Annotated in this window: 48 protein-coding genes and 1 pseudogene (1 of these 49 running past the window's edge); 28 read left to right on the top strand and 21 right to left on the bottom strand. The window is 67.9% G+C overall.

All coding sequences use genetic code 11. From position 1 onward, the window contains the following. The first annotated feature begins 512 nt into the window (after positions 1-512). A complete protein-coding gene (locus tag B4A39_RS01340; RefSeq protein ID WP_292032432.1) occupies positions 513-2,561 on the top strand; it encodes an OPT family oligopeptide transporter in 2,049 nt (682 codons plus the stop codon). Between the two features lie 5 nt (positions 2,562-2,566). Here the strand turns inward: B4A39_RS01340 and B4A39_RS01335 are convergent, their stop codons facing one another. Continuing rightward, positions 2,567-3,439: a LysR family transcriptional regulator gene (locus B4A39_RS01335; RefSeq protein WP_292032430.1), complete on the bottom strand. Its 873-nt coding sequence runs from the start codon at positions 3,437-3,439 to the stop codon at positions 2,567-2,569. Positions 3,440-3,523: 84 nt separating this feature from the next. Between B4A39_RS01335 and B4A39_RS01330 the strand changes: the two genes are divergently transcribed. After that, positions 3,524-4,594, top strand: coding sequence for a YeiH family protein (locus tag B4A39_RS01330; RefSeq protein ID WP_292032426.1), 1,071 nt, complete (start codon positions 3,524-3,526; stop codon positions 4,592-4,594). A 128-nt stretch (positions 4,595-4,722) separates the two neighbouring features. Continuing rightward, on the top strand, positions 4,723-6,555 hold the full coding sequence (typA, locus tag B4A39_RS01325) for a translational GTPase TypA (RefSeq protein ID WP_292032423.1): 1,833 nt from the start codon (positions 4,723-4,725) through the stop codon (positions 6,553-6,555). Positions 6,556-6,786: 231 nt separating this feature from the next. Here the strand turns inward: typA and B4A39_RS01320 are convergent, their stop codons facing one another. Beyond that, positions 6,787-8,454 (bottom strand): phosphatidylglycerol lysyltransferase domain-containing protein, encoded by a 1,668-nt coding sequence (locus B4A39_RS01320; protein WP_292032421.1) that lies wholly within the window; start codon positions 8,452-8,454, stop codon positions 6,787-6,789. Positions 8,455-8,602: 148 nt separating this feature from the next. On the opposite strand from B4A39_RS01320, the gene B4A39_RS01315 reads away from it, so the two are divergent. Continuing rightward, positions 8,603-9,055, top strand: a complete 453-nt coding sequence (locus B4A39_RS01315) for a superoxide dismutase (protein ID WP_292032420.1) — start codon at positions 8,603-8,605, stop codon at positions 9,053-9,055. A gap of 76 nt (positions 9,056-9,131) precedes the next feature. Here the strand turns inward: B4A39_RS01315 and B4A39_RS01310 are convergent, their stop codons facing one another. Next, positions 9,132-9,386, bottom strand: a complete 255-nt coding sequence (locus B4A39_RS01310) for a GlsB/YeaQ/YmgE family stress response membrane protein (protein WP_292032419.1) — start codon at positions 9,384-9,386, stop codon at positions 9,132-9,134. A 182-nt stretch (positions 9,387-9,568) separates the two neighbouring features. Here B4A39_RS01310 and B4A39_RS01305 point away from each other — a divergent pair. Beyond that, positions 9,569-9,820, top strand: a pseudogene (locus tag B4A39_RS01305) (helix-turn-helix domain-containing protein); the annotation flags it as partial. A 96-nt stretch (positions 9,821-9,916) separates the two neighbouring features. Continuing rightward, on the top strand, positions 9,917-10,696 hold the full coding sequence (gene hisN, locus B4A39_RS01300; protein WP_292032417.1) for a histidinol-phosphatase: 780 nt from the start codon (positions 9,917-9,919) through the stop codon (positions 10,694-10,696). On the opposite strand, the gene B4A39_RS01295 is transcribed toward hisN, so the two are convergent. From B4A39_RS01295 to B4A39_RS01285, 3 genes are all read right to left on the bottom strand, one after another. Next, positions 10,693-11,718, bottom strand: coding sequence for an alpha/beta fold hydrolase (locus tag B4A39_RS01295; RefSeq protein ID WP_292032415.1), 1,026 nt, complete (start codon positions 11,716-11,718; stop codon positions 10,693-10,695). The genes hisN and B4A39_RS01295 overlap by 4 nt on opposite strands. After that, on the bottom strand, positions 11,715-12,617 hold the full coding sequence (locus B4A39_RS01290; RefSeq protein ID WP_292032413.1) for a class I SAM-dependent methyltransferase: 903 nt from the start codon (positions 12,615-12,617) through the stop codon (positions 11,715-11,717). The genes B4A39_RS01295 and B4A39_RS01290 overlap by 4 nt, the downstream gene beginning before the upstream one ends. A gap of 78 nt (positions 12,618-12,695) precedes the next feature. After that, positions 12,696-13,499 carry a class I SAM-dependent methyltransferase gene (locus B4A39_RS01285; protein ID WP_292032411.1) on the bottom strand — a complete coding sequence of 268 codons (804 nt, stop codon included), beginning with the start codon at positions 13,497-13,499 and terminating at the stop codon, positions 12,696-12,698. A 299-nt stretch (positions 13,500-13,798) separates the two neighbouring features. Here B4A39_RS01285 and B4A39_RS01280 point away from each other — a divergent pair, with 299 nt between their 5' ends. Beyond that, positions 13,799-14,272, top strand: a complete 474-nt coding sequence (locus B4A39_RS01280; protein WP_292032409.1) for an Hsp20 family protein — start codon at positions 13,799-13,801, stop codon at positions 14,270-14,272. Positions 14,273-14,344: 72 nt separating this feature from the next. On the opposite strand, the gene B4A39_RS01275 is transcribed toward B4A39_RS01280, so the two are convergent. From B4A39_RS01275 to gpmA, 3 genes are all read right to left on the bottom strand, one after another. After that, positions 14,345-15,616 (bottom strand): pentapeptide repeat-containing protein, encoded by a 1,272-nt coding sequence (locus B4A39_RS01275; RefSeq protein ID WP_292032407.1) that lies wholly within the window; start codon positions 15,614-15,616, stop codon positions 14,345-14,347. 61 nt (positions 15,617-15,677) lie between these two features. Continuing rightward, the gene (locus B4A39_RS01270; protein WP_409449580.1) at positions 15,678-16,277 is read right to left on the bottom strand and encodes a bifunctional diaminohydroxyphosphoribosylaminopyrimidine deaminase/5-amino-6-(5-phosphoribosylamino)uracil reductase RibD; all 600 of its coding nucleotides are present in this window, start codon (positions 16,275-16,277) and stop codon (positions 15,678-15,680) included. Positions 16,278-16,303: 26 nt separating this feature from the next. Continuing rightward, positions 16,304-17,017, bottom strand: coding sequence for a 2,3-diphosphoglycerate-dependent phosphoglycerate mutase (gene gpmA, locus B4A39_RS01265; protein WP_292032403.1), 714 nt, complete (start codon positions 17,015-17,017; stop codon positions 16,304-16,306). Between the two features lie 196 nt (positions 17,018-17,213). On the opposite strand from gpmA, the gene B4A39_RS01260 reads away from it, so the two are divergent. Then, positions 17,214-18,728, top strand: coding sequence for a phosphomannomutase/phosphoglucomutase (locus B4A39_RS01260; RefSeq protein ID WP_292032401.1), 1,515 nt, complete (start codon positions 17,214-17,216; stop codon positions 18,726-18,728). 42 nt (positions 18,729-18,770) lie between these two features. After that, positions 18,771-20,075 carry an FAD/NAD(P)-binding protein gene (locus tag B4A39_RS01255; protein ID WP_292032400.1) on the top strand — a complete coding sequence of 435 codons (1,305 nt, stop codon included), beginning with the start codon at positions 18,771-18,773 and terminating at the stop codon, positions 20,073-20,075. Here B4A39_RS01255 and glmM read toward each other — a convergent pair. Continuing rightward, positions 20,072-21,421: a phosphoglucosamine mutase gene (glmM, locus tag B4A39_RS01250; protein ID WP_292032399.1), complete on the bottom strand. Its 1,350-nt coding sequence runs from the start codon at positions 21,419-21,421 to the stop codon at positions 20,072-20,074. The two genes, B4A39_RS01255 and glmM, sit on opposite strands and share 4 nt — an antisense overlap. Before the next feature lie 193 nt (positions 21,422-21,614). Between glmM and glmS the strand changes: the two genes are divergently transcribed. From glmS to B4A39_RS01230, 4 genes are all read left to right on the top strand, one after another. Then, entirely contained in the window at positions 21,615-23,429 is a 1,815-nt protein-coding gene (glmS, locus tag B4A39_RS01245) for a glutamine--fructose-6-phosphate transaminase (isomerizing) (RefSeq protein WP_292032398.1), read from the top strand. A gap of 84 nt (positions 23,430-23,513) precedes the next feature. After that, positions 23,514-24,392 carry a UTP--glucose-1-phosphate uridylyltransferase GalU gene (gene galU / locus B4A39_RS01240; protein WP_292032397.1) on the top strand — a complete coding sequence of 293 codons (879 nt, stop codon included), beginning with the start codon at positions 23,514-23,516 and terminating at the stop codon, positions 24,390-24,392. 273 nt (positions 24,393-24,665) lie between these two features. Beyond that, on the top strand, positions 24,666-25,889 hold the full coding sequence (locus B4A39_RS01235) for an NAD-dependent epimerase/dehydratase family protein (protein ID WP_292032395.1): 1,224 nt from the start codon (positions 24,666-24,668) through the stop codon (positions 25,887-25,889). A 23-nt stretch (positions 25,890-25,912) separates the two neighbouring features. Further along, the gene (locus B4A39_RS01230; RefSeq protein WP_292032394.1) at positions 25,913-26,797 is read left to right on the top strand and encodes an NAD(P)H-binding protein; all 885 of its coding nucleotides are present in this window, start codon (positions 25,913-25,915) and stop codon (positions 26,795-26,797) included. A 73-nt stretch (positions 26,798-26,870) separates the two neighbouring features. On the opposite strand, the gene B4A39_RS01225 is transcribed toward B4A39_RS01230, so the two are convergent. Together B4A39_RS01225 and B4A39_RS01220 are read right to left on the bottom strand one after the other, a co-directional pair. Continuing rightward, a complete protein-coding gene (locus B4A39_RS01225) occupies positions 26,871-27,647 on the bottom strand; it encodes a LytTR family transcriptional regulator DNA-binding domain-containing protein (protein ID WP_292032392.1) in 777 nt (258 codons plus the stop codon). Then, the gene (locus tag B4A39_RS01220; RefSeq protein WP_292032390.1) at positions 27,647-28,378 is read right to left on the bottom strand and encodes a TetR/AcrR family transcriptional regulator; all 732 of its coding nucleotides are present in this window, start codon (positions 28,376-28,378) and stop codon (positions 27,647-27,649) included. The genes B4A39_RS01225 and B4A39_RS01220 overlap by 1 nt, the downstream gene beginning before the upstream one ends. Before the next feature lie 178 nt (positions 28,379-28,556). Between B4A39_RS01220 and B4A39_RS01215 the strand changes: the two genes are divergently transcribed. The 7 genes from B4A39_RS01215 (at position 28,557) to B4A39_RS01185 (ending at position 40,136) form a co-directional block, all read left to right on the top strand. Beyond that, the gene (locus B4A39_RS01215) at positions 28,557-30,764 is read left to right on the top strand and encodes a TonB-dependent receptor (RefSeq protein WP_292032388.1); all 2,208 of its coding nucleotides are present in this window, start codon (positions 28,557-28,559) and stop codon (positions 30,762-30,764) included. Between the two features lie 147 nt (positions 30,765-30,911). Next, positions 30,912-32,438 carry a spinster family MFS transporter gene (locus B4A39_RS01210; RefSeq protein WP_292032386.1) on the top strand — a complete coding sequence of 509 codons (1,527 nt, stop codon included), beginning with the start codon at positions 30,912-30,914 and terminating at the stop codon, positions 32,436-32,438. A gap of 133 nt (positions 32,439-32,571) precedes the next feature. Further along, positions 32,572-33,762 (top strand): ADP-forming succinate--CoA ligase subunit beta, encoded by a 1,191-nt coding sequence (gene sucC / locus B4A39_RS01205; protein ID WP_292032384.1) that lies wholly within the window; start codon positions 32,572-32,574, stop codon positions 33,760-33,762. A gap of 58 nt (positions 33,763-33,820) precedes the next feature. Next, positions 33,821-34,723: a succinate--CoA ligase subunit alpha gene (gene sucD, locus B4A39_RS01200; protein ID WP_292032381.1), complete on the top strand. Its 903-nt coding sequence runs from the start codon at positions 33,821-33,823 to the stop codon at positions 34,721-34,723. Positions 34,724-35,044: 321 nt separating this feature from the next. After that, a complete protein-coding gene (locus tag B4A39_RS01195; protein WP_292032379.1) occupies positions 35,045-38,059 on the top strand; it encodes a 2-oxoglutarate dehydrogenase E1 component in 3,015 nt (1,004 codons plus the stop codon). A 56-nt stretch (positions 38,060-38,115) separates the two neighbouring features. Then, on the top strand, positions 38,116-39,612 hold the full coding sequence (gene odhB / locus B4A39_RS01190; RefSeq protein WP_292032378.1) for a 2-oxoglutarate dehydrogenase complex dihydrolipoyllysine-residue succinyltransferase: 1,497 nt from the start codon (positions 38,116-38,118) through the stop codon (positions 39,610-39,612). An 86-nt stretch (positions 39,613-39,698) separates the two neighbouring features. Next, the gene (locus B4A39_RS01185) at positions 39,699-40,136 is read left to right on the top strand and encodes a hypothetical protein (RefSeq protein WP_292032376.1); all 438 of its coding nucleotides are present in this window, start codon (positions 39,699-39,701) and stop codon (positions 40,134-40,136) included. On the opposite strand, the gene B4A39_RS01180 is transcribed toward B4A39_RS01185, so the two are convergent. Next, positions 40,120-41,313, bottom strand: a complete 1,194-nt coding sequence (locus B4A39_RS01180) for a CaiB/BaiF CoA transferase family protein (RefSeq protein WP_292032374.1) — start codon at positions 41,311-41,313, stop codon at positions 40,120-40,122. The genes B4A39_RS01185 and B4A39_RS01180 overlap by 17 nt on opposite strands. A gap of 74 nt (positions 41,314-41,387) precedes the next feature. Between B4A39_RS01180 and B4A39_RS01175 the strand changes: the two genes are divergently transcribed. Next, positions 41,388-41,855, top strand: coding sequence for a hypothetical protein (locus tag B4A39_RS01175; protein ID WP_292032373.1), 468 nt, complete (start codon positions 41,388-41,390; stop codon positions 41,853-41,855). A gap of 3 nt (positions 41,856-41,858) precedes the next feature. Here B4A39_RS01175 and B4A39_RS01170 read toward each other — a convergent pair whose 3' ends face one another. After that, positions 41,859-42,125: a DUF6356 family protein gene (locus B4A39_RS01170; RefSeq protein WP_292032371.1), complete on the bottom strand. Its 267-nt coding sequence runs from the start codon at positions 42,123-42,125 to the stop codon at positions 41,859-41,861. A 152-nt stretch (positions 42,126-42,277) separates the two neighbouring features. Here B4A39_RS01170 and B4A39_RS01165 point away from each other — a divergent pair, with 152 nt between their 5' ends. Beyond that, positions 42,278-43,468: an acyl-CoA dehydrogenase gene (locus B4A39_RS01165; protein WP_292032369.1), complete on the top strand. Its 1,191-nt coding sequence runs from the start codon at positions 42,278-42,280 to the stop codon at positions 43,466-43,468. 4 nt (positions 43,469-43,472) lie between these two features. Here B4A39_RS01165 and B4A39_RS01160 read toward each other — a convergent pair whose 3' ends face one another. After that, on the bottom strand, positions 43,473-44,252 hold the full coding sequence (locus tag B4A39_RS01160) for a DUF3313 family protein (RefSeq protein WP_292032367.1): 780 nt from the start codon (positions 44,250-44,252) through the stop codon (positions 43,473-43,475). 145 nt (positions 44,253-44,397) lie between these two features. Between B4A39_RS01160 and B4A39_RS01155 the strand changes: the two genes are divergently transcribed. After that, positions 44,398-45,729, top strand: a complete 1,332-nt coding sequence (locus B4A39_RS01155) for a trypsin-like peptidase domain-containing protein (RefSeq protein WP_292032365.1) — start codon at positions 44,398-44,400, stop codon at positions 45,727-45,729. 268 nt (positions 45,730-45,997) lie between these two features. Here the strand turns inward: B4A39_RS01155 and fabB are convergent, their stop codons facing one another. From fabB to B4A39_RS01140, 3 genes are all read right to left on the bottom strand, one after another. Then, positions 45,998-47,227, bottom strand: coding sequence for a beta-ketoacyl-ACP synthase I (fabB, locus tag B4A39_RS01150; RefSeq protein WP_292032363.1), 1,230 nt, complete (start codon positions 47,225-47,227; stop codon positions 45,998-46,000). 60 nt (positions 47,228-47,287) lie between these two features. Then, complete coding sequence (gene fabA / locus B4A39_RS01145; RefSeq protein ID WP_292032362.1) at positions 47,288-47,827, bottom strand: 3-hydroxyacyl-[acyl-carrier-protein] dehydratase FabA; 540 nt, start codon at positions 47,825-47,827, stop codon at positions 47,288-47,290. Between the two features lie 68 nt (positions 47,828-47,895). Next, a complete protein-coding gene (locus tag B4A39_RS01140) occupies positions 47,896-48,450 on the bottom strand; it encodes an SH3 domain-containing protein (RefSeq protein ID WP_292032360.1) in 555 nt (184 codons plus the stop codon). Between the two features lie 68 nt (positions 48,451-48,518). Here B4A39_RS01140 and B4A39_RS01135 point away from each other — a divergent pair, with 68 nt between their 5' ends. Further along, the gene (locus B4A39_RS01135; protein ID WP_292032358.1) at positions 48,519-49,505 is read left to right on the top strand and encodes a 2-hydroxyacid dehydrogenase; all 987 of its coding nucleotides are present in this window, start codon (positions 48,519-48,521) and stop codon (positions 49,503-49,505) included. Here B4A39_RS01135 and B4A39_RS01130 read toward each other — a convergent pair. After that, positions 49,502-50,278 (bottom strand): HesA/MoeB/ThiF family protein, encoded by a 777-nt coding sequence (locus B4A39_RS01130; protein WP_292032356.1) that lies wholly within the window; start codon positions 50,276-50,278, stop codon positions 49,502-49,504. The two genes, B4A39_RS01135 and B4A39_RS01130, sit on opposite strands and share 4 nt — an antisense overlap. A 32-nt stretch (positions 50,279-50,310) precedes the next feature. After that, positions 50,311-50,721, bottom strand: coding sequence for a BLUF domain-containing protein (locus tag B4A39_RS01125; RefSeq protein ID WP_292032354.1), 411 nt, complete (start codon positions 50,719-50,721; stop codon positions 50,311-50,313). A 142-nt stretch (positions 50,722-50,863) separates the two neighbouring features. On the opposite strand from B4A39_RS01125, the gene hslV reads away from it, so the two are divergent. Both hslV and hslU read left to right on the top strand, forming a co-directional pair. Further along, positions 50,864-51,418 carry an ATP-dependent protease subunit HslV gene (gene hslV, locus B4A39_RS01120; protein ID WP_292032353.1) on the top strand — a complete coding sequence of 185 codons (555 nt, stop codon included), beginning with the start codon at positions 50,864-50,866 and terminating at the stop codon, positions 51,416-51,418. Continuing rightward, positions 51,418-52,719 (top strand): ATP-dependent protease ATPase subunit HslU, encoded by a 1,302-nt coding sequence (gene hslU / locus B4A39_RS01115; protein WP_292032351.1) that lies wholly within the window; start codon positions 51,418-51,420, stop codon positions 52,717-52,719. The genes hslV and hslU overlap by 1 nt, the downstream gene beginning before the upstream one ends. A gap of 31 nt (positions 52,720-52,750) precedes the next feature. On the opposite strand, the gene B4A39_RS01110 is transcribed toward hslU, so the two are convergent. Continuing rightward, positions 52,751-53,491: an alpha/beta fold hydrolase gene (locus B4A39_RS01110; protein ID WP_292032349.1), complete on the bottom strand. Its 741-nt coding sequence runs from the start codon at positions 53,489-53,491 to the stop codon at positions 52,751-52,753. 79 nt (positions 53,492-53,570) lie between these two features. Between B4A39_RS01110 and B4A39_RS01105 the strand changes: the two genes are divergently transcribed. Both B4A39_RS01105 and infC read left to right on the top strand, forming a co-directional pair. Further along, entirely contained in the window at positions 53,571-54,536 is a 966-nt protein-coding gene (locus B4A39_RS01105; protein ID WP_292032346.1) for a glycosyltransferase family 9 protein, read from the top strand. A gap of 125 nt (positions 54,537-54,661) precedes the next feature. After that, positions 54,662-54,931, top strand: partial view of a translation initiation factor IF-3 gene (gene infC / locus B4A39_RS01100; protein WP_292032344.1) — the 5' portion only. Its footprint extends 252 nt past the window's final position; 270 of the gene's 522 nt are visible here — the first part of the coding sequence; it begins with the start codon at positions 54,662-54,664; its stop codon lies beyond the right edge, outside the window.

The raw sequence follows: 54,931 nt of genomic DNA, 5'->3' as shown, positions 1-54,931 counted from the left end.
CAAGCAGCGCGAACGCGCGTTGGACCACAAGAAAGACAAGACGCCGCAGGGGCCTAGAGACGGGGCGTTCGACCCGTCCGTCAGAGAGGTCCCGGTCAGGGTCGCGGGGGTTACGCAGACCGTTCCAGGACTGCACGCCGGTGCAGCCTGCCCGTCATGGGCGCCGGGGGTAGCCGCAAAGAACGGCGCCTGCCCCGAGCTCATGTCCAACTCTTCGCGCGGGGCGTCGGTCTTCGTCGAAACGGTAAATTCCATCCACTCCGGGCGAAGTCCCGGCGCCCCGCCCAGTCCTCCACCGCCCGCGACGTCGCGAGGCGGGCAAGCGTGTTCCTTCTCCCCTTGCGGGGAGCGGAGCGAGGTCGGATGAGGGTCTCTCAACCGGCTGCAAAACCCCTCATCCGTCGACCTTCGGCCGCCACCTTCTCCCGCAAGGGGGAGAAGGAAGCCTCCGCGACCCGTTGTCACGGCTGCGCTTTCAGGATTACCTCCGCCCACAACGGAAAGAGCCCCGCATGACAGACAGCCCTCCCAGCACCGGCAAACGCATCGAACTGACCATCCGCGCCCTGATCCTGGGCTGCTTGCTGGCGGCGGTGTTTACGGCGGCCAACACCTATCTGGGCCTGAAGGTCGGCCTGACCTTCGCCTCGGCCATTCCGGCGGCGGTCATCTCCATGGCCCTGCTGCGCGCCTTCAAGGGTTCGACCATCTGGGAGAACATGACGGTTCAGACCGTCGCCTCGGTCGGCGGCGCCATGAGTTCCATCATCTTCGTCCTGCCCGGTCTGGTCATGATCGGCTGGTGGATGAACTTCCCCTTCTGGGAGTCGGTGGCCATCTGCGTGCTCGGCGGCGTGCTGGGCGTGACCTTCTCCATTCCGCTGCGCCGGACGCTCGTGGTCCAGGGCGGCCTGCCCTACCCGGAAGGCGTCGCCGCCGCCGAGGTGCTGAAGGTCGGCTCGCCGGGCGCGGATGAATCCGAAAGCGCCGTGCGCGAGAACCGTTCGGGCCTGTTCGTGGTCATCGGCAGCGCCATCGCCTCGGCCTTCTTCGCCTTCCTGGCCGCGGCCCGCGTCTTCGCGGCTGAGACCACCGCCTTCCTGCGCCTGCCGGCAGCCCTGGGCGGCGGCGCCACCGGCGTCGGCTTCTCCATGCAGTTCGCCCTTCTGGGCGCCGGCCACCTGATCGGTCTGGCCGTCGGCCTGACCCAGTTGTTCGGCCTGGTCCTGGCCTGGCTGATCTTCGTGCCCATCCTGACCTCGCCCGAATTCGTCGCCTGGGCGGCCGCTCACGGCGTGCCCTCGATCGCCGCCAGCCTGCCCGCAGGCGCGCCCGCCGAGGAACTGGCCATGACCGTCTGGGCCAAGGAGGTCCGCTTTATCGGCGCCGGCGTCATCGGCGTCGCCGCCCTGTGGACCCTGGCCAAGCTGGCCGCCCCCCTGGTCGCCGGCCTGACCTCGGCCATCGCCGCCCAGACCAAGCGCGCCCACGGCGAGGTTCTGGACCGCACCGAGCAGGATATCCCGATCAGGATCGTCGGCCTGCTGTCCATCGCCGCCCTGGTCGGCATCGCCGTCCTGCTGGCCGTCTTCGCCCAGGGCACGGCCCTGGCTGGCTCGACCCCGCTGCTGGTCGTCGGCGGCCTGATCTATGTCGTGGTCATCGGCTTCGCCGTGGCCGCCATCTGCGGCTACATGGCCGGTCTGATCGGCTCGTCGAACAGCCCCGTCTCGGGCGTCGGCATCCTGGCCATCATCATCGCCTCGCTGCTGATGCTGGGCGTCATGGCCGTGGCCGGCGTGCCCGCCGATCCGTCGATCATCGCCTTCGCCCTGATCGTCACGGCCGTGGTCTTCGCCGTGGCCGTCATCTCCAACGACAACCTGCAGGACCTCAAGACCGGCCAGCTGGTCGAGGCCACGCCCTGGCGTCAGCAGACGGCCCTGCTGGTCGGCGTTGTCGCCGGCGCCCTGGTCATCCCCTTCGTGCTGGACATGATGAACCAGGCCTTCGGCTTCGAAGGCGGCCCGCCCGCCATCGTCGAGGGCGCCCAGACCCTGGCCGCGCCCCAGGCCACCCTGATCTCGGCCCTGGCCAAGGGCGTCATCAGCGGCGAGCTGCGCTGGGACCTGATCGGGCTGGGCGCCCTGGTCGGCGTGCTGGTCATCATCCTCGACGTCGTTCTGCGCGGCGCGACGAAGGACAAGGTCAAGCTGCCCCCGCTGGCCGCTGGCATCGGCGTCTATCTGCCGGCCGCCGTCACCACCATGCTGGTCGTCGGCGCCGTCTGCGGCTGGGCCTATGAGAAGTGGATCGCCACGACCCGCTTCAACGAGGTCGGCCGCCGCATGGGCGTCCTGCTCGCCTCGGGCCTGATCGTGGGCGAAAGCCTGTTCGGCGTCTTCACCGCCGCCGTCATCGTCAGCACACGGAACGAAGCGCCCTTCGCCCTCCTGCCCAAGGACACGACGTGGCCCGCCACGTGGGCCGGTCTGGCCGCCTTCGCGGTCCTGACCTTCGCCCTCTATTCCTGGATCCGCAGCCGCTCGGCCAAGGTCTGACCTGACTAAAGGGCGGAGGCGAAAGCTTCCGCCGCCCTACTGGGTCGCCGTTCGCGATGGCGCAGCAGATGAAACGGCCGCTCGGGCAGATCGAGCGGCAGACGAACCAGCCGCCCCGCCTCGATCAGGGGCTGGGCGGCCAGTTCCGAGATCGCCGTGACCAGATCGCTGGCCGCCACCGCCGACAGGATCGCCTCGTTCGACGGCAGGACCAGCGCCGTTCTCAGGTCGGCGGGTCCGACGCCGCGCGGCAGCACCGCCTCGAACTCGCTGCGAGTGCCCGACCCCTCCTCACGCAGGACCCAGTCCATCGCCATCAGCTCCGTCGCCGTCAGCGGCCCCCTGCGATCGGCCGCCGGATGCCCTGGAGCCGCCACCACCGCCAACCGGTCGGCGCCGACCCGGCTGCGGATCAGGCGGGGCGCTTCCTCCGCACCCTCAATCAGGCCCAGCTCCGCCTCGCCCGCCCGCACCGCCTCGACCACCCGGTGCGTATTGCCGATCGACAGGTGCAGCTGGATCTCCGGATGCGCCCGCGCAAAGGCCGCCATGCGCGGCGGCAGCCAGTAGGCGGCGATGGTCTGGCTGGCGAACAGCCGCACCGCGCCGCGCTTCAGGCCGGCCAGATCGTCCAGCGCCTGTTCCGCCGCCTCGGCCTGGGCCAGAACGGCCCGCGCCTCGGGCAGGAAGGCCGCCCCCGCCGCGCTCAGGGCCAGCCCCCGTCCGACCCGGTCGAACAACTGGGTTCCGTGCCGCGCCTCCAGCGCCGCCACCGCCGCGCTGACCGCCGACTGCGTCAGGTTCAGCGCCTCGGCGGCCCGCGTCATGTGCAGACGCTCGGCCACGGCGACGAAGATGCGGAGCTGTTCCAGCGTCATGGGCCAATCAATCGCTTTTATCGATCGTTAAATCCAGAACTATCCGTTGGAACGATCAGATGACGGAGCAGATCATGCCCCCTCATGACGACCGCCCACCCATCCACCGATACGCGCCCCAGCCTGACCGGCCCGCTGCCCGCTCCACTTCGCCGGTGGGGTCGCCTGCTGCCGGGCGTTCTGCTGAGCGCGGGCGTCGGCGCGGTCGCCTTTGGCCTGCAGGTCATCGAAACCACCCTGTTCGCCCATCCCTGGATCGAAGGCCTGGTAATCGCCATCCTCATGGGGGCGGGCATCCGGCTGTTCTGGACCCCGTCCAGCCGCTGGACGCCCGGCGTCCAGTTCAGCGCCAAGACCCTGCTGGAGGTCGCCGTCGCCCTGCTGGGCGCCACAGTCTCCGGCGCCGCTGTCATGACCCTCGGCCCCGTCCTGTTGCTGGCCATCGTCGGTGTGGTGGTTCTGGCCATCCTCGGCGGCTACGCCCTCGGTCGCGCCTTTGGCCTGCCGCCCGCCATGGCGCTGCTTGTGGCCTGCGGCAACGCCATCTGCGGCAACTCGGCCATCGCCGCCGTCGCCCCGGTCATCGAGGCCGAGGGCGAGGACGTGGCCGCCGCCATCGGCTTCACCGCCGTGCTCGGCATTCTCGTCGTCCTGCTGGTCCCCGCCATCGGAGTCATGCTGGGCTTTGACGCGGTCAAGGTCGGCGTCCTGGCCGGCCTGACGGTCTACGCCGTGCCCCAAGTGCTGGCCGCCGCCGCCCCCGCCGGCATGCTGGCGGTCCAGACTGGCGCCATCGTCAAGCTGGTGCGCGTCCTGATGCTGGGCCCGGTCTGTCTGGCCCTGGGCCTGATGCGCCCCGGCAAGGCACAGGGCGCCAAGCGGCCCAAGCTGAAGCACATGGCCCCCTGGTTCATCATCGTCTTCCTGATCCTGATGGGTCTGCGGTCAGCAGGCCTGATCCCCGAGATCGTCCTGCCCCCCTTGCAGACCGGAGTCACCGCCATGACCCTGGTCGCCATGGCCGGCCTGGGCCTGATGGTCGATCCGCGCGCCGTGGTTCGGGCCGGACCGCGCGTGGCCGCCGTGGCCGCCCTGTCGGCCCTGCTGATCGGCGTCCTTGCGCTGGCCACCATCGTGCTCATTTTGCCCGCCTGACGCACAATCGAACCGCCCCGCTGGCGTTTCCGGCGATAGGGCTGTAAGAGGCGCCGCTTCCTTCCCGCTTTCCGCATCTTGCAGCGGCCCGGACTTCCGTGGCCGAACACAGTCCGCCCGAGCCCGAAATGAACCTTCGTAACGTCGCTATCATCGCCCACGTTGACCACGGCAAGACGACCCTGGTCGATCAGCTGCTGGCCCAGTCCGGCGTCTTCCGAGCCAACGAGGCCACGACCGAACGGGCGATGGACTCCAACGACCAGGAAAAGGAACGCGGCATCACCATCCTGGCCAAGTGCACCTCGGTGCTCTGGAACGGCAAGGCCGGCGAGACCCGCATCAACATCATCGACACGCCCGGCCACGCCGACTTCGGCGGTGAAGTCGAGCGCATCCTGGGCATGGTGGACGGCTGCGTCATCCTGGTCGACGCCGAAGAGGGCGTCATGCCCCAGACCAAGTTCGTGCTGACCAAGGCGCTGAAGATGGGCCTGCGCCCCATCCTCTGCATCAACAAGGTCGACCGCGCCCACGCCGATCCGGACCGCGTCCACAACGAGACCTTCGACCTGTTCGCCGCCATCGGCGCGACGGACGAGCAGCTGGACTTCCCGCACATCTACGCCTCGGGCCGCAACGGCTGGGCGACGCTGGATCTGAACCAGCCCAACGACAACCTGGCCCCGCTGTTCGACCTGATCGTCGACCACGTTCCGGCGCCCGCCGTCCAGGCCAACAAGGACAAGCCGTTCCGCATGCTGGACGTGCTGATCGAAAGCGATCCCTTCCTGGGTCGCCTGCTGACCGGCCGTATCGAAAGCGGCAAGGCCGTCCCCGGCATGGCGATCCACGCCCTGGACCGTGAAGGCAAGGAAATCGAGCGTGGCCGCATCACCAAGGTCCTGGCCTTCCGCGGCCTGAAGCGTCAGGCCCTGGACGAGGGCTCGGAAGCGGGCGACATCGTCGCCATCGCCGGCATGTCCAAGGCCACCGTGGCCGACACCCTGTGCGCCATGGAAGTCACCGAGCCGCTGGACGCCCAGCCGATCGACCCGCCGACCATCTCGATGACCGTCTCGGTCAACGACAGCCCGCTGGCCGGTCGCGAAGGCGACAAGGTCCAGTCGCGCGTCATCCGCGACCGCCTGCTGAAGGAAGCCGAAGCCAACGTCGCCATCCGCGTCACCACGACCGAGGGCGGCGACGCCTACGAAGTCGCCGGCCGCGGCGAACTGCAGCTGGGCGTTCTGATCGAGAACATGCGCCGCGAGGGCTTCGAGGTCTCGATCTCGCGTCCGCGCGTGGTCTTCCAGCCCGGCGAGAACGGCGAGAAGCTGGAGCCGATCGAAGACGTCATGGTCGACGTCGACGACGAGTTTTCGGGCATCGTCATCGAGAAGCTGTCGGCCCGTAAGGCCGAAATGACCGACATGGGTCCGTCGGGCGCCGGCAAGACCCGCATCCAGCTGAAGTGCCCGTCGCGTTCGCTGATCGGCTATCAGGGCGAGTTCCTGACCGACACGCGCGGTTCGGGCGTGCTGAACCGCGTCTTCTCGCACTACGAACCGCACAAAGGCGCGATCGACGGCCGTCTGAAGGGCGTGCTGATCTCGAACTCGGACGGTGAAACCGCCGCCTTCGCCCTGTGGAACCTGGAAGACCGCGGCGTCATGTTCGTCGGCGCCGGCGAAAAGACCTATCAGGGCATGATCATCGGCGAAAACAGCCGCTGGGACGACCTCGACGTCAACCCGATCAAGGGCAAGCAGCTGACCAACGTCCGCGCCGCCGGCAAGGACGAGTCGGTTCGCCTGACCCCGCCGCGCCAGATGTCGCTGGAACAGGCCATCGCCTACATCGAAGAAGACGAACTGGTCGAGGTCACGCCCAAGTCGATCCGCCTGCGCAAGCAGACGCTGAACCCCTCGTTCCGCAAGAAGCGCGTCCGCCCCGACTGAGGTCGGCGACGGCCCGAAAGCAGAAGGCGACCCGCAAGGGTCGCCTTTTTCTTTGGGGCGTTCTGTCTGGGCCTACCGCCCTTGGTGCTGCATGAGGCCCGCTCTCCATCGGGTCATCCCGGCCGCAGCGCAGCGGAAGGTCGGAAGCGCCCGAGACGCTGGCGCTTCCTGCGGTCCCGGATCCACCTATTCAGGTCGTCCGGGGTGACGACGAGCGCCGCGTTCGGGTCTCTACTTCTTCTTCAGCCCCAACAGCCCCAGCCAACCGCCGCTGGTCAGCAGGGCGACGTCAAGCAGGGCCAGGGCCAGGGGCGTGGTGGTCGAGGCGGCGATGAATTTGGGACGCCACACGGGACCGAACTTGCCCTTGTAGGCCCGCAGTCCCTGGAAGCCGTAGACGGCCCCGCCCTCCTCGAAGACCAGGGCGCCGACACGGGCGAAGACCGGCGCCAGACGCCGATCCTCCAGCCCCGACAGGGGCGCCATGCCCAGGTCGAGCCGCCGGAATCCCTCGGTCCTCGCCCACTGGGCGGTGCGGGTGAACAGATAGTCCATCACCCCGTGCGGCGCGTCCGGGGCATGACGCATCAGATCGATCATGGCCTCTTCGCCGCGCGCCCCGACCAGCAGATTGGCGAAGGCGACGATCTGTCCGTCATGACGCGCGATGGCCACCGGCGAGCGATCCAGGTAGCCGATGTCGAAGCGCCCCAGAGAAAAGGCCTTCTCCGATCCATTATGATGGTCCAGCCAGGCGTCCGACACGGCCCGCAGCTCGGCCTCCAGCGGCTGCGCCGCCCCCGGGGCCAGAACCTCGAAGGTCGTGCCTTCGCGCTCGGCCCGGTTCACGGCGGTGCGCAGGTTCTGCTTGCCCTTGCCCTCGGTCGAAAAGTGCTCGGCGTCGATCACCGCCGCCTCGCCCACCTTGCGCACGGCCATGCCCAGGGTCGCCAGGTCCGCCAGCATGCCCTCGCCGACCGAATAGAAGACCGGCGCCCCGCCATAGCTGTCCGCCATCTCGGCGAAGGCCCAGAGCAGCTCCAGACGCTCGGCCTTCAGGCCCGCCGCCTCGCCCATGGCGATCCAGCGTCGCCCCCGGACGCGATAGGCGATAAAGCTGCGCCCCGATGGACTGAACAGCAGGGCCTTGTCGCCCAGCAGGGCCAGCCCCGCCTCGGGCGTCGCGGTGTCGGCCTGCTCCAGCGCGCCGCGGGCGCGCTCGATATCGGCCGCACTGGCCGGTCCGTGACTGCGGGCGCCAGGCGCCGTCAGCAGGGATCGCACCGCCACGGCCAGGGTCAGGATCGCCAGCACCGCCCCCGCCCTCAGGAAGCCGGACGCCTGGGTGTCGGTCAGGAAGGTCCACCACAGCTCATCGGTGTAGGCGGTGTCCCGATAGGCGAAGAAGCCCAGCCACAGCATGGCCGCCACCGCCGCAGCCAGCATCAGCAGCCAGCCGGGCCGCAGCGGCTCGCCCAGTCGCGATCGCCGGTTGAAGGCGGCCCGACAGGGCAGCAGCAGGGCGGCGGCCAGGGTCAGCTCCGCCGCCTCTTCCCAATCCAGCCCCTTCATCACCGAGAAGATCGCGCCGAGCATCAGCCCGAACAGGGCCGCGTAATAGGCTCCGCGCCGACGTCGCCACAGGCCCGCCGAAACCAGCAGCAACAGGAAACCCGTCACGCTCGCCGCAAAGTGGGACAGGTCGATCAGGATGGGCGCCGAGATCCGGTCCAGCGCCTGCAGGCGTCCGCTGAAGGCCGGGGTCACCGCCGACAGCAGCATGAGCGCGCCCAGACCGAACGAGGCCACGGCGAAGACCTGGGGCGTCAACTCATAGGCCAGAGCACCCAGTCTCTGGAGGATTCGTCCCAGGCCGCCCTGCCGTTTCGTGGTCGTCATTCTTCCTCGCGAGATCGTCCGCCCCTCATAGAGCAGGAATCGGCCGTTTGGGGCGCTGAAAAGGTCATTTCTAGGCAGCTGAAACAATCTGAAATCTAGCGAGTTCACTATTTCGCGAGCGCCAGACTCGCTCACCCGGAGAGATTTGATGATCCGCAAGACCGCCCTGCTGACCGGCATCGCCGGCGCCTTCCTCATCGCCGCGCCCGCCTTCGCCCAGGACGCCACGACGCCGCAGACGCCCGAACCGGCTCCCGCCGAGGCGGCCCCGGCTCAACCCCAGAGCCTGACCCTGACCCCCGGCGCCACGGTCAAGAGCGCCGACGGTTCGGAACTCGGCAAGCTGGTCGGCGCCCAGAACGGCGCGGCTGGCCAGGAACTGACTGTTCGCGGCGCTGACGGCTCGGTTCGCGCTGTCTCCGTGGCCGGTATTCGCCCGGAAGGCGCTGACATTATCGTCAACGCCAGCCTGTCGGACTTCCAGGCCGCCCCCGCCATCGGCGGCGCCCCGGCTGACGCTGCACCGCCGGCCGACGCCACCGACACCACCCCGCCGACCGACCCGGTCGAGCCGCCGGCGGCTGACGAACCCAATACCTGATCCCGTGATCCGGTAGAAAGAAGGGGCGGTCCGCATGGGCCGCCCCTTTTGCTGTTTGCGTATTAAAAAACGCCCGTCACGCCCGCTTCTTGATCAGGCCCAGCAGGAACAGCAGCAGGACCGCGCCGAGCGTGGCGACGATGATGCCGACGATCCAGCTGCCCGCGGCGTCGAAGCCCAGCAGATTAGCCAGGAAGCCGCCCAGCAGAGCGCCGATCACGCCCACGACCAGATTGGTCAAAAGGCCGTGGCTGCGTTTCATGATCTTTTCCGCCAGCCATCCGGCGATGATGCCGATGATGATCCAGGCGATGAATCCAAACCCACTCATTCGTAGCCTCCCGTAATGTCAGGCTTGATGCCGGGACCTTAATGCGTTGCGCGCCCGCCGGTTGCGACGCGCCTCACAAGCTTCACCGTTCGCGTGTCAGGCGAAACAGGCACGACGCTTGCGACGTGACGCCTGAGCCGTGCCGATCCGGCACAGCACAATCGTCAGAGGGAGGGGCCGTCATGGCCGCCGACATCGATCTTCACCTGGGCCGTCGCCTGCGCCGCCGTCGCCGCCTTCTGGGCCTGACCCAGCAGCAACTCGCCGTGCAGGTGGGCGTGCGATTCCAGCAGATCCAGAAATACGAATGCGGCGCCAACCGCATCTCGGCCGCCCGTCTGTGGGAACTGGCCGAAGCGCTGGAGACCCCTATCGGGTACTTCTACGACGGCCTCGGCGAGACCGAGCGCCCCCCCGTCGCGACCAGCGTCGAGCCGTTCACCGCGCGCGGCGCCGACCTGCACCCCGGCAGCAAGGCCGCCTGAGTCTTCCTCCTCGCGCCATGACGGCGGGCGGTGTATCTCGCCGTCATGACCCAGCTGGAAGCCTTCGCCGTCGAACTGTCGCAAGAGGCCGCGCGCACGGCCCTGCCCTATTTCCGTGGCGACAACGTCGAGGAGAACAAGGCGGGCCCGGGCGGCTTCGATCCGGTCACCGAGGCGGATCGCGCCGCCGAAGCCGCCATTCGCCGGCTGATCGCGGCCCGCTATCCTGACCACGGCGTCATCGGCGAGGAATACGGCGAAGACCGGCCCGAGGCGGATCACGTGTGGGTCCTGGACCCCATCGACGGCACCCGCGCCTTCATCGCCGGCCTGCCGCTGTGGACCACCCTGATCGCCCTGCGTCATGAGGGCGCGCCGGTCATCGGCGCCATTGGCCAGCCCTATCTGGGAGAGGTCTTCCTCGGCGGTCCGTCGGGCGCTCGCCTGCTGAAGGGCGGAACCGAAACCCGGCTGCAGACCCGCGCCTGCCCGGCCCTGTCCGACGCCCTGATCGCCACCACCGATCCCGACATCTTCGTCGGCGCCGACCGCGAGGCCTGGACACGGCTGCGCGCCTCGGCCCGACTGGCCCGGCTGGGTTGCGACGCCTACGCCTACGCCATGGTGGCGGCGGGTCGCATCGACCTGGTGGCTGAGACCGAGCTGAAGATCTGGGACTGGTCTGCGCTCAAACCCGTCATCGAGGCGGCGGGCGGCAAGGTCACCGGCTGGTCCGGCCAGGCGCCCGACGGCGACGGTCGCATCCTGGCCGTGGGCGACGCCGCCCTGACCGATCAGGCGCTGGCGGTGCTGAACGCGGTCTAGGCCGCGCCCCTGGCAGGCGCCGGGCTCGCCGCCTGCCCCTCGGCCGGAGCGACATAGCCGGCCAGGGCGTCGAACTCGTCAAGGAAGACGCCGCGCAACGGGTCGGCCTCCATGATCACCTCATGCAGGGCGCCGGGAACCTCGACATAGCGACCGCGTCCCAGACGGCGCGCCGCCCAGCGGTTGGTCTGTTTCCAGACCTTGTCGTCGTCGGAGGCCTGCACCACGCAGACCGGAATCTTGACTGACTTCAGCGCGCGCGGCTTCAACGCCCGCTCGCCTGCATCCAGGGCGAAGGCCAGCCAGCCCCAGGTCGGGCCGCCGATGGCCAGGTGCGGGCAGGCGTAGAGCTGCTGACGCCACAGGTCGTAGCGGTCCTGATCCGACGTCAGGCCATCCTTCTCGAAGGTGTGGTCGAACGGATCGTCCGGATTATCCAGCACATAGTCGCCCGCCTTGCCGTGGCGCAGGTTCCACCGCACCGCCAGCTTGACCGACCACATCGAGCGCTTGCCGGTCTTGATGCGCAGCATGGGGCTGGACAGGACCGCCCCGGCGAAACGGCTCTCGCCCGCCTCCAGCGACAGCAGGTTCAGCGCCCCGCCCATGGAGTGGCCGACCATGATCCAGGGCTTGGGCGCCTTGGCCTCGTAGGCGTCCAGCAGGCGGGCGTAGTCGTCCAGAAACTCCTCGACCGCGCGGGCGTGGCCGCGCAACCGATCGGGCAGGAGGCGCGCCGACAGCCCTTGGCCACGCCAGTCGTGGGCCAGGACGCAGAAGCCGCGCGCCAGGAAGTTGCCGATGACCTCGAAATATTTCTCGATCGGCTCGGTGCGGCCGGGGCTCAGGACCACCGTGCCGCGCGGCGTTTTCGCCTGCATCGCCGAGGGCGTCCAAAGCGCGGCGCGCAGGCGCAGCCCGCCCGCACCACGAAACCAGTCGCCCTCTCCGCCAGGGGGGGAGGCGGCGCCGGGCACGCCCATCAGAGGGGCATGGGCGGCGAAGGCGGTGGCGCGGTTCACTCGGGCTTCCTGAACTTCAAGGTCATGCGATCACTCTCGCCGATCGCGTCATACTTCGTGCGGTCGAACTCGGGATTGGCCGGTTCGCCCATCGGCGCCGTCAGACGGCGGGGCGCCAGGGTTTCGACCCCGAACGGGTGATCCTTGGTGTCGGCCGGATTGGCGTTGATCTCCGACGCCTCGACGAAGACGAAACCGGCCTCGGCGGCCAGTTGCTTGACGAAGGCTTCCTGCACATAGCCATTGGCGGCCGCCGGGTCCTGATCTTCGTCAGGCTGAAGCCGATGCTGCTCGACCCCCAGAATTCCGCCGGGACGCAGGGCCGCATAGGCGTCGGCGAAGGCCTTCTCGGCGATGCCCGACGCCATCCACGACTGGATGTAGCGCATGAACAGGACCAGGTCGGCGGTCCCAGCCGGGGCCACCGGCCCCGTGCCCGCGCCGAAGGCGCTGAACTGGACCGTTCCATACAGCTTCTTGTCGGCCTCCAACCGCGCCTTGAGCGCATTGTTGATGGCCAGTTGCGCCGGGTCGGCGGCAGGACCTTCAGCGAAGCCCGCGAGGTAGAGCGTGCCGCCGCCCTTGTTCAGGTAGGGGGCCAGGATTTCGGCGTACCAGCCGCTGCCGGGCCAGAAGTCGACGACGGTCATCTTGGGCTGCAGGCCGAAGAAGCGCAGCGTCTCGACAGGGTGGCGCCAGACATCGCGCGCCTTGTCCGGGGCTGAACGCCAGGCGCCGGCGACCGCCCATTCCAGCGAGCCTTCCGGCGGGCCGGCCGGGACGGCGGGGGCTTCCGGCGTCGCCGCCTTCTCTTCCTTCTTGCCGCAGGCGGCCAGGCCGGCGAAGGCGGCCATGCAGGCCCCCGCCAGAACCGCGCGTCGCGTCGATCGCTCAGACATGCGCGCCTCCCTGGATCAGGATCATCATGATCTCGGGCTTAGGCCGCTTCTCCGCCAGCGTCAAAACCGCAAACCGCATCAGTTCGCGGTCTCGGGCTTGCGGAAGCGCAGGGTCATGCGGTCGCTCTCGCCGATGGCGTCGAAGGCGGCGCGCTCCTCGGCGGTCAGGGTGCGGCCCGCGCGTTCGGACGTGCGCACCGGCGCCAGGGTCCAGACCCCAAACGGATGGTCGCGGTCGTCCTTGGCGTTGGCGTTCAGCTCGCTACGCGCCTCCAGCTCGAATCCGGCGCGGCGGGCGGCGTGAATGACATAGCTTTCGGGCACATAGCCGGTGGGGGCGACCTCGGTCACGTTCAGGCCCTCGACGCTGCGGTGCTGCTCGACCGCCAGGACGCCGCCCGGCTTCAAGGCCTTGAAGAAGGCGGCCAGATAGGGATCGGCGCGACCATCGCGCGACCAGTTGTGGAAGGCCCGCGCCACGACCACCATGTCAGCGGTCCCGTCCTCGACGCCCATGCCTTCCGTGGGCTTGCTGACGGCGACGTAACGCCCGCCCGTCGCCGCCGCATAGGGCTCCAGGATGTTGCGCCACCAGCCGGCGCGGCCGGGCTCGATCTCGACCACCGTCAGGCCGGGCTGCAGCCCCCAGAAGGTCAGGGTCTCGAACGGATGGCGCTGGCTGTCGCGGGCGCGGTCAGCCTCTGGCCGGGTGGTCGAAGCGATGGCGGCCTGCAGCGCGGCGTCTTCCTGAACCTGGGGCATCTCCATCGACAGGCCCTGACGATGCGGCAGGGGCGGCGACGCCGGCGGCGCAGAAGTCTGGGCGAAGGCGGGGGCGGCGAGGGCGGACGCCAGAAGGGCGGCGAGGACGAGGGGTCGCATGGGGGCTCCGGTCGGTCCTGAAAGAAACAATCTGTAACCCTTACGGCGCTTCGCGGCTGCGGCAAGGCGCGGATTGGCCCAAGCGACGATTTCGCGCGCCCCTGGCGGCCGCTTTTCGCGGGCCGCCCGCCGCCTCTTGCGATCTGAAAACGCGCGCCTACCTCTTCATCCGAGAGCGCCGATCCCGGGCTCTCCAGACCTGACGGGGCCGATTTCGGACCGTTCGGGCTGAATCCCTCCGCCGTCCGGGGCCAAATCGCCGGGCGGTTCAACCTTGCTGAATCTCAGAAGGATGACCCATGCGTACCTATGATTTCTCGCCGCTGTACCGTTCCGCCGTCGGCTTCGACCGCCTGGCCCGCCAGCTGGAAAGCGCCGCACGCTCCAGCCAGGAAAACGGCTGGCCCCCCTATAATATCGAGACGACCGGCGAGAACGCCTATCGCATCGAAATCGCCGTCGCCGGCTTCTCGCCCGACGAGCTGAACATCGAGGCCAAGGAAAACCAGTTGACCGTCACCGGCAAGAAAGCCGCCAACGACGACGCCTCGGTTCAGAAGACCTATCTGCATCGCGGCCTGGCCGAGCGCGATTTCGAGCGCCGCTTCCAGCTGGCCGACTATGTGGTGGTCAAGGGGGCCGACCTGTCGAACGGCCTGCTGACCATCGACCTGCAACGCGAACTGCCCGAGGCTCTCAAGCCGCGCCGCATCGAGATCGCGACCGGCACGCTGATCGAAGACAAGAGCAGCAAGGCGAAGAAGGCCGCTTAAGCCCGGCTTACTTCTGAACAACCGGATAGGGGCGGCGTTCGCGTCGCCCCTTTTTCGTGCGCGCCCTTAAGCCTAGGCCGCCTTCAGATCCGTCGGATCCAGCCCGCGCGCCCCGCCGGTCTTGGCGTCGGTGAAATCGGCCTGCTTGACCTGGGCGCCGTGCATGACAGCCCGGCTGAGGTCAGCGCCCTTCAGCACCGCCCGGCGCAGATCGGCCCCCGACAGATCGACCCCGCGCAGGATGGCGCCTGACAAGTCGGCCGGCAGCAACCGTTCCGGCCCCAGCATCAGGGGGCCCAGCTGGGCCTCGCGCAGGTCCGAACCGTTCAGCTTGGCTCGAGCCAGCCGCACTCCGCGCAGGTCGGCCCGGCGCAGATTGGCCGAGCGCAGGTCCGCACCCTCCAGTTGCGCGCCCTGAAGCTGCACGCCCTCCATGTCCAGGCCGTAGAAGACCGCCCCCTTGGCCGACAGGGCCGTCAGGTTCAGTCCGCGAATGGATTCCAGCGGTCGCAGGTCGACCCCGTCGAACACCGAGGGCTGGCCCTCGGCCCCGCCCGTCTCGCACCACTGGGCGTGGTCGCGCAGCATCTCGGCTGCGGGCATGCGGCTCACCGACTCGCCCGCCGAACGGTTGTCCGTCAGCGCGCCTTCCATATTGGCCCCGTCGGTGCGCCACATGGCCGCCTTCACGCCCACCAGGATGGCGTCGGTCAGGTCCGCTCCCGACAGGTCGGCGCCCGACAGGTCCGCCCCCGCCAGATCGGCGCCGGTGAAATTGGCCTGTTTCAGATTGGCCCGGACCAGCTTGCAGTCCTTCATCACCGCATCGGTGAAGTCGGCGGCGATGGCCACCATGCCGGTCATGCGCGAGCGTTGCAGGTTGGCGCCGACAAGGCTGGCCCCCTGGGCCTGGGTGTCGCCGCGCTTCTGGGCCTCGATGACCCGGAAGCCCAGCTTGCCGTCCGCCGCCGCAATGGTCCCCTCGCGCAGGTCGGCCTCGAACAGGTCGGCCCCCGACAGGTCCGCCCCGCGCAGACAGGCCCCGCGCAAATCGGCCCGGCGCAGGCTGGCGTCGGTCAGGTTGATGTCCTGCATGTCCGCGCCGAAGAAGTTGGCGTTATCCAGCTTGGCCCCGGCCAGGTCGCAATTGTGCAGACGGGCGGCGGCGAAATCGGCGTCGGCCAGATTGCGGCCCCGCAGCGTCAGCCCTGACAGGTCCATCCAGGCGAAGACGGCGCGCGCGCCGCCCGGCCGCGCCTGCCACAGCCGGTCATGCTTGGCGCAGATCAGGTCGACCTCGGCCTGGGTCGGTTTCTTTCGGACAGGGTCGGCGACGTCGCTCATGCCGGCAACATGGCTTACGCCCCATTAAGGAAGCTTTGCGGAAACGGCGGTTTCCGCACGCCTATTCGGTCAACAGGCCCTGCTCGCGCAGGGCCTCGGCCAGGTCGCCGTCCTGGGTCCACAGCCGCGTGTAACCAGCCTCGCCCAGGCGGTTCAGCTCGGTGATCAGATCGGCGCGCGGCGCTGCGACGAAGCGGCCGTCGAACCCTTTTCCGTCCTCGCTGATGCGGACCATGGGCCGACCCGTCTCAAGCCGGTGCAGGAAGCCTTCGCACAGGATGGCGGCGTCCGCGGCCAGAAGGCCGGTCTCCACCGTCAGGCCCGACTGGCGCAGGCGCTCGGTGCCGCGTCCCGAGGCGAACGGCGACGGATCCAGGGCGGCGATGACCACCCGCTCGACCCCGGCTTCGGCCAGGAAATGAGCGCAGGACTTTCGGCCCGAGGACCGCGCGCCGCAGGGCTCCAGCGTGACATAGGCGGTCGCGCCCTTCACGGCTTCACCGGCGGCGGGCACGGCCTGTTCCTCGGCGTGCGGGCGTCCGCCCGGCGCGGTGGCGGCTTCGGCCAGAACGACGCCGTCCTTGACCAGGACGCAGCCGACCGCCGGATTGGGCCAGGTCTCGCCCATGCTCGCCAGCGCCAGATCAATGGCGCGGCGCATGTGGACGGCGTCGTCCGGGGCGCTGCTCACGCAATCACCGGCAGGGCTTGCGCCCGGCTCTCGTCCAGATAGCGGGCGGCGACCGGCTTCAGCTCGGCGTCCAGATCGATCTCCAGCGGATTGCCGGTGGGGATTTCCACCCCGACGATCTGGTCGTCCGGCACGGCGAACAGCAGCTTGACGATAGCGCGCAGCGAGTTGCCATGGGCGGCGATCAACACGTCCTCGCCCGCCTTCAGGCGCGGCGCGATCTCAGCGTCCCAGTAGGGGCGCACGCGATCCAGCGTGGTTTTCAGACTCTCGGTGTCAGGGATGGCCTTGCCGGCGTAGCGGGGGTCGGCGTCGAAATCGAACTCGCCGCCCGGCGCCAACGGCGGCGGCGGCACGTCATAGCTGCGGCGCCAGATCTTGACCTGATCCTCGCCGTGCCTGGCCGCCGTCTCGGCCTTGTCCAGTCCGGTCAGGCCGCCGTAGTGGCGTTCGTTCAGCCGCCAGTCCTCGACCACCGGCACGTCTTTCAGACCCGCCGCGTCCAGCGCCAGGGCGCCGGTGCGCTTGGCCCGGGTCAGGACCGAGGTGAACATGACGGCGGGCTTGAACCCGGCCTCGGCGATAAGCTCGCCGCCGCGTCGCGCCTGCGCCTCGCCCTCGGCGGTCAGGTCGACGTCGACCCAGCCGGTGAAGCGGTTTTCCAGGTTCCACTGGCTCTGGCCGTGGCGCAGCAGGATCAGGCGAGGCATGGGCGTCTCCGTAACGTCGTCCTTCGCCTAGGCCGTGGACGCGGGGCTGGTCAAGGTTTCAGCATGCGGGAAAAGAATGCAGCCGCAACGCCCCTCGCGCGTTGTTGGCCTCGTCGGGGAGGCCAGCTATACCGCAAAGGTGGGGAGCGGGTCGCTGAACCCCGTTCGCCCATCCATCCCAGTTCCAGGAATATCCATGTCGAAGCCGCGCCAGGACATCCGCCCCAATACGGCGGAATACGAAACCCTTCCCCTGGTGAAGCCGACCGGTTTCCGCGAATATGACGCCCGCTGGATCCTGGAAAAGGAAATCAACCTTCTGGGCATCCAGGCTCTCGGCCTGGGCCTGGCCACCTACGTCCACGAGATCGGACTTGGTTCTGAAGGACGAAGCCCGCGCATCGCCGTCGGCCACGACTTCCGGTCCTACTCCCTGTCGGTGAAGCAGGCCCTGATCCTCGGCCTGCTGGAAGGCGGCATGGAGGTTGTCGACATCGGTCTGGCCCTGTCGCCCATGGCCTATTACGCCCAGTTCGCGCTCGACTGCCCCTGCGTCGCCATGGTCACGGCCAGCCATAACGAGAACGGCTGGACCGGCGTCAAGATGGGCGCCCAGGCGCCGCTGACCTTTGGCCCCGACGAGATGACCCGACTCAAGGAGATCGTCCTGAACGGCGAGGGCGTCGCGCGCCCCGGCGGCCGCGTCGAACGCGTCGAGGGCTTCCGTGAGACCTACATCAAGGACGTGGCCTCCAAGGTGAAACTGACCCGTCCGCTCAAGGTCGTCGCCGCCTGCGGAAACGGCACCGCCGGCGCCTTCGCCCCCGAGGCCCTGCGTCTGATGGGCGCCGAGGTGATCGAGATGGACACCGACCTGGACTGGACCTTCCCCAAATACAATCCGAACCCGGAAGATCACGCCATGCTGGTGCAAATGGCGGCCAAGGTGAAGGAAACCGGCGCCGACCTGGCCCTAGGTTTTGACGGCGACGGCGACCGCTGCGGCGTGGTGGACGACACCGGCGAGGAGATCTTCGCCGACAAGATCGGCCTGATGCTGGCCCGGGACCTCTCGGCCATCCACCCGAACGCGACCTTCGTCGTCGATGTGAAGTCGACCGGCCTCTACAAGACCGACGCCGTGCTGGCGGCCAATGGCGCCGAGACGGTCTACTGGAAGACCGGCCACTCCTACATCAAGCGCAAGACCGCCGAACTGGGCGCCCTGGCCGGGTTCGAGAAGTCGGGCCACTTCTTCCTGTCCGGCGATCTGGGCCACGGCTATGACGACGGCCTGGTGGCGGCCGGCGCCGTCCTGGCTATGCTGGACCGCAACCCCGGCAAGTCGCTGTCGGAGCTGAAGTCCGCCCTGCCCGACGCCTGGACCAGCCTGACCATGTCGCCGCACTGCGACGATGAGCTGAAGTACGACGTCCTGGCGAAGATCGTGAAGGAGTACGAGGACCTGGCGGCCGCCGGCGGGTCCATCCTGGGCCGCAGGATCGTCGAGGCCATCACCGTCAACGGCGTGCGCGTCCACCTCGAAGACGGCTCCTGGGTCCTGGTCCGCGCCTCGTCAAACAAGCCGGAACTGGTGGTGGTGGTCGAGAGCATGCGCTCGGCCGACGACATGCGCGACCTGTTCCGGAAAGAGATCAAGCCGCGCCTCGCCGCCCATCCCGAAATCGGCGCCTTCAATCAGGAAATCTGACCTGGATTTGACGAGCGCCCCTGGCGGGGGCGAAGTGGCGTCATGAGCAACGCCTCCCCCCTGCCCGTCGTCATCGTCGGCGGCGGCTTCTCCGGCGCCATGCTGGCCGCCCGACTGGCCGAGCGTGGACAGACCTCGGTCCTCATCGAGCAGGACGGCGCCTTCGGTCCGGGCGTCGCCTATTCCACGCCCCTCGACGCGCACCGGTTGAACGTCCGCGCCGGGCGCATGAGCGCCGTCGCCGACCGGCCCGCCGATTTCGCCGACTGGCTGACGACCCACCATCCCGATCAGGCCGAGGCCGACGGCTTCGCCCCGCGGCGCCTCTACGGCCTCTATGTCCGCGACCGTCTGGCCGGCGTCGAAGCGGCGCACCCCGGCCTGATCCAGCGTCTGACGGGCGCGGTCGTCGCAATCCAGGGTCAGGCCGTAGTGCTGACCGACGGCGCGCGCGTCGAAGGCCGGGCCGTGGTCCTGGCCACCGGCAATCCCGCGCCGCGCACCGCCGTGGATGGGGGCGGGCGCGTCATCGCCGACCCCTGGGCCTCCGACGCCCTGACGCGTGTCCGCCCCGAGGACGACATCCTGATCCTCGGCGCAGGCCTGACCATGGTCGACGTGTTGCTGGCCTTGCAGGCGCAGGGCTGGCGCGGGCGCGCCACAGCGGTGTCGCGGCGCGGGCTCCTGCCGCGCGCCCACGGCCCCCGGCACGACGCCGCGCTCGACCTGCCGCCTTCAGCCCTGACCGGCCCGCTGTCGGCCCGGCTGGCGACGGCGCGACGCCTGGCTCGCGATCACGGCTGGCGTCGGGTGATGGAGGGCTATCGTCCGATCACGCGTGACTTGTGGCGAGCCGGGAGCGAAGCCGAGCGCGGACGCTTCCTGCGACACCTGCGCCCCTGGTGGGACGTCCACCGCCACCGGATCGCGCCCGAGATCGCCGCCGAACTGGACAGCCTGCTCGCCGCCGGCCGCCTTTCGGTGCGCGCCGGGCGCATACAGGCCGTTCAGGCCGCCGATGCGTCCGTCACCCTGCGGATGACCGCGCGTGGCGGCGAGGCGCAGTCCCTGTCCGCGCCCTGGCTGATCGACTGCACCGGTCCCGGCCATGACGCCGCCGCAGCGCCGCTGACAGCGGCGCTGGTCGCTTCCGGTCGCGCCCGGATCGCCGCGTCCGGCCTGGGTCTGGATCTTGATGAGGACGGCCGTGTCCTGCACGCCGACGGCGCGCCGGACCCGACGCTCTATGTCCTGGGGCCGCCGGCCCGCGCCGCCTTCTGGGAGACCGTCGCCGTGCCGGACATCCGCCAGCGCATCGAAGCGCTGACGGAACGCCTGACGGCCTAGCCCGCCGCCTTCACCGCCGCCGAGACGTCGGCGACCACCCGTTTGACCAAGGCCTCGTCGTCGCCCTCGGCCATGACGCGGATCAGGTTTTCGGTGCCGGACGGCCGGACCAGCAGGCGACCCGAGCCGTTCAGGGCGGCCTCCGCCTCGGCCATGGCGGCCTTGACCTTGTCGTCTTCCAGCGGCTTGCCCGCGGTGTAGCGAACATTCTGCAACAGCTGCGGCACCGGCTCGAACTGACGCGCCAGCTCGCTCATCGGCGCGCCGGTCTCCACCAGCACCGCCAGGACCTGCAAGGCCGCCATCAGGCCGTCGCCGGTCGTGGCGTGGTCCTTCAGGATGATGTGGCCCGACTGCTCGCCGCCGATGTTGAAGCCGCCGGCGCGCATCCGCTCCATGACGTAGCGGTCGCCCACCTTGGTCCGCTCCAGCGTCAGCCCCTCGGACTGCAGCTTCCGCTCCAGCCCCAGGTTGGACATGACGGTGGCGACCACGCCCTTGCCGTTCAGGCGGCCGCGCTTGGCCCAGTCCAGACCGATCAGGGCCATGATCTGGTCGCCGTCGACCACATGGCCCTTCTCGTCGCAGATGATGACCCGGTCGGCGTCGCCGTCCAGCGCGATGCCGATGTCGCAGCGATAGCGTTTCACCGCCTCGGACACGGCGGCCGGGTGGGTCGAACCGCACTCGGCGTTGATGTTCAGACCGTTCGGCTCGACGCCGACGGGGAAGACCTCGGCCCCCAGCTCATAGAGGGTGGTCGGCGCCACGCGGTAGCCGGCGCCGTTGGCGCAGTCGATGGCGATGCGCAGGCCCTTGAGGCTGAGCCGCCGCGGGAAGGCCGACTTGGCGATCTCGATATAGCGCGGCGGGGCGTCGTCGATGCGTTTGACCCGGCCCAGCTTGTTGGCGGGGGCCAGATCCTGATTCAGGCCCTCGTCCATCATGGCTTCGATCTTCAGTTCGATCTCGTCCGACAGCTTGTAGCCGTCGGGTCCGAACAGCTTGATGCCGTTGTCGGCGTAGTCGTTGTGCGAGGCCGAAATCATGATGCCCAGATCGGCGCGCATCGACCGGGTCATCATGGCCACGCCCGGCGTCGGCAGGGGACCAAAGGTGCGCACGTCCATGCCGACCGAGGCCAGACCGGCCACCAGCGCCGGTTCGATCATATAGCCGGACAGGCGCGTGTCCTTGCCGATCACCACCAGATGGCGACGGTCGTCATCGGTGCGGAACAGCTTGCCCGCCGCCAGCCCGACCCGCAGGGCGACCTCGGCCGTCATCGGATGGGTGTTGGCCCGGCCGCGAATGCCGTCGGTGCCGAAGTATTTTCTCTCGCCCAAGGGGCTCGTCCTTCGCTGGCGGCCCCGGAGGATTTGCAAAGAAACCTTCCGAAACCCATTTTTTGATGTCGCCGGTCTGTGCTTCCCCTAGACGCAAGATCACAGGGCGAGACGGGCGGAACCCTCTCGCTTACCCCTTACGGCGGCTGCGCGCAAAGCGTGACCGCTCCGCCCCCTCACCGGAGCAGACCTCATGTGCGGCATCATCGGCATCACGGGCGCAGGCGCCGTCGTCCCCCGTCTGATCGACAGCCTGAAGCGGCTGGAGTACCGCGGCTATGATTCCGCCGGCATCGCCGCCGTCGTCGACGGCCGCATCGAACGCCGCCGCGCCAAGGGCAAGATCCGCGAGCTGGAGGCCGTCCTGACCGCCGAGCCCCTGGCCGGAACCATCGGCATCGGCCACACCCGCTGGGCCACCCACGGCGCCCCAACGACGGCCAACGCTCACCCGCACAAGGCCGGTCGCGTCTGCCTGGTCCATAACGGCATCATCGAGAACTTCGCCGAGCTGAAGGCCGAGCTGGAGGCCGAGGGCCGCGTCTTCGAGAGCCAGACCGACACTGAGGTCGTCGCCCATCTGCTCGATCATAAATTGGCAGCGGGCCTGGCCCCGCTGGACGCCTTCAAGGCCACGCTGGACCGCCTGACCGGCGCCTATGCCCTGGCCGTCCTGATCGAGGGCGAGGACGACCTGATCCTCGGCGCGCGTCGGGGCAGCCCCCTGGTCGTCGGCTGGGGCGAAGGCGAGATGTATCTGGGCTCGGACGCCCTGGCCGTCGGTCCCTTCACCCAGAAGATCTCCTATCTGGAAGAGGGTGACTACGTCGCCATGACCCGTTCGGGCGCGCGGATGTTCGACGCCTCGGGCCATCCTGCCGAGCGCCCCGTGGTGCAGGTCTCGGCCTCGTCGGCCATGGTCGAAAAGGGCGCCTATCGCCACTTCATGGAAAAGGAAGTCCACGAGCAGCCCGACAGCGTCCAGCACACCCTGTCGGAATACCTCGACCTGGTGACGGGCGCGGCCAAGCCCCAGGCCGTCGACTTCGCCGCCATCGACCGCATCCAGATCATCGCCTGCGGCACGGCCTTCTACGCCGGTCAGATCGGCAAGTACGCCTTCGAGAAATATGCGGGTCTGCCCTGCGACGTCGAGATCGCGTCGGAGTTCCGCTACCGCTCGCCGGCCCTGACGCCCGGCACGGTCGCCGTGGCGGTCAGCCAGTCGGGCGAGACCGCCGACACCCTGGCCAGCCTCACCTGGTGCAAGGCGCAGGGGCTGCAGACCGCCGCCGTCGTCAACGTCCACACCTCGTCGATGGCGCGCGAGGCCGCAGTCCTGTGGCCGACCCACGCCGGCCCCGAGATCGGCGTGGCCTCGACCAAGGCCTTCACCGCCCAGGTCTCGGCCCTGCTGGCGCTGGCCGTCGCCGCAGGCGTGGCGCGCGGCCGCATCGACGCCGCCCGCGAAGCCGAACTGGTCAAGGCCCTGTTCGAGGCCCCGCGCCTGATCGCCGAGGCCCTGCAGATGGACAGCCAGATCCGCGCCATCGCCCAGGACCTGGCCAAGGCCACCGACGTCCTCTTCCTCGGTCGGGGGGCCATGTTCCCCCTGGCCATGGAGGGCGCGCTGAAGCTGAAGGAGATCAGCTACATCCACGCCGAGGGCTACGCCGCCGGCGAACTGAAGCACGGTCCCATCGCCCTTGTGGACGAGAAGACGCCGATCATCGCCCTCGCGCCGCTGGACGAGGTCTATGAGAAGACCGCCTCCAACCTGCAGGAAGTCGCTGCACGCGGCGGCCCCGTCGTCATGATCGCCCCGGCGACCGCGCCCGCCCCGCACGGCGCCGGCATCCGTCGCGTCGACGCTCCCGACTGTCACCCCCTGATCGCGCCCCTGGTCTACGCCGTCCCGGTCCAGTTGCTGGCCTACTACACCGCCGTCCAGAAGGGCACCGACGTCGATCAACCGCGCAACCTGGCCAAGTCGGTGACTGTGGAGTGAGATGAACCCAAACGGTCGAGCCGCGTTTGGAACGGTCACGGTTTGCGCCTATGAGGGGCGCCTAACGGCTGTTCAGGACGACTGATGACGACTTCTCCCGCACGCCTTCGCAAGGCGGTCCTTCCCGTGGCCGGTCTGGGCACTCGCGTCCTGCCGGGCACCAAGACCACGCCGAAGGAGCTGCTGAACGTCGTCGATCGGCCGATCCTCAGCTACATCGTCGAAGAGGCGCGCGAAGCGGGGATCGAGCACATCGTCTTCGTCACCGGCCGCGCCAAGCAGGCCATCGAGGACTATTTCGACCACCAGATCGAGCTGGAAGCCCAGCTTCTCGCCAAGGGCAAGACCGAGATCCTGGAGGCCATGAACGCCGAGCTGGCGACCGCCGGCGAAATGAGCTTCACCCGCCAGATGCAGCCCAAGGGCCTGGGCCACGCCGTCTGGTGCGCGCGCGACATCATCGGTCACGAACCCTTCGCCGTCATCCTGCCCGACGTCATCGTGGACTCGCAGCCCGGCGCCCTGAAACAGCTGGCGGACCTCTACGCCGAGGTCGGCGGCAACGTCATCGGCGTCGAAGCGGTGCCCGAAGCCGACACCCACAAGTACGGCATCATCGCCCCCTCTTCCCAGGACGGCCGCCGCTTCGCCATGAAGGGCATGGTGGAAAAGCCCAAACAGGGCGCCGCGCCCTCGAACATGTCGATCTCGGGCCGTTACATCCTGCAGCCGGAAATCTTCGACCTGCTGGAAACCCAGGAGAGCGGCGCCGGCGGCGAGATCCAGCTGACCGACGCGATGGACCGGCTGATGAAGCATCAGAGCTTCACCGCCTACGAATACGAAGGCGTGACCCACGACTGCGGCGACAAGATCGGCCTCCTGCGCGCCAATGTCGCCCTGGCCCTGAAACGTGCTGACCTGGGCGAAGCTACCCGCGCGGCGATCACCGCGCTCCTCTGAACGGGCCGGCGAGGGAATGCGCGCACAAATCACGGCGAAACACCAAGCCGTTTCAATGACCTGACAGAATTTCGTCCGTCTTTTCGCGCCCTGCGGCAGGCCGCGTTACGATCTCGCCCCTGACCACGCCGCCGCCTGGCGTTTCAGACGATTCAGACCATTCAGACTCTGTTTTTTCCTGACGACCGCTTTTCCCCGCGCCCAAGCGCCACGCTTTCGCGCCCTGGCGCGTTGAGCTAGGCAGGACGCACAGACCAGACGAAGGTTCGACCGATGCGTGTGATGATTTTGGGCGGCGACGGTTTTTGCGGCTGGCCCACGGCCCTGCACCTGTCGGCGCGCGGCTGGGACGTGCTGATCGTCGACAACCTCAGCCGCCGCAACATCGACAATGAGCTGGAGGTCCAGTCCCTGACCCCCATCCGCACCATGGGCGAACGTATCGCCGCGTGGAGAGAGGTCAGCGGCCGCACCATCGAGTTCGTCAACATGACGGTCGGCAGGGAGTTCGACCGCCTGGTCGTCCTGATCAGGGACTGGGCGCCCGACAGCGTTGTCCACTTCGCCGAGCAGCGCGCCGCCCCCTATTCGATGAAGTCGGCGCGGCACAAGCTCTACACGGTCGACAACAATCTGAACGCCACCAATCACCTGCTGGCGGCCATCGTCGAGAGCGGTCGCGACGTCCACCTCGCCCATCTGGGCACCATGGGGGTCTATGGCTACACCACCGCCGGCCTGCGCATTCCCGAGGGCTATCTGAAGGTCACGGTCGACACCGACTACGGCCCGGCCGAGCAGGAAATCCTGTTCCCGCCGAATCCGGGGTCGATCTATCACATGACCAAGACTCAGGACGCCCTGCTGTTCCAGTTCTACGCCAAGAACGACGGCCTGCGGATCACCGACCTGCACCAGGGCATCGTCTGGGGCGCCCAGACCGAGGAGACGAAGCAGGACGAGCGCCTGATCAACCGCTTCGACTATGACGGCGACTACGGCACGGTGCTGAACCGCTTCCTGATGCAGGCGGCGGTCGGCTATCCGCTGACGGTCCATGGCTCGGGCGGCCAGACGCGGGCCTTCATCCATATCCAGGACACGGTGCGTTGCGTCGAGCTGGCGCTGAAAAATCCGCCCAAATCGGGCGACCGGGTCAAGATTCTCAACCAGATGACCGAGAGCCGCCGCGTCCGCGATCTGGCGCAGATGGTCGCCGATATGACCGGCGCCGAGATCCACAATGTGCCGAACCCGCGTCAGGAAGCCGACGAGAACGAACTGGTCGTCGCCAATGACCAGTTCCGCGATTTGGGGCTGAAGCCCATCACCCTGGCCGAGGGGCTGATGGCCGACGTCACCGACATCGCCCGCCGCTACGCCGACCGGGCCGATCATACGAAGATTCCCTGCGTCTCCAGCTGGAACGGCAGGCGCGCCGAGGCGCTGCAATCCCAGACGACGGACCAAACGCCCGCCGTCGCCCGAACCGCCTGACTGGACCGCCTGACCGGAACGCCATGACCCAGCCTGCTCCCGACGCCCCCGCTCTACTGGTCTTCGGCGGCGGCTATGTGGGATTGGCGGCGGCGCAAGAGGCGATCCGGCGCGGGGGACGGGCGGTCGCCACCTCGCGCGATCCCGACCGTCGCGCCGAGTTGACGGCGGCCGGCGTCGCCGCCGTCGATCCGGCCGACGCCGAAGCCCTGACGGCCGCGGTGGCGGCCTGCTCGGCCATTCTGATCACGGCCGCCCCGGACGGCGCCGGCTGCCCCGGCCTGAAGGCCCTCGTTCCCGCGCTTGCGGCCTCAGGCGCCTATCCCGACTGGATCGGCTATGTGTCTTCGACCGCGGTCTATGGCGACCGGGCGGGAAGCTGGGCCTTCGAGGACGATGAGCTGAACGCCGCCAGCGTGGAGGGCGCCCGGCGCGTGCGGGCCGAGCGAGACTGGCTGGACGCCGGGCGCGGCATGGGCCTGACCGTGCAGATCTTTCGCCTGCCCGCCATCTACGGCCCCGGCCGCTCGCCTCTGGATCGCCTGCGCGACGGCACGGCCCGATTGGTGAAGAAGCCCGGTCAGGTGTTCAATCGCATCCATGTCGAGGACGCCGTCGCCGGCTTCTTCGCCTCCATGGCCCGCCCGCATCCGGGCCGCGCCTACACCCTGGCCGACGATGAGCCGGCCCCGGCGGACGTGGTGATCCGGGGCGCAGCGGCGCGCCTCGGCCTGGCCCTCCCGCCCGAGGTCTCCCTCGACGACCCGTCGGTATCGGACGCCATGCGGCGCTTCTACAACGACTCCAAACGCCTCTCGAACGCCCGCGCCAAGGCCGAACTGGGCTGGCGGCCGAAGCATCCAAGCTGGCGCGAGGGACTTGAGGCGCTTATCCGCCAAGGTGGATGAGCGCCTTCAATGAGAAGGCCAACGCCAACGAAGACTGAGACACAGCAGATGGCGGAGATTGGAGCAACAAGTGCTACCACCAGTTCGCCTCCCTCAGCGCCCGGGCGTATCGGCGGCTGACCGGGGCGACCAGTTCATTGTCGGGGCCGCCGTCTAGCGTCAGGGCGGCTCGGCCGTCGCCGCGGGCGACGGAGACGACGGCGTCCCTCGCCACCCACCAGCTGCGATGGGTCTGGGCGCCTTCCAGGCCTTCCAACTCGGCCAGAGCGTCGGCCAGGCGCATCAGGATCAGGTCCGAGCCCCGATCCGTGTGCAGGCGCAGATAGTGGTCCTCGGCCTGGACGGCGATCAGGCGGGCGCCGCGTAGCTTGATCGGCAAGCGCTCGAGGAAGCGGGCGGGCGCGGCGCCGGGGGCGCCGGCGTGGGTCTCGACCGGACGTTCGCGGCCCAGAAAGACGTTGAGCGCGCTGAGCACGGCGGTGATCAGCAGCACCGCCGGCAGGAAATTGATCAGCACCGCGATCGGCAGCAGGTGTTGATAGAAGAACAGGCCGGTCGCGGCCCAGACGCCCAGGGTCAAGGGGCCGGTGATGACCCCTGTCAGAATTGCCGCCGTCAACCACGGTCGGGCGTCCGGGTCGATGAAGCGTGTGACCAGGGCGCCGCAGGCGTGGCCCCACAGCCCGCCCAGCATCAGCATGGCGATCCAGTAGACCAGTCGCTGACCCAATGGCGTCCCGCCCGAGCCGAACGCGCCGCTGAAGGCGAGAAAGGCGCCGGCGACCACAGCAACGATCAGGCCGCGCAACACGTCCCGCGCCTTGCTCTCGGGTAGACGGAATGGCGGCATCAGGCGTTCGACTTCGGCCCACAGACCGCGCGGAAGCCCGCGGCGGCGAAGCGCACCATGTAGTCGCAGGCGCTGTCGAGATCGCCGGACTTGCACAGGCCGCCCGACAGGCGGTCCAGGCGTCCGGTCTCGCCGAGCGTCAGGGTCAGGGCGCCCGACAGGTTGTGGTAGGCCCAGTAGAGGTCGGTTTCCTCCGCCTCGGGCAGCAGGCGCTTGACCAGTTCAAGCAAACGCCGGATGGCCGGGTCGAAATAGCGGGCCATGGTCTCGCCGCCGAAGGCCGGGTTGGCGTTGGTCTGGGCCACCAGGGCCGCGTAGTGCTTCCAGCCCGGACCGCCTTTCAGCGACCACTGGAACGGCGGGCGCAGGAAGGCCTCGAACAGGCCCTCCAAGGTCATGGCGTCGCCGGCGGCCTCGGCGTAGCGGTCGACGGCGGCGACGCGCTCGCTGTTCCATACCTCGGCCCGACGAGTGAAGACGGCGTCGAACAGCTCCTTCTTGGCCCCGAAGTAATAGTGAACCAGGGCCGTGTCCACGCCCGCCTCGCGCGCAACCTCTCGGATGGTGACGCCATAGAAGCCATGCTTCGAAAACAGGTCTTCGGCCGCGTTCAGGATGGCGTCGCGGGCCTCGCCCGCGCCGGCGCTCTTGGTCTTCTTGGGTCGCCCGCGCCGGGCAGGCGCGGGGGCGGCGGGCGGCAGGGTCGGAGCGAGGTCGTCGTCGGCGTTCATGCGCGCAAGCTAGTCGCGCTTCGACCCTCAGTGCAACGGCGCCACAGGCGGGGCGGATTTACGGCGGTTTTCAGCGTGGCCGTTTGACAGCACGACGAAAGGTCGTCAGTTTCCCTGAAAATCATTGAACGCTGAATAAAAGCGTCGATTGGGCAGGAAATCAGGAATTGGGATGCCAATGAACAGACTCGTGAAGACCGTCTTGCTGGCCGGCGCCGCCTGGGGCGCGCTGTCGGCCTCCGCCGTGGCCCAGGAGGCCTCGACCGAAACCCAGGCGTCGAACGTCGACGACATCATCGTCACCGCGCGCCGCCGCGAAGAAACCCTGAAGGACGTGCCGGTGGCCGTCTCGGTCCTGGGCGCCGTTCGTCTGGAAGAAACCGGTGCGACCGACATCACCGTGCTGCAACAGCAGACCCCGAACGCCACGGTGCAGGTGGCGCGCGGGTCCAACTCGACGCTGATCTCCTTCATCCGCGGCATCGGCCAGCAGGATCCCCTGTGGGGCTTCGAACCCGGCGTGGGTCTCTATGTCGACGACGTCTACATGGCCCGCCCGCAGGGCGCCGTGCTGGACATCTTCGATATAGAACGTCTGGAGGTCCTGCGTGGACCGCAGGGCTCGCTCTACGGTCGCAACACGGTTGGCGGCGCTATCAAGTACGTCACTTCGCGGCTGGACCCGGATTCGCCGGAACTGACCCTGCGTGGCGCCTACGGCAGCTACAACCAGATCGATCTGCTGGCCCAGGGCTCCATCCCGGTCACGGACAAGCTGCGCATCGGCGCGGGGGTCGTCAGCTACAACCGCGACGGTTACGGCGAGAACCTGAACACCGGCGCCGAGCACTATGACAAGGACGTTCTGGCGGGCCGCGTCAGCGTCGAGTTCCAGCCCTACGACAACGCCTTCTTCCGCCTGGCCTACGACCGGGTCGAGGACAAGTCGAACCCCCGCCACGGTCACCGCGAAGTCGCGGGCGTGGGGCCCGGCGCCGGAATCCCCGGCAGCGTCTATGACACCTACGCCGGCCTGGGCGATCGCAACAAGGTGACGACGGAGGGCGTCTCGCTGACGGCCCAGGTCGATCTCAACGACACCTGGTCGTTCAAGTCGATCACCGCCTACCGCACCGGCGACACCGACACCTTGATCGACTTCGACAACACGCCGGCCCCGACGCTGGACGTGCCGGCCATCTACGGCGACCACCAGTTCACCCAGGAGTTCCAGGCGCTCTTCAGCGCGGACCGGATCCAGGGCGTAGCCGGCCTCTTCTACCTGGACGGCACGGCTTCGGGCGCCTTCGACACCATTGCGCAGAACTTCGGCATCGTCATCGGCACCGCCGGCTATGTGAAGACCACCAGCATCGCCCTGTTCGCGGACGTGAACCTGGACCTGACGGAACGCCTGCACCTCGGCCTCGGGGCGCGCTACACGATGGACGACAAGACCGGACATGTCTTCCGCGCCAACTACCTGGGCGCCACGCCCAGCCCGCTGCTGGGCGGCACGGCGCGCAACCCGATCCTGCTGCGGACCGATTACACCCGCTCCAACACCTTCGACCAGTTCACGCCCAAGGCGTCGCTGTCGTTCGACTTCTCGGACAGCCTGACCGGCTACGCCTCCTATTCGAAGGGCTTCAAGTCGGGCGGCTTCGACATGCGCGGCGACGCCATCCTGACGCCGAACACCGTCAACGGCTATCAGCCGGAAATGGTCGACGCCTATGAGATCGGGCTGAAGGGCTCGGCCTTCGATCGTCGTCTCAGCTTCTCCTCGGCCGTCTTCTACAACGAGTATCAGGACCAGCAGGTCACCACCCAGGTCCCGGCCGTGGGCGGCATCGCCAGCTTCGTCGACAACGTCGGCTCGTCGAAATTCTTCGGCGCTGAACTGGAAGGCGCCCTGGTCGTGACCGACAGCGTGACGGCCAACTTCGCCGTCGGCTACCTCGACACCAAGTTCGAGAAGTTCCTTCGCTACAACCTGACAACCCAGCAGTACGAAGACATCTCGGACCTGGTGGTGCTGCAGAACGCGCCGAAGTGGACGGGCTATCTGGGCGTCACCTGGCGCGGCGACGTGGCGGGCGGCTCGCTGGCGGTGACCCCGTCGGTCAGCTATCGCGACGACTACAGCCAGTTTGAGTTCCCCAACCCCGTGCTGGATCAGGACGCCTACGCCCTGGTCGATCTGTCGGCGGTCTGGACGGACCCGAGCCGGACCTGGACGGTGGGCCTCTATGGCAAGAACCTGACGGACGAGGAGTACCGCGTCGGCGGCTACAACTTCGCCGGCGCCCCCTACAACGACTCGTTGATCGGCTACTACGGCCCGCCGCGGACCGTAACCGCGTCGCTACAGTACAAGTTCTAAGGCAGGAATTCCTCCTGGACGCCTGATCATCTGATCGCGGGCGGCGGTTCAGCCCTGAACCGCCGCCCTTTTTCTTTTGGCGTCGTCGAACGACGCCGTTACCGTCGTCTCCAAAGAATAAAGAACACCGCCCAAGGGGGGCATGCCATGACCACGTCTGGGGCCGCAGCGCCGCAAGAGGCCGTCGAGAAGGGCGTCTCGCCCGGCTACCGCTACTATGTGCTGGCGGTTCTGATCCTGATCTACATGCTCAACTTCCTGGATCGCCAGATCATCGGCATCCTGGCGGCGCCGCTGAAGGAAGAATTCGGCATGTCGGACAGCCAGTTCGGCCTGCTGGGGGGGATAGCCTTCGCCTCGGTCTATTCCACCCTGGCCATTCCGCTGGCCTGGCTGGCGGATCGGGCCAGCCGGGTGTGGATCATGACCGGCGCCCTGGCGGTCTGGTCCGGCTTCACCGCTCTCTGCGGGGTGGCGGGCTCCTTCGCGCAGTTGTTCCTGTGCCGGATGGGCGTGGGCATCGGCGAGGCGGGCGGCGTGGCCCCGGCCTATTCGCTGATCGCCGACTATTTTCCGCCCCAGCAGCGCGCGCGCGCCATGGCGGCCTTCGCCTTCGGCATTCCTCTGGGCATGGCGGCGGGAACCCTGGTGGGCGGCCTTCTGGCGGCGACCTATGGCTGGCGAACCGCCTTCATCGTGGTGGGCCTGCTGGGCGTGCTGGTCGCGCCCCTGCTGCGCCTGACGGTGCGCGATCCCAAACGCGGCGGCACGGACGCCGCCAAGACCCAGGCCCAGGTCGCGGCGCTGGAAGCCGCACCCGCCGGTTCCGACCGGCCCGGCAAGCTGGCTGCGCAGGCCATGCTGGGGGTGGGCGCGGGCGCATTGGTGCTCGCGGCCCTGATCCAGTTTGCCGGTCTTTCGCTGGGCAATCCGCTGGTCTTCGCCTTCGGCGGTCTGCTGGCGGTGGTGATCGGGGTCTCGCTGATGATCGCGCGGCGCACGGCGACGGTGGTCATCAAGAAGCGCAGCTTCTGGCTTCTGGCCCTGGGCGCCGCCTCGTCTTCGGTCTGCGGCTACGGCGTGGCCGGCTGGCTGCCCCTCTTCTTCATGCGCAGCTTCGATCTGACCCTGGCGCAGACCAGCGTCTATTATGCGGGCATCGCCCTGATCGGCGGCATCCTCGGCATCTGGATGGGCGGCATGATCGCCGACAAGCTGTCGAAGCGCGGCAAGGGCGCCTATCCGATGGTGCCGGCGGTGGCCTTCCTGATCTCGGCACCCTGCTTCATTCTGGCGATGAACTCGCCTTGGCTGATCGGTCTGGTTCTGCCGGGCGGTGGCAGTCACACGCAGCAGCTGGTGCTGGCCTTCCTGATCTTCCTGCTGCCGACCGGACTGAACCTGGCCTGGCTGGGGCCGATCACGGCGGCGGTCCAGCACCTGGTGCCGGCGGCCATGCGATCGACCGCCTCGGCCCTGTTCCTGCTGATCAACAACCTGCTGGGGATCGCGGTCGGCTTCTACTACTTCGGGTGGATGAGCGATCTCCTGGCGCCCCGCTTCGGCGAGGAGAGCCTGCGCTGGGCCATCTACACGGGCATGGGCTTCTACGTGTTGGCGGCCATGCTGCTGTTCGGCGCGGCCCGGACGCTGAAGCGGGACTGGGTCGACTGATCCGACCCGGCGCCTGACATAAGAAAAGGCTCTGACGGCCATAAGGAGGGGGGCGGTTGCGCAGGCGAAGGCGCGACGCCTATAAGCGCGACCAAAGTTTCCACAACCCTCCTCCCAACGGCGCGGATCAGACATGAACATTCACGAGTATCAGGCCAAGCAGGTTCTCAAGGCCTTTGGCGCTCCGGTCGCCGAAGGCGTGGCCATCACCTCGGCCGACCAGGCCGAAGCCGCCGCCAAGCAACTGCCTGGCCCGCTCTATGTCGTGAAGTCGCAGATCCACGCTGGCGGCCGCGGCAAGGGCAAGTTCAAGGAACTGCCGGCTGACGCCAAGGGCGGCGTGCGTCTGGCCTTCTCGATCGAGGACGTGGTCAAGAACGCCAAGGACATGCTGGGCAACACCCTGGTGACGGCCCAGACCACGGACGCCGGCAAGCAGGTCAACCGCCTTTACATCGAGGACGGCGCCGACATCTCGCGCGAGCTCTACCTCTCGATCCTGGTCGACCGCGCCTACGGCCGCATCTCCTTCGTCGTCTCGACCGAAGGCGGCATGGACATCGAGGCCGTCGCCCACGACACCCCGGAAAAGATCATCACCGTCGTCATCGACCCGACGACCGGCGTGACCGAAGCCGACTGCGCCACCCTGTCGGACGCGCTGAAGCTGGAAGGCGACGCCCGTGAAGACGGCAAGTCGCTGTTCCCGGCCCTGTACAAAGCCTTCGTCGAGAAGGACATGGCCATGCTGGAAGTGAACCCGCTGATCGTCATGGAAAACGGCCATCTGCGCGTTCTGGACGCCAAGGTGTCGTTCGACGGCAACGCCCTGTTCCGTCACCCCGACATCAAGGAACTGCGCGACGAGACCGAGGAAGACGCCAAGGAAATCGAAGCCTCGGAATGGGACCTGGCCTACGTCGCCCTGGACGGCAACATCGGCTGCATGGTCAACGGCGCCGGTCTCGCCATGGCGACGATGGACATCATCAAGCTGTACGGCAAGGAGCCGGCCAACTTCTGCGACGTCGGCGGCGGCGCCGGCAAGGACAAGGTCGCTGCGGCCTTCAAGATCATCACCGCTGACCCGGCCGTCCAGGGCATCCTGGTCAACATCTTCGGCGGCATCATGAAGTGCGACGTCATCGCCGAAGGCGTGGTCGCGGCCGTCAAGGAAGTGGGCCTGAAGGTGCCGCTGGTGGTGCGTCTGGAAGGCACCAACGCCGAGCTGGGCAAGAAGATCCTGAACGAGAGCGGCCTGACCATCCAGGCGGCCGACGATCTCGACGACGCCGCCCAGAAGATCGTCGCGGCGGTCGGCTAAGGCTCAGAGCCTTACTCGCCACCGCCCCGCTGACACACAGAATTCAGAGCACAGACACATGTCCATTCTCGTCAACAAAGACACCAAGATCATCGTGCAAGGCCTGACCGGCAAGACCGGCGGCTTCCACACCGAACAGGCCCTGGCCTATCACGGCACCCAGATGGTCGCCGGCGTGCACCCGACCAAGGGCGGCACCAACTGGACCGGCTCGCACGGCGAAACCCTGCCGATCTACGCCTCGGTGGCCGAGGCCCGCGACGCCACCGGCGCCGACGCCACGGTCATCTACGTCCCGCCGGCAGGCGCGGCCGACGCCATCATCGAAGCCATCGAGGCCGAGATCCCCTTCATCACCTGCATCACCGAAGGCATCCCGGTGCTGGACATGGTGCGCGTCAAGGCCCGCCTGGACCGCTCCAACTCGCGCCTGCTGGGCCCGAACTGCCCCGGCATCCTGACCCCGAACGAGTGCAAGATCGGCATCATGCCGGGCAACATCTTCTCCAAGGGTTCGGTCGGCGTCGTCTCGCGCTCGGGCACCCTGACCTATGAAGCCGTGTTCCAGACCACCAACGCCGGCCTCGGCCAGACCACGGCCGTCGGCATCGGCGGCGACCCGGTCAAGGGCACCGAGTTCATCGACGTCCTGGAAATGTTCCTGGCCGACGACGCCACCGAGTCGATCATCATGATCGGTGAAATCGGCGGCGGCGCTGAAGAAGACGCCGCTCAGTTCCTGATCGACGAAGCCAAGAAGGGCCGCAAGAAGCCGATGGCCGGCTTCATCGCCGGTCGCACGGCTCCGGCCGGCCGCACCATGGGCCACGCTGGCGCCATCGTTTCGGGCGGCAAGGGCGACGCGGAATCCAAGATCGCCGCGATGGAGTCCGCGGGCATCCGCGTCTCGCCGTCGCCGGCGCGTCTGGGTCACACCTTGCTGGAAGTCCTGAAGGGCTGATCGCCCTTCGAGAGGTCGCTACGCTCGCGACGCGGTCGCTCGCTTCTTGAGCGAGTTGACCGCGCCACCCTCAACGGTGGGGCCTCGGTTTCGGGGCGGCGGGTGCGACCGAACGATGTTCCGGGGCTAATTTTAGCGCCCTGTGACGTTTTGAAACGCCCTCGGAATCGTCCGGGGGCGTTTTTTCTTGCCAATTCGACCAATTTCCACCCGCATCGCCCCGCTTCGGTCATGACCAGTAAGGAAACACGGCCTATATGAGCGGCGCCGCTCACCGCGCAGGCGTGCGCGCGCGGCCGAATGTAGGACGACGAGAGAAAAATGGCGGACGATGCAGGTCGGCTGAACCAGGTCTTTGCCGAGACCAGCTTCCTCTATGGCGCGAACGCCGCCTTCATTGAGGACCTGCACGAAAAATGGGCTGCGGACCCCGGCTCGGTGTCGGGAGAATGGCGCGCCTTCTTCGACCAGCTCAAGGACAACGCCGATCTGGTGAAGCAGTCGGCCGCCGCCGGCTCCTGGGGCCGGGGCGCCGCCACGGACCCGAGCGAAGACACCGCCGTGTTCGACGGCCGCTGGCCTGCGCCGAAGCCTGATCCCAAGGCCGCCGGCAAGCCGGGCCCGCGTCCGGCCGCTCCTGTTGCTGACGCTTCGGGCGGACTGACCGCCGCCGACGTGCGCGCCGCCGCCCACGATTCCATCCGCGCCCTGATGCTGATCCGCAGCTACCGCGTGCGGGGCCATCTGCAGGCGACGCTGGACCCGCTCGGCATCGAGCAGCCCATCGAAAACCCGGAGCTGACGCCCGAATTCTACGGCTTCACCGCCGCCGACATGGACCGCCCGATCTTCCTCGACGGCGTCCTGGGCCTGCAGACCGGCAGCGTCCGTCAGGTGCTGGAGATCCTGCGTCGCACCTACTGCGGCAACATCGGCGTGCAGTACATGCACATCGCCGAGCCCGAAGAGAAGTCGTGGTTGCAGCAACGCTTTGAAGGCCCGGACAAGTTCGAGCAGAACGCCTTCACCAAGGAAGGCAAGCTGGCCATCCTGCACAAGCTGATCGAGGCCGAGGGCTTCGAACGCTTCCTGCACAAGCGCTTCCCCGGCACCAAGCGTTTCGGCCTGGACGGCGGCGAGGCCATGGTCCCAGCCCTGGAGCAGGTGATCAAGCGCGGCGGCAGCCTGGGCGTGGACGAGATCATTTTCGGCATGGCCCACCGCGGCCGCCTGAACACGCTCGCCGCCGTCATGGGCAAGCCCTACAAGGCCATCTTCCACGAGTTCCAAGGCGGCTCGACCGTCCCGTCGGACATCGAGGGGTCGGGCGACGTCAAATACCACATGGGCGCCTCGTCCGACCGTGAGTTCGACGGCAACAAGGTCCACCTGTCGCTGACCGCCAACCCGTCGCACCTTGAAATCGTCAACCCGGTCGTTCTGGGCAAGGCGCGCGCCAAGCAGGCTTTCGACATCCGTGACGCCAACGCCGGCAAGCCCGAAGCCGAGTGGGCGCTGGACCGCTCCAAGGTCGTGCCGTTGCTGATTCACGGGGACGCCGCCTTCGCGGGTCAGGGCGTGGTGGCCGAATGCTTCGCCCTGATGGGCCTGAAGGGCTATCGCACCGGCGGCACCCTGCACTTCGTCATCAACAACCAGATCGGCTTCACCACCAGTCCGCGCAATTCGCGCTCGTCGCCCTATCCGTCGGACGTGGCGCTGATGGTTCAGGCCCCGATCTTCCACGTCAACGGCGACGACCCCGAAGCCGTCGTCTTCGCCGCCAAGGTGGCGACGGAATACCGTCAGAAGTTCCACAAGGACGTGGTGGTGGACATGTTCTGCTACCGCCGCTTCGGTCACAACGAAGGCGACGACCCCACCTTCACCCAGCCGCTGATGTATTCGAAGATCCGCGCCCAGCCGTCGACGCGCGAAATCTACTCCAAGCGTCTGGTCGAACAGGGCGTGGTCACCCAGGCCGAGGTCGACGCCGAGTTGGCGCGCTTCGAGGCCTTCCTCGACGCTGAGTTCGAGGCGGGCAAGGTCTTCAAGGCCGAGAAGGCCGACTGGCTGGACGGCAAGTGGCAGGGCCTGGGCGCCGAGAAGTCTGACGATGCCGCCCAGCGCGGTCAGACCGCCGTTCCGTCCGAGAAGCTGACCGACTACGGTCACCGTCTGACGCAGATCCCCAACAGCGTCGACATCCACAAGACGCTGAAGCGCGTCGTCGAGGCGCGTCGTGAGACCGTCACGAGCGGCCAGAACATCGACTGGGCCACGGCCGAAAGTCTGGCCTTCGCCTCGCTGCTGGACGAGGGCTACAATATCCGCCTATCGGGCCAGGACTCGGTCCGCGGCACCTTCTCGCAGCGTCACTCGGGCATCACCGACCAGACGACGGAGCAGCGCTACATCCCGCTGAATCACCTGCGCGACGGTCAGGCCCACTTCGAGGTCATCGACTCGGCCCTGTCGGAAGAGGCGGTGCTGGGCTTCGAGTACGGCTACTCGCTGGCTGACCCCAACACCCTGACCTTGTGGGAAGGCCAGTTCGGCGACTTCGTCAACGGTGCCCAGGTGGTCATCGACCAATTCATTTCGTCGGGCGAACGCAAGTGGCTGCGCATGAGCGGCCTGACCATGCTGCTGCCGCACGGCTATGAAGGCCAGGGCCCCGAGCACTCCTCGGCCCGCCTTGAGCGCTTCCTGCAGCAGTGCGCCGAGAACAATATGCAGGTCGCCAACTGCACCACTCCGGCCAACTACTTCCACATCTTGCGCCGTCAGCTGCACCGCTCATACCGCAAGCCGCTGATCCTGATGACGCCCAAGTCGCTGCTGCGTCACAAGAAGGCTGTCTCGACCCTAGCCGACATGGCCGAGGGTTCGTCCTTCCACCGCGTTCTGCGCGACGACGCCCAACTGCGTCCCGAAGTCGCCGGCGTTTCGCTGAAGGCCGACAAGGACATCCGCAAGGTCATCGTCTGCTCGGGCAAGGTCTATTACGACCTGCTGGACGCGCGCGAGAAGGCCGGGATCAACGACATCTACATTTTGCGCCTGGAACAGTTCTATCCGTGGCCGATCAAGTCGATCTCGACCGAGCTGGCCCGCTTCCCCAACGCCGACCTGGTCTGGTGCCAGGAAGAGCCCAAGAACATGGGCGGCTGGACCTTCGTCGATCCGTGGATCGAACTGACGCTCGAGAAGATGGATATCAAGGCCAAGCGCGCGCGTTACGTTGGGCGCCCGGCCTCCGCCTCCACGGCGGCCGGCCTGATGAGCCGCCACCTGAAGGAACTCGAGACCTTCCTCGCCGAGGCCATGGCCTGACCGGCCCAGCCTGACCTATAGATACGCCAAGACACAAAAAGACACTGGACCGAACCATGGCCGATATCCTCACCCCCGCCCTCGGTGAATCCGTCAGCGAAGCCTCCATCGCCAAGTGGACCAAGAAGGTCGGCGACGCCGTCAAGAAGGACGAAGTCCTGGTCGAGCTGGAAACCGACAAGGTCTCGCTGGAAGTCGTGGCCCCGGCCGACGGCGTCCTGGCGGCGATCAACGCCGCTGAGGGCGACACTGTGGTGCCGGGCACGGTCCTGGGTTCAGTGAGCGAAGGCGCTTCGGCTCCGGCGGCGGCGCCCGCCGCTGCTGCAACTCCCGCGGCCGCTCCCGCCGCTTCGGGCGGCGCCTCGATCGAGATCGCCGTCCCGACCATGGGCGAGAGCGTCGCCGAGGGTTCGATCGGAACCTGGCTGAAGAAGTCGGGCGACACGGTCGCCAAGGACGAACTGCTGGTTGAGATCGAAACCGACAAGGTCGCGGTGGAAGTCTCGGCGCCGGCCGCCGGCGTCCTGACCATCGCCGCCGACAACGGGTCGACCGTGACCCCCGGTCAGGTCATCGGCTCCATCTCGGCCTCTGGCGCCGCCGCCGCTGCTCCGGCTGCTGCTCCGGTCGCCGCCGCTCCGGCCAACACCGGTTCGGCCCAGGCCCCGGCTTCGGCCCACCTGTCGCCCGCCGTCCAGCGCGTGGTGTCGGAGAACAACCTGAACCCGGCGTCGCTGTCGGCCACGGGTCCGAAGGGCAACATCACCAAGGCTGACGCCATCGCCGCCATCGGCGCCGCCGCTCCGTCTGCGCCCGCCGCTGCTGCCGCCCCGGCCGCCCCTCGCGCCGACCAGCCGCGCGAGGAGCGGGTGAAGATGACGCGCCTGCGTCAGACCATCGCCCGTCGCCTGAAGGAATCCCAGAACACGGCCGCCCAGCTGACCACCTTCAACGAGGTGGACATGACCAACGTCATGGCCCTGCGCGCCCAGTACAAGGAAGTCTTCGAGAAGCGCCACGGCGTGAAGCTGGGCTTCATGTCCTTCTTCACCAAGGCTGTGGTTCAGGCCCTGCACGAAATCCCGGCCGTCAACGCCGAGATCGACGGCACGGACATCATCTACAAGAACCACTACGACATCGGCGTGGCCGTCGGCACCGACAAGGGTCTGGTGGTTCCGGTCCTCCGTGACGCCGACACCCTGTCGCTGGCGGGCATCGAAAAGGGCATTGGCGCCCTGGGCAAGGCCGCCCGTGACGGCGCCCTGACCATGGATCAGATGCAGGGTGGCACCTTCACCATCACCAACGGCGGCACCTATGGCTCGCTGATGTCGACGCCGATCCTGAACGCGCCGCAGTCGGGCATCCTGGGCATGCACAACATCGTGCAGCGCCCGATGGCCATCAACGGCGAGGTCAAGATCCGCCCGATGATGTACCTGGCTCTCAGCTACGATCACCGCATCGTCGACGGCAAGGAAGCCGTGACCTTCCTGGTCCGCATCAAGGAACTGCTGGAAGACCCGGCCCGCGCCCTGCTGGACCTGTAAGGTTCGCATTCGCGCGAAGCACAGACGACGGCGGCTCTTTCGGGAGCCGCCGTTTTCAATTGGGCCAGGCGTGCTAGCCTCAACGCATGAGCCTGGTCGAAATCGCCCGCTTTCAGGATGTCTATGAGGCCGACCTCGCGGCGGCTTTTCTCGCTTCGCACGGCGTCGAGGTTGACGTGACCGAGCGGTTCCAGACGACGGTCGATCCGCTGATGCAGCGGGCTCTGGGGCTGCGCCTGATGGGACGGGCCGATCAGGCGGACGAGGCCCGCGATCTGCTGGCGCGGGTTCGGGCGGGGGAATTCGCCGCCGACGATGAGGGCGACCTGCCGCCCGGCGAGCCGACGACGCGTGCCGTTGGTCGGGGGTTGGCCCTGTTCATGGCGGCCACGGGCGGTTTCGCCAGCACCAGTCTGCCGCGACGACTGCGAGCAGTGCACTGGGTCGGCGTAGCCCTGATCGGAGCGGTTGCCGTGATCAGCGTCATCCTGGCCCTGACAGGGGTGTTCAGTCCGTCCTGGTGAGGTCCGAGAGCACCTCCTCCGTATCTTGCCCCAGCTTCGGCGGCGGGGCGTCGTAGCGGACGGGGGTCTTGGACAGGCGGATGGGCGAGGCGACGGTGCGGATCGGCGTGGCCAGGTCGGGGCGCGTCTGCTCGACGGTCAGGCCGCGATACAGGGCCTGAGGCTCTTCGAACACCTGGTCGATGGTGTTGACCGGACCACAGGGCACACCCGCCGCCTCCAGCGCCGCCATCAGCCCCTTCATCGTGAAGCTAGCCGTCAGGGCTGACAGAGTCGGAGACAACGCAGCCCTGTGCTGGACCCTGAGCGCATTGGTGGCGAACCGCGAATCGACACCCATGGGCTCGACGCCCAGGGCCTTGGCCAGGGCGCGGAACTGGCCGTCGTTGCCGACCGCGATGACGACCATGCCGTCCGAACAGGGGAAAGGCTGATACGGGGCCAGGTTGGGGTGGGCGTTGCCCATCCGTGTCGGCGCGGTCCCCGAGACGAACCAGTTGGCGGCCTGATTGGCCAGCATGGCCGCCTGGACGTCGAACAGGGCGATGTCCACGTGCTGACCCTCGCCGGTCGCCCGCGCGTGCCACAGGGCCGCCAGGATGGCGTTGGAGGCGTAGAGGCCGGTGAACAGGTCCACGACCGCCACCCCGACCTTCATCGGCTCAGCGCCGGGCGCGCCGTCGGGCTGGCCGGTGATCGACATCAGCCCGCCCATGGCCTGGATCATGTAGTCGTAGCCGGCGCGGTGAGCGTCCGGACCGTCCTGGCCGAAACCGGTGATGGAGCAATAAACCAGCGTCGGATTGACCGCCGACAGGCCGGCGTAGTCGAGGCCGTACTTCTTGAGCCCGCCGGTCTTGAAGTTTTCGACCACCACGTCACAGGTCGCGGCCAGTCGGCGTACGGACTCGGCGCCTTCAGGCGAGGCGATGTCCAGTTCGACCGACTTCTTGCCCCGATTGGCGCACAGGAAATAGGCGGCGTCGCCTTTCGATCCGTCGTTCGTCGTGGTGAAGGGCGGACCCCAGTGGCGGGTGTCGTCGCCTTCGCCGGGGCGCTCGATCTTGATGACCTCTGCGCCCAGATCCGCGAGCGTCTGTGTCGCCCAGGGGCCTGCCAGAACGCGGGAAAGGTCGAGAACGCGAACGCCGGAAAGCGGGCCTTGAGCTTGGGTCATGGCCCAAGGCTTAACGCTTGACGCTGATCCGGAGAAGCTGAACCGTGGGCAGGCAGAGTTTTTGCGAGGGTTTCATGCGTCTTCTGTCCATCGCCGCCGTCGGCCTGTTCTGTCTGTCCGTTTTCAACCCGGCCAGCGCCTCTGCCGATGCGACAGGGCCAGGTGGGACTGCGGAGCCTGTCGCACGCTTCGAACGGGACAAGCCGGCCAAGGCGAATCTGAGTCTGCGTCGAGAAGGCGCGGGGTGGCGCGTCGCCCTTCGCGCTGGCGGCGTGCCGAACGGCGCCGCGACCGCCGCTGACTGCGAACTCCAGGCGGTCGGGCCGCAGGACGCTGATGATGTCATTATCGCGCACGTGGCGCCCTTCGAGGGCGACCTGAACACGATCAGCGCCGCCGACATCGGCGCCGTCGCGCCGGTCCTTCAGGTGCGCGTGGGACCCGAAGGCGTATTTGTCGAGGATGGCGGAGCGGCGGCGCGGTTCTGCGGCATGGGGTCCGATGTCAACGGCTTCTATCGCCGGCTGGACACCCCTGAGTAAGACCTAGAGGCCCACGTCCCAGACGCCCGCGTTGCGCATACGGCATTCACGCGCCTCTTCAGCCCGGCCGCCCATGTCGCGGGCCATGCCGCGAATCGCATCCGACACCGTGCTCTTGTGCACGCCAGGCACCACCGCGTGGGTGAAGGCGCAGGCGGCCAGGCGCATCAGCTTGAAACCAAACCGCGATGAGGCGGCCATGTGTTCCAGATAGCTCTCGCTGACTTCGCGCGGGTGATCGCGGAACAGGCGTGAAAAGGTGTTCGACATGGATCCAGCCTAACGCGGTTCCCCGCATCCCTCTACCCGGTTCGACTATTTTGCCCTAAACGGGCGGCCGGAACAGGGGTCGCATCGTCACGCCTCGACAACCAGGCGTGACGCTCAAGAGAACCCCGCGCAATCGCTCAGGAAACACCGCCATGGCCGACGGCTCGCACGCTTCGCAACAGACCTTCCGCTGGGACGACCCCTTCGATCTGCGCGGGCGCCTGACCGACGATGAGCGAATGATCCAGGACGCGGCGCGCTCATATGCCCGCGAGGCCCTGCTGCCGCGCGTGGTCGAGGCCTTCCGCGACGAGACTTTCGACCGCGCCATCATGACCGAAATGGGCGAGATGGGCTTCCTCGGCGCCATGCTGCCGGAACAGTACGGCGGCTCGGAAGCCAGCCACGTCGCCTATGGCCTGATCGCGCGTGAGGTCGAGGCGGTCGACAGCGGCTATCGCTCGGCCATGTCGGTGCAGTCCTCGCTGGCCATGTACCCGATCTACGCCTTCGGCTCGGAAGAGCAGAAAATGAAATTCCTGCCGAAGATGGCGGCGGGCGAACTGGTCGGCTGCTTCGGCCTGACCGAGGCCGACGGCGGCTCGGACCCGGCCTCGATGAAGACCAAGGCGGTCAAGGTCGACGGCGGCTACCGCCTGAACGGCGCCAAGTACTGGATCACGAACAGCCCGATCAGCGACCTGGCCATCGTCTGGGCCAAGCTCGACGACAGGATCCGGGGCTTCATCGTCGAGCGCGACTTCGACGGCTTCACCACGGACAAGATCGGCGACAAGCTGTCGCTTCGCGCCTCGATCACCGGGGACATCGGCCTGAACGACGTCTTCGTGCCGGAAGCCAACATCCTGCCGGGCGTGCAGGGTCTGCGCGGCCCCTTCTCCTGCTTGAACAAGGCCCGCTTCGGCATCGCCTGGGGCGCCATGGGCGCCGCGGAGTTCTGCTTCCACGCCAGCCGCGACTATGTCGGCGAGCGGATGCTGTTCGGCCGCCCCCTGTCGTCGCGTCAGCTGGTGCAGAAGAAGCTGGCCGACATGCAGACCGAGATCTTCCTGGGCTTCGAGGGCGCCTACGCCCTGGGCCGCCTGCTCGACACCGGCGCCTGGGTGCCCGAGGCCATCAGCCTTATGAAGCGCAACAACTGCGGCAAGGCACTGGCGGTGGCGCGCGAAGCCCGCGACATGCACGGCGGCGCCGGCATCACGGGCGAACTGCACGTCATGCGCCACGCCATGAACCTGGAAACCGTGAACACCTATGAAGGCGCGCACGACGTCCACGCCCTGATCCTGGGCCGCGCCATTACCGGCGAAAGCGCCTTCTAGGGCCTTAGTTCGACCGAGGCGCGGGCGACGGGGCTTCCTGTTTGGGCCCCCCGCTCAGCTCGGGCTGATACAGGCCGGTGACCGCGCGCGTGACGAAGCCCTCGGGCCGGTTGCGCGGGCCGTATCGGGCGCAGGGGTCAGGGTCGGGGATCGCGCGCGGCTTGCGGTCGGCGGGGGCGAAGGCGTCGCCGACCATGTCTCCGAACGCCTCGGCCAGCTGGTGGGCGTCGCCGACCTTGGACAAGGACGGGCTGTCAGTGCCCACCACCGTGGCGTTTCGCGCCCAGACCAGAGCCGCCGCCTGACGACCATCAGGAGCCAGCAACTCCGCCTCGGCAGCCAGACCGCCAGTCGATCCGGGCGCGCGGACGCCGATGGGGCCGGGAATGAACCAGTTGGCGGCGGCGGATGCAGCCGATCCGGCGGGGTTGGTGGGGCTGATCCGGGTGGCCGCCACGCGGACGCGCCCGACGCCATCCTCGTCCGTCTCGACCACCGTGAAGCGTTCGCTCAGCTCGTAGCAGACCTGCCGGTCGACCTCGCTCAGCACCAGCGCCCACTCTTCCGGCGTCAGGGCGTCGGCGGCGGCGGCCGTCAATTCGGCGCGCTCGATGCGGATGCGTTCGATCGACTGGGCCAGGGATTCGTCGCGGCGCTCGCTGATGGAGGCGCGGACGGTGTCGCTGCGGGTCTGAAGGCCGTCATAGGTCGAGAGGTAGCCCGAATGGGGTTCCGGGGCGGTGGCGCAGGCCGCCGCGGCGGCGCTGAGCACCAGAATGGACAAGAGACTGATCGATTTCGCCGCCAAACGCGTTCCTCCAGGATCCAGATCAGGACGGATACGCGTGCGAGACGAGATTGGTTCAATCGGCCATCGTCAGGGGCGTTCACTCAAGCTAGGCTGGGCGCCAGCCAAGGGAAGATGGAATATGCATAATCGCCTGTTCGCTTGCGCCGCTGTCGCGGTTCTGATGACGGCGGCGCCTCTGTATCAGGCGGCCGAGGCGGCGACGGTCCCGCAGAGCGCGCCGACCGGCCTGCCCTATGATGCGCGACGCGGCGTCTTCACCTTCGCGGCGGGGTTGGAGGAAAGCCTGCCGGCAGTGGTTCAGGTGACCACCCTGGGGCAGTCGCGGGGCCCCAGTTCCGAAGACGATCCCAAACCGGCGCAGGGCGGCTCCGGTGTCATCATCGACGCCGCCAACGGCATCATCGTCACCAACAACCATGTCATCGAAAACGGCCAGAAATTCACTGTCGACATGATCGACGGACGGTTGTTCGACGCGGTCCTGATCGGCGCCGACAAGGCGACGGACATCGCGGTGCTGAAGATCGAGGCGACGGGCCTGTCGCAGGTTCAGACGGTGGATTCCGACACTCTGCGCACCGGCGACCTGGCCTTCGCCGTGGGTTATCCGCTGGGTCTGGACCAGACCCTGACCATGGGGGTCATCTCGGGCCTGAACCGCTCCGGCATGGGCGACGCCATCGAGGACTATATCCAGACCGACGCAGCGGTGAATTCGGGCAATTCGGGCGGGCCGCTTCTGGACAGCCGCGGACGGCTGATCGGCATCAACACGGCGATCCTGTCGGGCAGCATGGGCGGCGGCAACGACGGCATCGCCTTCGCCGTTCCGACCCGGATCATGATGTTCGTGGTCGATCAGTTGCGCGCCACCGGCGAGGTCAAGCGCGGCCAGATCGGCGTGGCCCTGGGCTCGCTGACGGCTGAACGCGCGCGCGAGATGGGTCTGAACCTGGTGCGCGGCGCTGTGGTCTATGACGCTGCGCCCGGCTCGTCGGCCGAGCAGGCCGGTCTGCGTCCGGGCGACGTCATCACCCGCATCCAGAACCGCCCGGTCTCCAACGCCGGCTCGGTCCAGGCGACGGTCGGCATCGCCCGGCCTGGCGCCACCCTGCCCGTGGTCTATCTGCGCGACGGACGCGAGGCGACAGCCAACCTGACCGTCCAGTCCGCCGATCTTCCGGCCGTGCGGATGGGGCGCAGCGCGGCCATGGCGCGCGACCTGACGTTCCGGAACAGCGGCGACGGCGCCGGCGCCCAGATCACCGTGGTCGAGGGCGGTTCGACTGCGGCGGCGGCGGGGGTCCAAGCCGGCGACGTGGTGGTGTCGGCAGGCGGCGTCAGCATCGCCGACATGGCCGCCTTGGCGCGGACGCTGCAGGATGGCGGCGCGGTGGAGTTGACTGTGCTGCGCGACGGCGAACGGACGACGGTCAGCCTGCCAGCTTAACGGTCGCACCGGGTCCCCAGACAGCAAAACGCCCGCGTCGCCAGGAGGGGGAGGAGGGCGTTCGCGGGCGTCTCGCTTGGAGGAAGCATCGGCCCGTCGAAGCCCTTAAGCGGAAAAATCCTGGGGGGCTGGGGGGGCTGTTCAGGATCCGGGACTTTTCCGAACTCCGACAGGCCGATGATGCCTTTCTGATCGCCGTTCCGGGCGGGCGAAGGGCCGAATGGCGTTCTTTTCGTGTCCGAGGCGTTTTTCCGACGCCGCGGCGGCGTCAGACCTTGGACAGGATCAGGGTGCCGTTGGTGCCGCCGAATCCGAAGCTGTTGGACATGACGTGCTTCAGCTCGCCGTCATGGCGTTCGCGCAGAATCGGCATGCCTTCGAACTCGGGGTCGAGGTTCTCGATATGGGCGCTCTCGGCGGCGAAGCCGTGCTTCATCATCAGCAGGCAGTAGATAGCTTCCTGCGCGCCGGCCGCGCCGAGCGAGTGGCCCGTCAGCGACTTGGTCGAGGAGATCATCGGCATGGCGTCGCCGAAGACGTTGCGCACCGCGCCCATCTCCTTGGCGTCGCCGACCGGCGTCGAGGTGCCGTGCGGGTTCAGGTAGTCGATCTTGGGATCGCCCGCCATCTTCAGCGCCAGCTTCATGCAGCGCTCGGCGCCCTCGCCCGAGGGGGCCACCATGTCGTAGCCGTCCGAGTTGGCGGCGTAGCCGGTGACTTCAGCGTAGATGGTCGCGCCGCGCGCCACGGCGCGTTCGTATTCTTCCAGCACCACGATGCCGGCGCCGCCGGCGATGACGAAACCGTCGCGGTCCTTGTCATAGGCGCGCGAAGCGACCGAAGGCGTCTCGTTGAAGTTGGAGGACATGGCGCCCATGGCGTCGAACATGTTCGACATCGACCAGTCGATGTCCTCGCAGCCGCCGGCGAAGACCACGTCCTGCTTGCCCCAGGCGATCTGCTCGGCCGCCGCGCCGATGCAGTGGGCCGAGGTCGCGCAGGCCGAGCTGATCGAATAGTTGATGCCCTTCAGCTCGAACCAGGTGGCCAGAACGGCCGAGGGGCCGCTGGCCATGGCCTTGGGCACGGCGAAGGGGCCGACGCGCTTGGGCGAGCCCTTTTCCACGGTGGTCTGGGCCGCCTGCAGGATCACCTGGGTCGAGGGACCGCCCTCGCCGACGATCAGGCCGATGCGCTCGTCCTTGATCTCTTCGGCGGTCAGGCCGCTGTCTTTCAGAGCCTCCTCAAAGGCGATATGCGCCCAGGCCGTGCCGTTGGCCAGGAAGCGGGCGGCGCGGCGGTCCACCAGCGGCGCCCAGTCTTCGGCCGTCACGCCGAGCGCCGGCGGCGCCCAGACCTGCGAGCGGAAGCCGTACTTGGCATGGTCGGCGGCGTGCTGGACGCCCGACTTGGCCTCGCGCAGGGAGGCCGCAACCTCGTCCTGGCCGGTGCCGATGGAGGAGACGATGCCCAATCCGGTGACGACGACACGCCGCATGGTGTTTCCTATCATTCAGTCTTCAGGCGCCGCGTTGACCGCGGTCTGCGTTAGATGGGGTCAGGCGTCCGCGGACGCCACCGTGGCCGCGCCGCCGAACAGGCCGACGCGCATGTCGGCGCAGGTGTAGATGACCTCGCCGTCGGCTTCGAGCACGCCGTCGGCGATGCCCATGACCAGCTTGCGGTTGATGACGCGCTTCAGGTGGACCTTGTAGACCACCTTCTTGACGTCCGGGGTCACCTGACCGGTGAACTTGACCTCGCCGACGCCGAGCGCGCGGCCCTTGCCGGGGCCGCCGATCCAGCCGAGGTAGAAGCCGACCAGCTGCCACATGGCGTCCAGGCCCAGGCAGCCCGGCATGACCGGATCGCCGATGAAGTGGCACTGGAAGAACCAGAGATCCGGATTGATGTCGAGCTCCGCCTCGACATAGCCCTTGCCGTAGTCGCCGCCGTCCGAGGTGATGGTCTTGATGCGATCGAACATCAGCATCGGCGGGGCCGGCAGCTGGGCGTTGCCCGGACCGAACAGCTCGCCGCGGCCCGAGGCCAGCAGGCCTTCGTGATCGAACGACGACGGATATTGGGACTGGCTCAAGGGTGACGCTCCGGAAGTGTTGCGGGCGGGTTACACGACCCTGCGCGCCCGCTCAACTGTTGTGACACCTAGCTGCGACCGGCGCCGGCGGGTCGGGCGGCGTTGCACAGGGCGCGCTCCTGGGTGCCGAACACCGCGCGTTCGGGCACCCAGCCCCTGATCTTGCGGGCGCGGACCCGGCACCAGCCTTCTTCACACTCGTCCAGCGAGACGATGGAGCGCGGCGACAGGCGCGCCCGCACCGACGAGGTGGCGGAGCGACCGGAATGGATCATGATCTCTTCGGCCGAGCGGTTGAAGACGCTGCGGCGGCCGGAGGCCACGGTGCGGTGGATCCAGGCGACTGACCCGTCCGGGTCGCAGATCTTCCGCCATTCCCGGGTCTCGGCGATCACCTGCACCGGCAGACCGGCGGCGCGGTATTCCCACAGGATCTGGTAGTCGAGGCCGGGTCCCCGGCGCGCCCGCACCTGCGAGGATTTCAGCGTGACCCAACGCGGCACTTCCAGTCCGGTCGGGGTCGGCCGCCCGTCAGGCATGCGCGCGCTGGCGCCCGCGAAGACGCCCGATCCCAGAACGACGGCGATGACGGCGATACGCCGGAACTTTTTGAACCTGACCACAGCTTTGCTAGACACCGGATCGACACGTCCCGCACGGGTGCTTCCGCCCGCCGAAACCCAGGCTTCCTATGTCCGCTCGCAAGCTTAAGGTCGTATTAACCAGACGCCTGCCCGACACGGTGGAAACGCGCCTGCGCGAACTGTTCGACGCCGAGCTGAACCTGACGGATCGGCCCATGTCACGTGATGACTTGGCCGCCGCCCTGCAACGCGCCGAGGTTCTGATCCCGACCATCACTGACCATCTCGACGCGGACCTGATCGCGGGCGCGGGCGAGCAGTTGAAGATGATCGCCAATTTCGGCGCGGGCGTGGATCATATCGACATCGACGCCGCCGTGGGACGGGGCGTCATCGTCACCAATACCCCGGGCGTCCTGACCGAAGACACCGCCGACCTGACCATGAGCCTGATCATGGCCGTCAGCCGCCGCATCGTCGAGGGCGCCAATGTCGTGGCGGCGGGCCAGTTCGAGGGCTGGAGCCCGACCTGGATGTGCGGCCGCAAGCTGTGGGGCAAGCGTCTGGGCATCGTCGGCATGGGGCGCATCGGTCAGGCCCTGGCGCGCCGCGCCAAGGCGTTCGGGATGCAGGTCCACTATCACAATCGCAAACCCGTCTCGGACATGATCGCCGAGGAGCTGGGCGCGACTTGGTGGGACGATCTGGATCAGATGCTGGCGCGGATGGACGTCATCTCGCTGAATTGCCCGGCGACCAAGGACACGCATCACATCCTGTCGGCTGAACGCATCGCCCGACTCCAGCCCCACGCCATTCTCGTGAATACGGCGCGCGGCGAACTGATCGATGAGGCGGCTCTGGTCGAGGCTCTGGACCGGCGCGCCCTGTTCGGCGTGGGTTTGGACGTGTTCGAGCACGAACCGGCGGTGCATCCGGGCCTGATGGGTCGCGCCAACGTCGTCCTCTTGCCCCATCTCGGCTCCGCCACCATCGAGGCGCGCCAGGACATGGGCGATCGCGTCATCGCCAACATCATGACCTATCAGAACGGGCACCGCCCGGCCGACCGGGTCATCCCGGCCATGCTTTAGGGGTGGGCTGATCCGCAGATCGGGCAGGCCGGATCGGCGGCCACCTTCACCACGCGGCTGGTTCCGGCCAGGCCGTCGTAGAGCATCAGACGTCCGGTCAGGGGGGCGCCGGCGCCGGTGATGATCTTGACGGCTTCCAGCGCCGCCATGGCGCCGACGACGCCGGCCAGGGCGCCGACCACGCCGACGCGGGCGCAGGTCTCGGCGTCGGGCGGGGATTCGGGCACCAGACACTGATAGCAGGGCTGGCCGGCGAAGACCCCGACCTGGCCGTTCCAGCGGCCCAGGGCGCCAGACACCAGCGGGACGCCAGCAGCGACACAGGCCGCGTTGACAGCGAAGCGCGTGTCGAAATCGTCTGTCCCGTCCAGCACCAGATCGAAACGCTCGATCAGCCCGCCTGCATTGTCAGGCGTCAGGCGCCGGGCAAAAGTCTCGATCGCAGCGTGGGGATTGAGCGCGGCGAGCCGGTCGCGCCCGCTCTCCACCTTGGAGCGGCCGACGTCGGTCGTGGCGAAAATGATCTGGCGCTGCAGATTCGACAGGGCGACCGTGTCGTCGTCGATCAGGCCCAGGGTCCCGACCCCCACGGCGGCCAGATAGAGGGCGGCGGGCGCGCCGACTCCGCCAAGGCCGACGATCAGGACGCGCGCGCGCTTCAACGCCTGCTGGCCCGGCCCGCCGATCTCGGCCAGCACCAGTTGGCGCGCATAACGGTCGACCTCTTCGTCGCTGAAGCGGGTGGGTTCGGGCGTGGCGGAAGACTGGATCACGACAGTCTGTCTAGCGCAGTCGGCCCTCGGCGTCAGGCCGGAAGCGGCAGGGCGCCGGCGGCCTGAACCAGAAGCGCCTCCGCGCGGTCGGCGCCGAGCTGATCCAGCCTCGCGCCGTTCAGCAGGCGCACCGCATCCGGGGTCAGTTGCGTCAGCATCATCAGCGATTCCGGAAATAGGCGGCCGGCCACGGCCTGATCGGACAGCAGGCGCATGTTTTCATGCCGCGGGTCGATGCGCAGGCGATCCAGAAGTCGATCGACGTCCGAGCGGCGGCCCTCCACGACCTGAAGGAACTGACCGTCGTGGCGCATCATGGCCCCGGTCCGGCCGTCGCGCCGGTTGTTGCGCTCCGCCTCGCCGAGGATTTCGGCCAGAACCAGCAGGCTGGTGGCGGCGTCGCCGACGGCGTCGCTGACGTAGATGGCGCGGTGGAGGGGCAAGGCGGGGACTCGAACTGAACGCGACGCGACTGATGACGAATGGCTCCCTGTCACGCCAGGGTTAACAAACCGCGAGCGTCGTCAGGGCCTGCGGCGTGGCGGCGTCTTGCAGGCGTCGTCAATCCTCGCCATCTGATCCGCCATGACCCAGACCTCAAGCTTCCCCGACTGGCACGGCACCACCATTCTGGCGGTGCGCAAGAACGGCCGCACCGTCATCGCCGGCGACGGCCAGGTCTCGATGGGACCGACCATCGTCAAGGGCGCGGCGCGCAAGGTGCGCACCCTGGCCGGCGGCAAGGTTCTGGCCGGTTTCGCCGGGGCCACCGCCGACGCCCTGACCCTGATCGAGCGGCTGGAAGCCAAGCTGGAACAGTATCCGGATCAGCTGGCGCGCGCCTGCGTCGAGCTGGCCAAGGACTGGCGCACCGATCGCTACCTGCGCCGCCTGGAAGCCATGCTGCTGGTCGCCGACAAGGACACCATCCTGACGGTCACGGGCGTCGGCGACGTGCTGGAGCCGGAATACGGCGTGGCCGCTGTCGGCTCGGGAGGCAACTACGCCCTCGCCGCCGCCCGCGCCCTGATCGACGAAAACTCCGAACTGGACGCCGAGCAGATCGCCCGCAAGGCCATGAAGATCGCCGCCGACATCTGCGTTTACACCAACGGCAATCTCACGGTGGAAAGCCTGTAATGACCGACCTGTCTCCCCGCGAAATCGTCTCCGAACTGGATCGCTTCATCGTCGGCCAGGACGACGCAAAGCGCGCCGTCGCGGTGGCGCTGAGGAATCGTTGGCGGCGCAAGCGCGTCCCCGAGGATCTGCGCGACGAGGTCACGCCCAAGAACATCCTGATGATCGGCCCGACGGGGGTCGGCAAGACCGAGATCGCCCGGCGCCTGGCCAAGCTGGCCGGCTCGCCCTTCCTCAAGGTCGAGGCGACCAAGTTCACCGAGGTCGGCTATGTCGGCCGCGACGTCGATCAGATCATGCGCGATCTGGTCGAGAGCGCCCTGGTCATGGTGCGCGACAAGCGCCGCTCGGGCGTCAAGGCCCGCGCCGAGGGTCAGGCCGAGGAACGCATTCTGGACGCCCTGGTCGGGCCGGGCTCGCAGCCCGCGACGCGGGACGCCTTCAGGAAGAAGCTGCGCGCCGGCGAACTGGACGACAAGGAAATCGAGATCGCCCTGTCCGATACGGCCTCGCCGCTTCAGGGTCTGGACATGCCGGGCGGCGGCAACGTCGGCCTGCTGAACCTGTCGGAAATGCTGGGCAAGATGGGCGGCGGGCGCACCAAGACGGTCAAGCTGACGGTTCGCGAAGCCCTGGCTCCCCTCGTCACCGAGGAAAGCGACAAGTTGCTGGACCAGGAGAGTCTGACCAAGGAAGCCCTGCTGCTGGCCGAGAACGAGGGCATCGTATTCCTGGATGAGATCGACAAGGTGGCGGCGCGGCAAGGCGCCTCCGGCGCCGATGTCTCGCGCGAGGGCGTGCAGCGCGACCTGCTGCCCCTGATCGAGGGCACGACGGTGTCGACCAAGTACGGGCCGGTGAAGACCGACCATGTGCTGTTCATCGCCTCGGGGGCTTTCCACGTGGCCAAGCCCAGCGACCTGTTGCCGGAGTTGCAGGGCCGTCTGCCGATCCGGGTCGAGCTGAAGGCCCTGACCCGCGACGACTTCAAGCGCATCCTGACCGAGCCGGAAGCCAACCTGATCCGCCAGAACCAGGCTCTTCTGGAGACCGAGGGCGTGACCCTGGTCTTCACCGATGATGCGGTCGAGGCCATGGCCGACGCCGCCGTGGCCGCCAACTCGACGGTCGAGAACATCGGCGCGCGCCGGCTTCAGACGGTGCTGGAGCGGGTGCTGGAGGAAACCAGCTTCAAGGCCTCGGACCTGTCGGGTCAGACCCTGACCTTCGACGGCGATCAGGTGCGCGACAAGGTCGGCGAACTGGCCAGGAATATCGACCTGAGCCGGTTCATTCTGTGATGGCCTGATCCGCTGTGATGGCGGTGCGGGGTCAGCCCCGCATCGCCTCCACCGCTTCGACCAGACGGTCCAGATCGGCGGCCGCCGACAGGCGGTGGTCGCCGCCCTCGATCAGGTCCAGACGCACATCGCCGCCTTTCAGGCGTTCGACCAGTTCGACCTGATGGCGCCATGGCACCACGTCGTCGGCCCGGCCTTGCAGCACATGGACTGGCGCGCTGATGTCGATCACGCCGTCGAGCAGCAGCCAGTCGCGCGCTTCTTCGAACATGCGCCGGGTCAGGACGTAGGATCCCAGCCCCTCCTCGGTGATCACCGTCTCTCCTTCTCGCAGGATGGCTTGACGCTCGTGGTCAGCCAGACCGGGCCACATCAGTTTTTCGGTGAAGTCCTGCGCCGGATTGACGAGGACCAGACCCTTGATCCGTTCGGGCCGCGCCAGCGTCGCCAGCAGGGCGACCCAGCCGCCCATCGACGACCCCACCGGGATGACGGGGCCGTCGAGGCTGTCGATCAGAGCGATGGCGTCCTCGCGCCAGCGGCCTATGGTGGCCTGTTTCCAGTCGCCGGAGGACTGGCCGTGGGCGAAGTGGTCGTAGCGGACATAGTTCCAGCCACGCTCGCGCGCCGCCGTCTCCAGCGCCAGGGCCTTGGTCCCCTCCATGTCCGAGCGGAAGCCGCCGATCCAGACTACGGTCGGGCCGTCGCCGCTGACCGCCTTGAAGGCCAGGGTCTCGGCGTCGGGGCGCTTCAGCGATTGGATGTCGGACATGGAAACTCCTCGGACTGTCATTCGGGGCGGAATGGCTTTAGCAGAGACGGCGATTGTTCACAGGCCGCGAGAGCCCCGCTTGACCGCACCCAAAGCCCTCTTCGTCTCCTCGAACCGGATCGGCGACTGCGTCATTTCGTCGGGCGTGATCCGCGAGATCGCGCGCCAGCTCCCGGGCGTGCAGATCACGGTGGCCTGCGGCCGACCGCCCGCCCCCTTCTTCCGTTCGGCGCCAAACGTCGAGCGGGTCATCGTTCTCGACAAGAAGAAGGCCGCCGGACACTGGGTCGATCTGTGGAAACAGGTGCGCGGGACGAAGTGGGATCTAATCGTCGATATTCGCGGTTCGGCCCTGGCCTGGCTGATCCCCGCCCGGCGCCGCATCGTCTATAATCGCCGCTGGGAAACCGGCCTGCGCAAGGTCGAGATGGTGTCGCGCCTGATGGGTTCGGCGACGTCGCTGGACCCGGAAATCTGGCTCGATGATCAGGCCCGCGCCGAGGCCGCCGCCGTTATCGATCCGCAACTGGCGGGCGGCGCCGGACCCGGGCCGATCGTCGCCCTGGCGCCCATCGCCCACCAGCCTGGCAAGTCGTGGCCCGCCGATCGCTGGGGCCAGCTGGTCGAGAAGCTGAAGGCCGAGCCCCGCTTCGACGGCTGGCGCTTCATGCCCGTCGGCGGGCCGGGCGACCGTCCGCCCGCGACGCCGGCTCTGCAAGCCGCCGGCGACCGCGCCATCGACTGCGTGGGCAAGGGCGACATCCTGTGCTCGGCCGCCGCCATTGATCGCGCGGCCCTGTTTGTCGGCAACGACTCCGGCCTGATGCACGTGTCGGCGGCCCTCGGCCGGCCTACGCTGGGCCTGTTCGGGCCCACCGAATGGTGGCTCTACGGGCCGTGGGGCGCAAAGACCCGCACGGTCGCCTCCAACGAGACGCGCGGCCAGTTCGCCCCCATCGAGGACTTGACCGTCGACCACGTCTTTGAAGGGGTCCTGGCGCTTCACGACGCCTTCATCGGCGGCGCAAACCCCGACGAGCCTTGAATTATAGGGCTTCAGTCGTCATATTCCCGCAGCCGGGAACGCGCCGCCTCTGTCGCGCGCTGAGCCCTGCGAGATTATCGCCTGTCTTCTGACCACATAAGGAAACGACGCCCATTCGCCGTCCCATGCAAGCGCCGCCCGTCAAGGACGGGCCGCCCATCAACCAGGAAATCCGTGCGCCGCGCGTGCTGCTGATCGATCAGAACGGCGAAAAGCAGGGCGTCATGCCGCTGTCGGCCGCGCTGGAAGCCGCTGAAGAGGCGGGTCTGGACCTCGTCCAGATCGTCGGCAACACCGAGACCCCGGTCTGCAAGATCCTGGACTACGGCAAGCATCGTTTTCAGGAGCAGAAGAAGAAGGCTGAGGCGCGCAAGCGTCAGAAGGTCGTCGAGCTC

This window comes from Brevundimonas sp. UBA4553, assembly GCF_002387245.1.
GTDB lineage: Bacteria > Pseudomonadota > Alphaproteobacteria > Caulobacterales > Caulobacteraceae > Brevundimonas.
Note: the sequence above shows the minus strand (reverse complement) of the source record. Positions and strands in the feature narration are given on the sequence as shown.

Bases quoted from the DNA above. Each gene is read 5' to 3' on its own strand.
- B4A39_RS01320 (WP_292032421.1), bottom strand. From the start codon at position 8,454: ATGACGACCACGAAACGGCAGGGCGGCCTGGGACGAATCCTCCAGAGA.
- B4A39_RS01230 (WP_292032394.1), top strand. From the start codon at position 25,913: ATGACCCAGCCTGCTCCCGACGCCCCCGCTCTACTGGTCTTCGGCGGC.
- B4A39_RS01235 (WP_292032395.1), top strand. From the start codon at position 24,666: ATGCGTGTGATGATTTTGGGCGGCGACGGTTTTTGCGGCTGGCCCACG.
- B4A39_RS01260 (WP_292032401.1), top strand. From the start codon at position 17,214: ATGTCGAAGCCGCGCCAGGACATCCGCCCCAATACGGCGGAATACGAA.
- B4A39_RS01280 (WP_292032409.1), top strand. From the start codon at position 13,799: ATGCGTACCTATGATTTCTCGCCGCTGTACCGTTCCGCCGTCGGCTTC.
- B4A39_RS01170 (WP_292032371.1), bottom strand. From the start codon at position 42,125: ATGTCGAACACCTTTTCACGCCTGTTCCGCGATCACCCGCGCGAAGTC.
- B4A39_RS01215 (WP_292032388.1), top strand. From the start codon at position 28,557: ATGAACAGACTCGTGAAGACCGTCTTGCTGGCCGGCGCCGCCTGGGGC.
- B4A39_RS01155 (WP_292032365.1), top strand. From the start codon at position 44,398: ATGCATAATCGCCTGTTCGCTTGCGCCGCTGTCGCGGTTCTGATGACG.
- B4A39_RS01310 (WP_292032419.1), bottom strand. From the start codon at position 9,386: ATGAGTGGGTTTGGATTCATCGCCTGGATCATCATCGGCATCATCGCC.
- B4A39_RS01330 (WP_292032426.1), top strand. From the start codon at position 3,524: ATGACGACCGCCCACCCATCCACCGATACGCGCCCCAGCCTGACCGGC.
- odhB (WP_292032378.1), top strand. From the start codon at position 38,116: ATGGCCGATATCCTCACCCCCGCCCTCGGTGAATCCGTCAGCGAAGCC.
- sucD (WP_292032381.1), top strand. From the start codon at position 33,821: ATGTCCATTCTCGTCAACAAAGACACCAAGATCATCGTGCAAGGCCTG.
- B4A39_RS01340 (WP_292032432.1), top strand. From the start codon at position 513: ATGACAGACAGCCCTCCCAGCACCGGCAAACGCATCGAACTGACCATC.
- B4A39_RS01165 (WP_292032369.1), top strand. From the start codon at position 42,278: ATGGCCGACGGCTCGCACGCTTCGCAACAGACCTTCCGCTGGGACGAC.
- B4A39_RS01185 (WP_292032376.1), top strand. From the start codon at position 39,699: ATGAGCCTGGTCGAAATCGCCCGCTTTCAGGATGTCTATGAGGCCGAC.
- typA (WP_292032423.1), top strand. From the start codon at position 4,723: ATGAACCTTCGTAACGTCGCTATCATCGCCCACGTTGACCACGGCAAG.
- B4A39_RS01175 (WP_292032373.1), top strand. From the start codon at position 41,388: ATGCGTCTTCTGTCCATCGCCGCCGTCGGCCTGTTCTGTCTGTCCGTT.
- B4A39_RS01180 (WP_292032374.1), bottom strand. From the start codon at position 41,313: ATGACCCAAGCTCAAGGCCCGCTTTCCGGCGTTCGCGTTCTCGACCTT.
- B4A39_RS01315 (WP_292032420.1), top strand. From the start codon at position 8,603: ATGATCCGCAAGACCGCCCTGCTGACCGGCATCGCCGGCGCCTTCCTC.
- hslV (WP_292032353.1), top strand. From the start codon at position 50,864: ATGACCCAGACCTCAAGCTTCCCCGACTGGCACGGCACCACCATTCTG.
- B4A39_RS01110 (WP_292032349.1), bottom strand. From the start codon at position 53,491: ATGTCCGACATCCAATCGCTGAAGCGCCCCGACGCCGAGACCCTGGCC.
- B4A39_RS01225 (WP_292032392.1), bottom strand. From the start codon at position 27,647: ATGCCGCCATTCCGTCTACCCGAGAGCAAGGCGCGGGACGTGTTGCGC.
- hslU (WP_292032351.1), top strand. From the start codon at position 51,418: ATGACCGACCTGTCTCCCCGCGAAATCGTCTCCGAACTGGATCGCTTC.
- B4A39_RS01135 (WP_292032358.1), top strand. From the start codon at position 48,519: ATGTCCGCTCGCAAGCTTAAGGTCGTATTAACCAGACGCCTGCCCGAC.
- B4A39_RS01270 (WP_409449580.1), bottom strand. From the start codon at position 16,277: ATGCGCCGCGCCATTGATCTGGCGCTGGCGAGCATGGGCGAGACCTGG.
- B4A39_RS01195 (WP_292032379.1), top strand. From the start codon at position 35,045: ATGGCGGACGATGCAGGTCGGCTGAACCAGGTCTTTGCCGAGACCAGC.
- galU (WP_292032397.1), top strand. From the start codon at position 23,514: ATGACGACTTCTCCCGCACGCCTTCGCAAGGCGGTCCTTCCCGTGGCC.
- B4A39_RS01220 (WP_292032390.1), bottom strand. From the start codon at position 28,378: ATGAACGCCGACGACGACCTCGCTCCGACCCTGCCGCCCGCCGCCCCC.
- sucC (WP_292032384.1), top strand. From the start codon at position 32,572: ATGAACATTCACGAGTATCAGGCCAAGCAGGTTCTCAAGGCCTTTGGC.
- B4A39_RS01285 (WP_292032411.1), bottom strand. From the start codon at position 13,499: ATGCGACCCCTCGTCCTCGCCGCCCTTCTGGCGTCCGCCCTCGCCGCC.
- gpmA (WP_292032403.1), bottom strand. From the start codon at position 17,017: ATGCCTCGCCTGATCCTGCTGCGCCACGGCCAGAGCCAGTGGAACCTG.
- B4A39_RS01275 (WP_292032407.1), bottom strand. From the start codon at position 15,616: ATGAGCGACGTCGCCGACCCTGTCCGAAAGAAACCGACCCAGGCCGAG.
- hisN (WP_292032417.1), top strand. From the start codon at position 9,917: ATGACCCAGCTGGAAGCCTTCGCCGTCGAACTGTCGCAAGAGGCCGCG.
- B4A39_RS01335 (WP_292032430.1), bottom strand. From the start codon at position 3,439: ATGACGCTGGAACAGCTCCGCATCTTCGTCGCCGTGGCCGAGCGTCTG.
- glmS (WP_292032398.1), top strand. From the start codon at position 21,615: ATGTGCGGCATCATCGGCATCACGGGCGCAGGCGCCGTCGTCCCCCGT.
- B4A39_RS01290 (WP_292032413.1), bottom strand. From the start codon at position 12,617: ATGTCTGAGCGATCGACGCGACGCGCGGTTCTGGCGGGGGCCTGCATG.
- B4A39_RS01255 (WP_292032400.1), top strand. From the start codon at position 18,771: ATGAGCAACGCCTCCCCCCTGCCCGTCGTCATCGTCGGCGGCGGCTTC.
- B4A39_RS01210 (WP_292032386.1), top strand. From the start codon at position 30,912: ATGACCACGTCTGGGGCCGCAGCGCCGCAAGAGGCCGTCGAGAAGGGC.
- fabB (WP_292032363.1), bottom strand. From the start codon at position 47,227: ATGCGGCGTGTCGTCGTCACCGGATTGGGCATCGTCTCCTCCATCGGC.